The sequence below is a fragment of the Stenotrophomonas chelatiphaga genome, assembly GCF_032054965.1.
In the GTDB taxonomy this organism is placed as follows: Bacteria; Pseudomonadota; Gammaproteobacteria; order Xanthomonadales; family Xanthomonadaceae; genus Stenotrophomonas; species Stenotrophomonas chelatiphaga.
The window spans coordinates 921,007-969,758 of sequence record NZ_DAMBRS010000001.1; the positions used below are offsets into that span (position 1 = coordinate 921,007).

Genomic DNA, 48,752 nt, shown 5'->3' on the forward strand with positions numbered 1-48,752 from the left:
GGCTTCGCGCACGCTGCGGGCCGCATCGCGGGCGCGATCGCGGGCCTCGGTCAGCTGCCGGCGCTCGTTCTCCAGCGCCTGCCGGGTCGACTCCAGGTCGCCCATGCTGCTGACCGCGTCCTCCAGCCGGCCGCGCGCCTCGCGCACCTGCTCGCGGTTGAGCTCCAGGGTTTCCATCAGCTGCACCAGCTCGCCTTCGATGCGGTCGATGCGGCTGCGCGCCGATTCCAGCTTGCCCTGCTGTCCCTGCAGCTGGCCAGCCAGCTCGGACACGCCGCGGTGTGCCTGGTACACGGCACGCTGCACATCTTCGCGCTGCTGTTCGGCGGCAAGCAGCTGGTCACGGAAGCCACCCAGCAACTGCTCCAGTTCGGCCTCGCGCTGCTGCAGCTGTTCGATCTGTTCGCGCAGCGTGTTGATCTCCCGCTCGCGCAGCAGCGCGCCCTGCCTGGCTGCACCCGAGCGCGATACCCGCACCCAGCCGGCGCCCAGGCGCTCACCCTCGCGGGTGATCACCGAATCACCTTCACCCAGCGACGCCTGCAGCGCACGCGCCTGCTCCAGGTCTTCGGCCGCGTGCAGGCGGGCCAGCAGACGGCGGATCGCCACCGGCCCCTGCACCTTGGCGGCAAGCGATGTCGAGGCCACCTGCAACGGCGCTTCCTCGTCGGCCACCAGCGCGATGCGGCCATCACCCAGTTCACCCAGCGCATCCACCAGCTGTTCCGGCGCCTGCACCAGCACGCCTTCGATCAACTGACCCAGCGCACTTTCAACGGCGTTTTCCCAGCCCGCTTCAACCTTCAGCCGCTCGCCCACGCGGCTTGCCGAATCCAGCCCGCGCGCCTTCAGCCAGGCCACTGCGGCACCCTGCTCCTGGCCGAGTGCGGCCTGCTGCAGGGTTTCCAACGACGACAACCGGCCGCGCACGCCGTTGGCCTGCTTGCGCAGCTCGGCCAGTTCGTTCTGCGCGCCGCGCTGGCGCTCCTGCACGGCGGTGACCTCCTGCTTGCGCAGTTCCACCTGCTCGCCCAGCTCATCCAGCGCGGTCTTCTGCGTGTCGTGCTGGATGTGCAGCTGCTCGAAGGCCGCTTCCAGCGCATCCACGTCCAGGCCGGCGCGCTCGGACTGCAGCGTTTCGCGACGACGATCGGCCTCCAGCACCTGCCGGTCCAGGTAGTCCACGCGGGTGCGTTCGACATCGCCGGAACGCGACGCCTCCGAACTCTGGCTGCTGTGCTGCTCCCAGCGCGCCTGCCAGTCACCCAGCCGGGCCTCGGCTTCGCGCAGGCTGTCCTGCTTGATCTCGTTTTCTTCCTGCAGTTGTTCCAGCTGCGGGGTGGCCGCGTCCACCGCTTCGCGCAGCACCATCAACCTGGCTTCGTCGCCGCTGATGTGCTGGCCCAGCTCGGCCAGCGCCTGCTGGGTTTCATCGCGCGCCTTGTGCAGGCGCTGCGACAGTTCGCGCTGGTGCTGTATCTGCTGTTCCAGCCGGGCCAGCATGCTGCCCACCTGGTAGACCTCGGCCTGCGCGGCATTGAGCGCCTCGGCCGATTCCTCGCGACGCACGCGCGCGGTTTCGATGCGGGATTCAGCGTCGCGCTGTTCCGCGATCAGCTGCTGCAGGCGGGTCTCTTCCTGTGACAGGCCCTCGCGCAGTTTGCCCAGCCGGCCATCCAGGCCACGGAACTCCAGCGCTTTCCATTCGGCATCCTTGACCCGGCGCTCTTCCTGCAGGGTCTGGTACTGCTCGGCCTGGCGCGCCTGTCGCTTGAGGTGTTCCAGCTGCTTGCCGATCTCATCGCGCAGGTCACCGAGCCGGTCCAGGTTCTCGCGGGTGTGGCGGATGCGGGTCTCGGTTTCCTTGCGCCTTTCCTTGTACTTGGAAATGCCGGCGGCTTCTTCCAGGTAGACACGAAGGTCTTCCGGACGCGCTTCGATGATCTGGCTGATCATCCCCTGTTCGATGATCGAGTAGCTGCGCGGGCCCAGGCCGGTACCCAGGAACAGGTCGGTAATGTCGCGGCGACGGCACTTGGTGCCGTTGAGGTAATAGTTGCTGCTGCCATCGCGGCTGACGGTACGCTTGACCGATATCTCGTTGAACGAGGCGTACTCACCGGAAATGGTGTGGTCGCTGTTGTCGAAGATCAGCTCGACGGTGGCCTGCGATACCGGCTTGCGAGCGGCAGAACCGGAGAAGATCACATCGGTCAGCGAGTCACCGCGCAGGCGGCTGGCCGAGCTTTCGCCCATCACCCAGCGCACGGCATCGATGATGTTGGACTTTCCACAGCCATTCGGTCCGACCACGCCGGTCATGTTGGTCGGCAGGTGCAGCGTGGTGGGATCGACGAAGGACTTGAAGCCGGACAGCTTGATCGTGGAAAGACGCATAGGGTTTCCGGGCCGGGGCCGTTATGAGGCCTGCATTTACCCGCCAACCCCTTGATCCGGCTGGGATCAGGGTCGTCGGCCGGGCGTAATGCACCGAGTATACCGATGTGGCCGTGTTCTACGCAGGGACTGGCCCGCCGCTAAACAAAACGGGCGCCCCTGCGGGCGCCCGTTCTGGTGATTCCATGCCTTGCGGCGCGGGATCAGGCCTTTTCGGCTTCAACCACGACCTTGACGGTGGTTTCAACGTCGGCGTGCAGGTGCACCAGGACGTCGTACTCGCCAATGTTGCGGAAGGCGCCTTCGCCCAGGATGACTTCGCTCTTGTTGACCGGCAGGCCAGCAGCGGTGAAGGCTTCGGCGATTTCGCGCGCGCCAACCGAACCGTACAGCTTGCCTTCGGTGGAAGCATTGGCCGCGATGGTCACGGACTTGCCTTCCAGCTTGGTCTTGCGGGCTTCGGCGTCGGAGTGGATCGACTCGGCCTTGGCTTCGTATTCGGCGCGCTTGGCTTCGAACTCAGCCTTGTTGCTCTCGGTGGCCGGCACGGCCTTGCCCTGCGGCACGAGGAAGTTGCGGCCGTAGCCCGGCTTCACGTCGACCAGGTCGCCGAGGTTGCCGAGGTTGGTGACTTTCTGCAGAAGGATCAGCTGCATGGTGTTACTCCAGAATGTATTCGTTAGCGAGGCAGGGCCCCGCAGCGGATGGCTGTCCGAATATCAGTGCGGGAGGGCGGCGCGAGGCCGCCCGCCAGCATCAGATGTCGTGGTTGTCGGTGTACGGGATCAGGGCCAGGAAACGGGCGCGCTTGACGGCCGTTGCCAGCTGGCGCTGGTACTTCGACTTGGTGCCGGTGACGCGGCTCGGCACGATCTTGCCGTTCTCGGTCAGGTACTGGCGCAGGGTGTTGAGATCCTTGTAGTCGATCTCTTTCACGCCTTCGGCGGTGAACTTGCAGAACTTGCGGCGACGGAAGAACTTGGACATGTCAGTGCTCCTTAAGCGGCCGAAGCGGCGTCGTCGCCGGCATCGTTGTCAGCGGCGGGGGTGGTTTCACCTTCTTCGTCGTCACGACGACGACGCTCGCCACGCTCGGGCTTGTCACCCTTCTCGTCCTTGCTCTTCATGATCAGCGACTGCTCGGTATCCGGGCCATCGCGCTTGACGACCAGGTTGCGCAGCACGGCGTCGTTGAAGCGGAAGCTTTCCACCAGCTCGCTCAGCACGGCCTGGTCAACTTCGATGTTGAGCATGACGTAGTGGGCCTTCACCAGGTTCTGGATCGGGTAAGCCAGCTGACGACGGCCCCAGTCTTCCAGACGGTGGATGGTGCCGTTGCCGTTCTCGACGAGCGACTTGTAGCGCTCGATCATGGCCGGGACCTGCTCGCTCTGATCCGGGTGGACCAGGAACACGATTTCGTAATGACGACTCATGTTTATATACCTTTCGGATGTGGCCGTTTCGGCCGGACAGCCCCCCGCGGTGATGACGGCGGTGGGGCAAGGGTTCCTACGCTGGGCGCAGGAAGCCGCCAATTATGCCTGCTGGCCCTGACCGAGGCAAGCTGAGCCTGAGAGCGGCTTGGCGGCCGGGCGGCGGGACCCAGTCCTGTGCGCCGAGCCACGCTCGGCGGACGTTTGTCCGGGGCGGGAAGAAATACAGCGTTCAGCCGGCAGGACGCAGAACGGGCGAATGTGCTGCGCTGCAGCAGTACAATCTGCAATCGATTACATGTCCCGGATTTTCCTGTGAACCCGTCCCCTCCCCCGGTCGCCACGTCCGCGCTGGCCGCCGTGCTGTCGCCCCGCCAGCGCACCTTCATCCTGCTGGCCCTGTCGCTGGGCGGATTCGCCATCGGCACCAGCGAGTTCGCCAGCATGGGCCTGATGTTGGACATCAGCCGCGGGCTGTCGATCACCGAGGCACAGGTCGGCCACCTGATCAGCGCCTATGCCATCGGCGTGGTGGTGGGCGCGCCGGTGCTGGCCTTCGCCGGCGCCGGCATCAGCCGCCGCAGCCTGCTGCTGGGCCTGATGGGCTTCTACGCCATCGGCAACCTGGCCAGCGCGCTGGCCCCGAACTACCACACCATGCTGCTGGCGCGCTTCGTCGCCGGCCTGCCGCACGGCGCCTACTTCGGCGTGGCGATGCTGGTGGCGGCATCGATCAGCCCGCCCGCACAGCGCGGCGCAGCGGTGTCCAAGGTGCTGCTGGGCCTGTCGATCGCGATCCTGGTCGGCAACCCGCTCACCACCTGGCTGGGCCAGCAGTTCACCTGGCGCACCGCCTTCGCGCTGGTCAGCCTGTTGGCGCTGGCGACCGTGGTGATGGTGTCGCGGCACCTGGCGCCGGACCCGAATGAGGTCCGCACCAGCCCGATGCGGGAGCTCCGCGCGTTCAACACCACGCAGGTCTGGCTGGCGCTGGCGATCGGTTCGATCGGTTTTGCCGGCATGTTCTGCGTGTTCACCTACCTGGCACCCACGCTGGTCAACGTCACCGGCATCAACGAACGCTGGATGCCTGCGGCGGTCGGCCTGTTCGGCGTGGGCGCGATCATCGGCAACATGCTGGGCGGCTGGCTGGTGGATCGCCTGCAGTTCCGCGCCGCCGGCGTGCTGCTGGCGTGGTCGGTGGTGGTCCTGCTGCTGTTCCCGCTGGCTGCGCACTCGCCCTGGGCGATGGTGCCGGCGATCATCGCCGTGGGCACCATGGGGGCGCTGGCCGTGGCCCTGCAGACCCGCCTGATGGACGCTGCCGGCGAGGCCCAGACCCTGGCCGCCGCGTCGAACCATGCGGCCTTCAATACCGCCAACGCGCTGGGCCCGTGGCTGGGTGGCATGGCCATCGGCGGCGGGTTCGGTTACGCGTCCACCGGCTACGTGGGGGCCGCCACGGCAGCGGTCGGCCTGCTGTTGTGGGGCGTTTCGGTGATGATCGAGCGCCGGCGCGGTTCCGGGTCGCTGGCAGTGGGTGCGTCGAACGGGTGAAACCCCCTCGCGGCGGGCTGCTTTCGGACTGCATCTGAGGGTTGGCCGAGCCGGGAGGCTGTGCGGGGCACGCACAAGTACGTCCATGTAGCTCTTCGCGGCTCCTGCCGCTCAAGGCCCCGCACAGCCCCCCGGCCCGGCCCCTGACGGGTTCCGGGGGCGGCCCGCCGCGTGATGAAGAAAAAGAAAAGCGGTAGCGCCGAAGGCAGCGGCAGGAGCCGCTGCCAACGTCGCTTGCGACGGCACGCAGGGTACCGGTCAGGACGACCGGCATACCCATGGTCGGCGGGATCCATCAGACCCCGTGCCCCCAACATCCGCCGACCATGGGTCGGCGCTACCGAAGGTTCCACGGCTGCAATGGACCTGTCGAAGGTGGGGCGGGATGGCTGGGCAGGACCGTCTTTTCGCGTGGATGCGAAAAGCGAGCCTGCACGGTCGTACTTGCGGGGTGTCCTGCACAGCCATCCCGCCCCGCCAACACCCAGCCCAGCCCAGCCCAGCCCAGCAGGCTGTTGCCTTTGCTTGTGCCGTTGCCGTCGCCGTTGCGCCATGGCAAGCCGGCCGCAGGCCGGAAACCCACGCCTCAGCGGTGGGACTCGTCCGTGGTGAAGCTCTCACCGCAGCCGCATTCGGCCGCTGCATTCGGGTTCTTGAAGGTGAAGGTCTCGCTCAGGCCGTGCTTGCCGAAGTCGATCACCGTGCCATCCACCAGCGGCAGGCTCTGCGCGTCCACGTAGATGCGCACCCCCTGCTGGTCGAACACACTGTCGCCCTCGCGCTCGTCACGCGCCAGATCGGTCACGTGGCCCCAGCCCGAGCAACCGGTACGGGTCACGCCGAAGCGCAGCCCCAAGGCCCCGGGGGTCTGGGCGACGAAGCGCTGGACGCGCTCAAAGGCTACTGGGGTCAGGCTGACGGCCATGATGGAGCTCCACGAAGGTACGAGACGAGTATAAAGGCCACCGGGGCAGTAGAAATGCCTCGCAAGCGGAACGCTGCAACCGGTAAACTTCGAATTCACAGATCGAGTCGATCAGCAGAGGATTCAAGTCATGACGGTGGTCAGCGTTGAACATGCGCTTGCCGGGAAGATCCCGGAAGGCGGCGAAGTCACGGTACGCGGCTGGGTGCGCACGGTGCGTGGCTCGGCGAATCTTGCCTTCATCAACGTCACCGACGGCTCCTGCTTCGCCCCGATCCAGGTGGTGGCAGCTGAATCGCTGGCCAACTTCGATGAGGTCAAGCGCCTGACCAGCGGCTGTTCGCTGATTGCCAAGGGCACCCTGGTGAAGTCGCAGGGCAAGGGCCAGTCCTTCGAAATCCAGGCCAGCGACGTGGAAGTGGTCGGCTGGGTCGAAGACCCGCTGACCTACCCCATCCAGCCCAAGCCGATGTCGCCGGAGTTCCTGCGCGAAGTGGCACACCTGCGCCCGCGCACCAACCTGTTCGGCGCGGTCACCCGCATCCGCAACTGCCTGTCCCAGGCCGTGCACCGGTTCTTCCACCAGAACGGGTTCAACTGGATCAGCACGCCGATCATCACCACCTCCGACGCCGAAGGCGCCGGCCAGATGTTCCGTGTCTCCACCCTGGACATGGTCAACCTGCCACGCACCGAGCGTGGCGAGGTCGATTTCAGCCGCGATTTCTTCGGCAAGGAAACCTTCCTGACCGTCTCCGGCCAGTTGAACGTGGAGGCCTACTGCCTGGCGCTGAGCAAGGTCTACACCTTCGGCCCGACCTTCCGCGCCGAAAACAGCAACACCACCCGCCACCTGGCCGAGTTCTGGATGATCGAGCCGGAAATCGCCTTCGCCGACCTGGCTGAAGACGCGCGGCTGGCCGAAGAATTCCTGAAGTACCTGTTCCGCGCGGTGCTGGACGAACGCGGCGACGATCTGGCCTTCCTGGCCGAACGCGTGGACAAGAACGCGATCAGCAAGCTGGAGAACTTCATCAATGCGCCGTTCGAGCAGATCGACTACACCGAAGCGGTGAAGCTGCTGCAGAACTCCGGCCGGAAGTTCGATTTCCCGGTGGAATGGGGCCTGGACCTGCAGACCGAGCACGAGCGCTGGCTGACCGAAGAGCACATCGGCCGCCCGGTGGTGGTGACCAACTACCCCGAGCACATCAAGGCGTTCTACATGCGCCTGAACGACGACGGCAAGACCGTTGCCGCGATGGACGTGCTGGCGCCGGGCATCGGCGAGATCATCGGCGGCAGCCAGCGCGAAGAGCGCCTGGACGTGCTGGATGCACGCATGGCGCAGTTCGGCCTGGACCGCGAGCATTACGGCTGGTACCGCGACTTCCGCCGCTACGGTTCGGTGCCGCACGCCGGCTTCGGCCTCGGCTTCGAGCGCCTGGTGGTGTACGTCTGCGGGCTGTCCAACATCCGCGATGCGATCGCCTACCCGCGCGCGCCGGGCAACGCCGACTTCTGATCCCCCTGCACCCACGGAGGTACCGCAACCATGACCCTGTTCTTCGCGCTGTGTTTCTTTGGCGTGGCGATCGCCGGGTTCAGTGCCTTCGTGATCTTCTGGCCGCTGACCCTGGTGCACCTGCGCGACCGCCATCCGGCGCTGTCGCAGCGCTTCGGCAGCGGCGCCTTCCTCAAGCCCGAAGCACTGGCCTGGCTGTTGCGGCGTGACTATCGCGCGCAGCCGGACCGTTCGCTTTCCGGGCTGGCGACACCGGCCTGGGTATCGCTGCTGACCCTGCTGGCCGGACTGGGCATGGCCGCCCTGCTCTGGCTGGCGTCGATCTGGTAATCACGAAATGAATGACGACTCCCTTCCGCAGGACAGCTGGTGGCTGGCCAGCCTGGGCAACACGCTGATCTGGGCGCGCCTGCGCATCCGCCCGGCCGGCACCGCCGAAGTGCTGGACAGTGACGGCAACACGTTGAGCTACGACGGTGAAGACACCGCGCGCGCGCAGCTGTTCGATGCCGAGTTCGTGGAATACGACGGGCTCGACGAAGAAGACGCGCTGGTGCGTGGGTTTTCGCTGCATGAAGTGCAGCCGCCCAGGGCCAGCACCGATGAAGGCCTGCGTGGCTTGATGGTGCAGTCGCTGGGCCGCACGGTCTAAGCGCATGTTCACCCCGCGCGCCTTCGCAGAAACCGACCTGCAGTGGCTGGACGCGCTGTTTGCCCGCGACGCGTTCATCACCCTGCTCACCACCGGTGACGATGGCCTGCCCGAACTGACCCGGCTGCCGGTGCTGTACCGCCGCCAGGGACAGGCGATCGAGCTGCGCGGGCACTGGGCCAGGGCCAATCCGCAATCGCGCCGCGACGGTCTGGCCAAGGTGCTGGTGGACGGTCCGCACGGGTATGTCTCGGCCTCGTGGTATCCGGACAAGGAGGCCATGGCGCGGGTGCCGACCTGGAACTACGCCGCCGCCGAGCTGCGCGGCCAGCTGCACCGCTTCGAGGACACCGACGCACTGGCCGCCGTGGTCGCCGATACCGGCGATCTGTACGAAGCAAAGGTGGGCCGTGACTGGCAGTTCGAACCGCAGCGCGATGACCACCGCAGCCAGCTGCGCGGCATCATCGGCTTTCGCTTCGTGGTGGACACCGTGCAGCTGAAGATGAAGCTCAGCCAGAACCACCCGGTGGCCAACCAGCAGGCGGTGATCGCCGAACTGGAACGGCTGCCCTCGCCTGCATCACACGAGCTGGCGCACTGGATGCGCCGCTTCCTGGACGCGCCCGGTACGGCGCGCGACTGATCCCCCTCCCTTCCCGCGACGACGCGGCCCGACGCCGCGCCTTGCCCCCACACACCGTCAGGGACCTTGCATGAAAGACGTCTTCAAACTGCTGCAGAACAACCGCGACTGGGCCGACCGGATCCAGCAGGAAGATCCTGAGTTCTTCCACAGGCTGTCGACCCAGCAGCATCCGGAATACCTGTGGATCGGCTGTTCCGATTCGCGCGTACCCGCCAACCAGATCATCGGCATGGCCCCGGGCGAAGTCTTCGTGCATCGCAACGTGGCCAACGTGGTCGCCCACACCGACCTGAACTGCCTGAGCGTCATCCAGTACGCGGTGGACCAGCTGAAGGTGAAGCACATCCTGATCGTGGGCCATTACGGCTGCGGCGGCGTGCACGCCAGCCTCAACAACGTACGCGTCGGCCTGGCCGACAACTGGCTTCGGCATGTCGGCGACGTGGCGCAGAAGCACGCCGCCATCCTCGATGCGATCGACGACCCGGAGCTGCGCCACGCGCGGCTGTGCGAACTGAACGTCATCGAGCAGGTGGCCAACGCCTGCCAGTCGACCATCGTGCGTGATGCGTGGGCGCGTGGGCAGAAGCTTACCGTCCACGGCTGGGTGTACAGCCTGCGCGATGGCCGCGTGCGCGAGATGGGTATCGACGTCGACAGCCCGGAAGCCCTGCAGCCGGGTTATGAAAAAGCGCTGTCCTTCGTCCCGCGCAAAGGCAAGCGCGACTGACCGTCAACCGGAGCATCCGCATGCTTGCTTCACCGATCAACCTGATGGGCTGGGTCGAAGAACACCGGCACCTGTTGAAGCCGCCGGTCGGCAACAAGCTGATCGAGGACGGCGACTTCATCGTGATGGTGGTCGGCGGCCCGAATTCGCGCACCGATTTCCACATCGACGAAGGCCCGGAGTGGTTCTACCAGCTGGAAGGCGAGATGGTGCTGAAGGTGCAGGAAGACGGCCAGGTCCGGGACATCCCGATCCGCGCCGGCGAGATCTTCCTGCTGCCGGGCAACGTGCCGCATTCACCGCGCCGCCCCGCGGGCGGCATCGGGCTGGTGGTGGAACGCAAGCGGCTGCCGCACGAACGCGACGGCGTGGTGTGGCACTGCGAGCGCTGCAACCACAAGCTGCATGAAGAGTGGTTCACCCTGCAGAACATCGAAACCGACCTGCCGAAGGTGTTCGCCCGCTACCAGGGCGACCTGCAGCTGCGCACCTGCAGCGCGTGCGGGCACGTGGATCCGCTGCCGGGCGCCTGAATCGGGCGCCTGCCCGGACAGAAGAACGCCGGGCCGGACTCGGCGCTACCGGAACCGGATGACGCTGCGCGCGGTACACTTCGGACACGTCAAATCGTGTCGCTGCAATCATGTCCGAGCTCCTCAGCCGTTCCCATGCCCTGGCCCTGGATGCCGCCGATCCACTGCGCGGTTTCCGTGATGAATTCCTGATCCCCCGCCACGACGGCGGCGAGCAGACCTACTTCGTCGGCAACTCGCTCGGCCTGCAACCGCGTGGTGCGCAGGCCGCGGTGCAGGAGGTCATGGGCCAGTGGGCCACGCTGGCGGTGGAAGGCCACTTCACCGGCCCGACGCAGTGGCTGGGCTACCACCGCCTGGTGAGCGGGCAGCTGGCGCAGGTAGTCGGTGCATTGCCCAGCGAAGTGGTGGCGATGAACACGCTCAGCGTCAACCTGCACCTGATGATGGTGAGCTTCTACCGGCCCACCGCGCAGCGCCCGGTGATCCTGATGGAAGCCGGCGCCTTCCCCACCGATCGCCACGCGGTGGAGGCGCAGATCCGCTTCCACGGGTTCGATCCCGCCGATTGCCTGGTCGAAGTGCAGCCGGACGAGCCCGACGGCACGATTTCGCTGCAGGCCATCGAGCAGGCGATAGCAAGCCACGGCGCGCGCCTTGCGCTGGTGCTGTGGCCCGGCGTGCAGTACCGCACCGGCCAGGCCTTCGACCTGCAGGCGATCACCACGCTGGCACGCGCACAGGGCGCCAACATCGGCTTCGACCTGGCTCATTCGGTCGGCAACCTGCCGTTGCAACTGCACGAGGTGGCGCCGGACTTCGCGGTGTGGTGCCACTACAAGTACCTCAACAGTGGACCGGGTGCCGTCGCCGGCGCGTTCGTGCATGAACGCCACCATCGCGACACCACCCTGCCCCGGTTCGCCGGCTGGTGGGGCCATGAAGAAGCCACCCGCTTCCAGATGGCGCCGCAGTTCGTGCCGTCCGTGGGTGCCGAAGGCTGGCAGCTGAGCAATCCGCCGATCCTCGGCCTGGCACCGCTGCGTGCATCGCTGGATCTGTTCCAGCGCGCGGGCATGGAAGCGTTGCGTGGGAAATCACTGGCCTTGACCGGGCTGCTCGATGCCCTGGTGCAGGCGCGCCTGCCGCATGTGCTGGAACGCATCACCCCGGCCGACAGCGAGCGCCGCGGCTGCCAGCTGTCGCTGCGGGTGATCGGCGGTCGTGAGCGTGGCCGGGCCCTGTTCGAACACCTGCGCGCAGTGGGGGTGCTGGGCGACTGGCGCGAACCGGACGTGATCCGGATCTCGCCGACCCCGCTGTACAACCGCTACCAGGACCTGCATCGCTTCGTCGATGAAGTCGATGCCTGGGCCGGGCGCTGACGCCGTGCCGGACGTCGCTTCGACTGCGCACGCCCAGCGTTCGCTGACCATCGTCGGCGCGGGACTGGCCGGTTCGCTGCTGGCCATCCTGCTGTCGCGGCAGGGCTGGAACATCACCGTGTACGAACGTCGTGGTGACCCGCGCGTCAGCGGCTACGAAAGCGGTCGCTCGATCAACCTGGCACTGGCCGAACGCGGCCGCAACGCACTGCGCCAGGCTGGCGCGCACGTGGAAGCGGCGGTGATGGAACGTGCGGTCATGATGCGCGGGCGCATGGTCCACCTGCGCGATGGCGCCGCCCCTGCGCTGCAGCGCTACGGCCGCGACGACAGCGAAGTGATCTGGTCGATCCATCGCCGCGAGCTCAACGTCACCCTGCTGCAACTGGCCGAACAGGCCGGCGCCGTCGTGCACTTCCACCGCCGCCTGCACACCGTGGACTTCGATGCGCAGCACGCGCGCTTCATCGATGACCGCGACGACACCCCGCATGACATCCGCTTCGCCAGCCTGGTCGGCGCGGACGGCGCCGGATCGGCCCTGCGCGCGGCGATGAACCGCCGCCAGCCGCTCGGCGAGCGCATCGAATTCCTCGACCATTCGTACAAGGAACTGGAGATTCCACCTGGCGCCGGCGGTGCCTTCAGCATCGATCCCAACGCCCTGCACATCTGGCCGCGGGGCCGCTTCATGTGCATCGCGCTGCCCAATCACGAAGGCACCTTCACCGTTACCCTGTTCCTGCCCAACAAGGGCGATCCGGGTTTCAACACGGTCACTACCGGGGAGCAGGCAGAGGCGCTTTTCGCCCGCGAATTCCCCGATGCCCTGCCGCTGATCCCGGACCTGCGCGCCGACTGGGATGCGCATCCGCCGGGGCTGCTCGGCACGCTGTACCTGGAGCGCTGGCATACCGATGGCAAGGCCGTGCTGATCGGCGATGCGGCGCACGCGATGGTGCCCTTCCATGGCCAGGGCATGAACTGCGCCTTCGAGGACTGCGTTGCGCTGGCCCGCCACCTGGATGCAGCCAGCGACCTGCGCGGGGCCTATTCGGCGTTCGAAATCGAGCGCTCGCCCAATGCCTGGGCGATCCAGCAGATGGCGCTGGAGAACTACACGGAAATGCGCGACCAGGTGGCCGATCCGGCGTTCCTGCTGCAGCGTGAACTGGAGCTGGCCCTGCAGCAGCGGTGGCCCACGCGCTTCGTGCCACACTACACCATGGTTACTTTCCTGCACACGCCCTACGCCGTTGCGCTGGAGCGCACGCGGATACAACGCCGCATCCTGCGCAACGCCACCCAGGGCCTCGATTCCCTGCAGCAGCTCGACTGGAACGCGCTGCAAGCCGAAGTCCACGCCAAGCTGCCCATCCTGGAGGGCGCGCACTGATGGCCGACAGCTTCCTGTTCTACGACCTGGAAACCTTCGGCCAGGATCCGCGCCGCACCCGCATCGCCCAGTTCGCCGCCATCCGCACCGACGCGCAGCTCAACGAGATCGACACGCCGGTCAGCTTCTACGTGCGCCCGGCCGACGACCTGCTGCCTTCGCCCTACGCTACGATGGTCACCGGCATCACCCCGCAGCACGCACTGGCTGAAGGGATCAGCGAGGCCGAGGCGCTGGCGCGGATCAACGACCTGATGAGCCGCCCCGGCACCTGCGCACTGGGCTACAACACGCTGCGCTTCGATGACGAGTTCATCCGCCACGGGCTGTTCCGCAACTTCTTCGATCCGTATGAGCGCGAATGGCGCAACGGCAATTCGCGCTGGGACCTGCTGGACATGCTGCGGCTGATGCATGCGCTGCGTCCGGAGGGCATCACCTGGCCCAAGCGCGAAGATGGCGCCACCTCGTTCAAGCTTGAGCACCTGGCCGAAGCCAACGGCGTGCGCGATGGCGATGCGCACGAGGCGCTTTCGGACGTGCGCGCGACCATCGGCATGGCCCGGTTGTTCCGCAGCGCACAGCCGCGCCTGTGGGAGTATGCCCTGCGCCTGCGCGACAAGCGCTTCGTCACCAGCCTGCTGGATGTCACCGCGCTGCAGCCGCTGCTGCACATCTCGATGCGCTATCCGGCCAGCCGCCTGTGCGCCGCGCCGGTGCTGCCGTTGACCGTGCATCCGCACATCGCCAACCGCTACATCGTGTTCGACCTGGACGGTGACGTCGATGCGCTGCTGCAGCTGCCGGCGGAAACCATCGCCGAGCGCCTGTACCTGCGTGCCAGCGAACTGCCAGAGGGCGTGCAGCGCATCCCACTGAAGGAAGTGCACGCAAACAAGGTGCCCGCGCTGGTGGCCTGGAACCACCTGCGCCCGGATGACCACCAGCGTCTTGGCCTGGACGTTGCCGCCGTGCAGGCCAAGGTGGAACAGTTGCGCCCGCATGCCGCGCAGCTGGCCGAAAAGGCACGGCAGGTGTACGCCCGGCCGCGCGAAGGCGGCCCCTCCGACGTGGATGCCTCGATCTACGATGGCTTCCTCGGTGCCGGCGACAAGCCGCTGCTGGCGCGCGTGCGCACGACCCCACCCGAGGCGCTGGGCGCACTGGAAGGGGAGTTCAACGATCCCCGCCTGCCCGAGCTGCTGCTGCGCTACCGCGCGCGCAACCACCCCGGCAGCCTGGATGCCGCCGCGCGTGAGCGCTGGCAGGCCTACCGCCAGCGTCGCCTGCGCGGCGACGAAAAGCTCGGTGAAGTGAACCTGGCCGAGTACAACGAACAGATCGACACCCTTGCCGCCGAGCCGTCCGACGACCTGCGCCGCCCGGCGTTGCTGCAGGCGCTGCGCGACTGGGGCAAGCAGCTGGAGGACAGCCTGTGACCGCTTATTTTTCCGATGCCAGCTTCAAGTTCCTGAAAGCGCTGGCGCTGCACAATGACAAGGCGTGGTTTGCCGAGCACAAGCAGCAGTACGAAGATCATGTAAGGCAGCCGTTCCTGCGCCTGCTTGGCGACCTGCAGCCTGCCCTGGCCGAGGTCAGCCCGAAATTCCGTGCCGATACGCGCACGGTCGGCGGATCGCTGTTCCGCATCTACCGCGATGCGCGTTTTTCCAACGACAAGTCGCCGTACAAGAACTGGCAGGGCGCACGGTTGTTCCATGAGCGTCGCCGCGAGGTCGCCGCCCCTTCGTTCTACGTGCACCTGCAGCCCGGCGCGAGCTTCGTCGGCGCCGGTCTGTGGCATCCGGAGCCGGATACCCAGCGCCGCATCCGCCATTTCATCCTCGACAATCCCGGCAGCTGGAAACAGGCCGCGCATGCGCCGGCGCTGCGCCGCCGGTTCGAGCTGGAGCAGACCGAAAAACTGGTCCGCCCGCCGCGCGGCTTCCCCGCTGACTTCGAGTTCATCGATGACCTCAAGCACCGCAACTGGGTGATGTGGCGGCAGCTGGACGATGCCACGATGACCGGGCCACGCCTGTTGTCCACGCTGGGCAAGGACCTGGTCGCGCTGGGGCCGTTCGTGGATTACCTGTGCGCTGCGCTGGACCTGGAGTTCTGACCGCGATGACCACGCCGCTGCCACGACAGCGCCGCACGCTGGGGCGCAGTGGGCTGGAGGTGTCGCCGATCGGCCTGGGCTGCTCCGGCTTCTGGGGTCATCGCCGCTTCCCCGAAGCCGACGCGGCACGGGTGGTGGAACACGCGCTGGAGCGCGGGGTCAACCTGCTCGACACCGGCCACAACTATTCTGCTTTCAACGCCGAACCCCGGCTCGGACGCATCCTCAAGCCGCTGCTGCCGCGTTTCCCACGTGACTCGCTGGTCATCTCCAGCAAAGGCGGCACGTTGACCGGACAGGCAGGCATCAGCGGCGCCGAGCAGCGGGATTTTTCACCCGCCGCGATCACCGCCAGCTGCGAGGCGTCGCTGCGCAACCTGGGGCTGGACTACCTGGACGTGTACCAGTTGCACGGCATCGGGGGCCCTGAAATCACCGATGAGCTGCTGCATGCGCTGCAGCAGCTGCGCCAGCGCGGACTGGTGCGCAGTATCGGCATCAACACGCATTCGGCCAGCACCCTGGACTGGATGCTGGCCCACCCGCTGGCGTTCGATGTCGTGCTGCTCGACTACAACGCGCTGCAGCAGGACCGGGCGGCTCCTATCAGTGCGCTGCACGCGGCCGGCATCGGTGTGCTGGCCGGCACTGTCCTCGCCCAGGGCCACCTGTTGCCGGCACGGCCGCGGCTGCCACGGCTGGCAGATGGCTGGTATCTGGCCCGTGCCTGGCTGAAGCCGAGCAGCCGCCGCTTGATGCGCAGCGCCAGCGCGATGCGTGCAGCCATCGCGGGGATCACCTCGCAGCATCCGGCGCAGAGCGCCTTCGCCTATGTGCTGCAGCATCCGGGCGTGGCCGCGGGCATCCTTGGCACCACCCGCGTCGAGAGCCTCGAACAGGTGCTGCAGACCGTGCCGGAGCGACTGGACACGGCCGACCGCGAACGTCTGGTGAGCGCGTTTGGTGATGGCAGTGGATCACCCAGTCACTGAGACTTAACCCACCGTGCCGCGCGATGCGGCACGCTGTGGGCCGGTCCATCAACACGCTGCTGCCATGAAGAAGTTCGTTGCTGTCCTGCTGGTCCTGCTGCTGGCTCTTGCCGGCTGGTGGTTCAGCGGCCCCTATCTCACCGTGCATGGGCTGGCCCAGGCGATCGAGCAGCGCGACACCAGCCGGCTGGACCGCTACGTCGACTTCCCGCGCGTGCGCCTCAGCCTGCGCGCACAGGTCAGCGACTACATGGTGCGCCAGGCCGGGCCGGACGTGGCCGGCAGTCCGTTCGGCGCGCTGCTGTACGGCCTGGGTGACCAACTGGGCGGCGCGGCGGTGGATACGATGATCACCCCGCTGGGGATCGGCGCACTGCTGCAGGGTCACGCGTTGTACAAGCGCGGCCGCAATGAACTGCAGGGCGATGGCGCGTTGGCGCCGACCCAACCGGCGCAACCGTTGAAGCAGGCGAAGGGGCGTTTCGAGCGCCTGGATCGTTTCGTGGTCGATGTCGATCGTGGCCCGGGGCAGCCGCCGTTGCAGGTGGTACTGGAACCGCAGGGACTGCGCTGGCAGGTGGTCGACCTGCGCAACGCAGTGCCGCAGTAGACCGGTAGCGCCGAGCCATGCTCGGCGAGCGCGCAGCGCGGCGCTGTCAGTCGACGCATTGCCGTGACGGAGAGCCGCCGAGCACGGCTCGGCGCTACCGGCTACCGGCTGCCGACCGGCCTCAGGTTTCGTTCGCGACGCCGTGCGGCACGTGCCCGGCCGCGACGTGTTCGCGGGCGCTGTCGATGTTGTGCTGCGAATCATCGAAGAAGATGTCCGCGCCGAAGGCCTGCAGGAACGGTCCCTTGTGGCGGCCACCGAGGAACAACGCTTCGTCCAGTCGCACGCCCCACTCGCGCAGGGTCCGGATCACCCGCTCATGCGCCGGCGCCGAACGCGCGGTGACCAGTGCGGTGCGGATCGGTGCGTCCTCGCCCGAGGGAAACACTTCCTGCAACGTATGCAGGGCCGACAGGAAGCCGCGGAACGGTCCCCCGCTCAAGGCTTCGCGCGCGCGCTCGCGCTCGTGGCGGCCAAAGGCCTCGACCCCCTGCTCGCGCGAAATGCGCTCGCTTTCATCGCCGAAGATCACCGCATCGCCATCGAAGGCGATCCGCAGCTGGCCGGCCGGGCGGCGGGTGTCGACCTGGTCGGCCGCCGCTGCGGCGGTCTCGCCCGGCGGCTTCGGCAGGATGGTCGCCGCGGCGATGCCGTGGCGCAGCGCGCTGCGCACCGATTCGGGATTGGCCGACAGGAACAGGTCCGTGCCGAACGGCTTCACGTAGGGCCAGGTCGGCTCGCCGGCGGTGAACGTGGCGCGGATGATGCCCAGCCCGTAGTGCTGGATGGAATTGAAGATGCGCAGACCGGTATCGGCGGAATTGCGCGACAGCAGGATCACCTCCACGCGCGGGTTCTCCGGGCCTGCGCCCTGGTTCAGCGCCAGCAGCTTGCGCACCACGGGGAACGCCACGCCAGGGCCCAGCACATCGTCTTCGTGCTCACGCTGGTACTTGGCGTAGGCATCCACGCCATCGCTCTCGAACAGCGCGTGGCTCTCTTCCAGGTCGAACAGGGCGCGCGAGGTCACCGCGACGGTCAGCAATCGGGGAGTGTTGTCGCCCATCGGGGGGTTCCTTGCAGCAACCGGCGGTTGCCGGCGGCCTATTGTCGCTCAGAACACGAACTGTTCGGAGAGGATCCGGTCTTCGAGGTTGTGCTCCGGGTCGAACAGCAGGGTCACCTGGCGGTCGCGGCATTCGCGGATGGTCACTTCCACCACGTCGCGGGTCTCGTGCGAATCGGCGGTGACACTGACCGGGCGCTTGTACGGATCGAGCACGCGGAAGCGCACCTCGGTGTCGGCCTTGAGGATCGCCCCGCGCCAGCGGCGGGGCCGATACGGGGCCAATGGGGTCAGCGCGATGGTGGCCGAGCCCAACGGCAGCACCGGGCCATGCGCGGAATAGTTGTAGGCGGTGCTGCCCGCCGGGGTGGCCACCAGCACGCCATCACCGATCAGTTCAGCCACCCGCTCCTGGCCATTGAGGTCCACGCCGATGTGCGCGGCCTGCCGGGTCTGGCGCAGCAGCGAGACATCGTTGTAGGCCAGCGATCCGGTCGAGGTTCCCGATTCGGTCAGCGCGGTCATCTGCAGCGGCCGCAGGTGGGCCGGTTCGGCCAGTGCGATGCGCGCGGCCACGTCGTCCGCGTCACGGTACTGGTTCATCAGGAAGCCCACCGTGCCCAGTTTCATGCCGAACACCGGCCGGCCGAGGTGGCCGTAGCGGTGTAGCGTCTGCAGCATGAAGCCATCGCCGCCCAGCGGACACAGCACGTCCGCCGCATCGGGCGCATGCTCGCCGTGGCGCGCGACCATCGCGGCAAGGGCAAGCCGTGCCGGTTCGGTGTTGCTGGCCAGGAAGGCAATGCGGGGGGAATCGCTCATGCAGGGTGTCCGGTGGTGCGCGGGTACCGGTAGAGCATAACCGGACGTGGCGCGGAAACCGCGCCACGTTGTCGGCCTGAATGCATCAGGCCTGGAGCCCCCTGAGTCAGGGGGGCGCGCCAAAGGCGCGGGGGTGTGGAAGCTGGTGAGACGGGGCCCACGCTCTGCAAGGCAGAGCGTGGGGCGTAAGCGCGATTGCGCTGAAGCTTACCCGTGCGAGGCCAGCTGGCCCAGGCGCTGGACCGCGACCGAGACGGTCGGGTAGTCCAGGGTCTTCTGCTCGGCCAGTTCGCCCAGCATCGCCAGGGTGAAGCGCAGGCTGTTGTCGTCACGACCCACCCATGCGGCGACTTTGGCTTCAGCCGTGCCGCCCTTGGTGGCCAGCACCTGGCCCGCCAGGTTGCGGTGGTGGGCGGCCAGTTCGTCACGCAGCACGCCACGTGCCACCGCATGCCAACGGCCGTTGACCTCCAGCGCGTCGACCTGCTCGAACAACCACGGCAGGCTGAGCGCCTCGCCCAGGCGGAAGTGGATCTTGGACACGTCCACCGGCTTGAGCTTGCGGGTGCGTGCCAGTTCGATGATGTCGAACGCCGGGGCCAGGAAGTGCAGCTCGGACAGCTGCTGCGCCAGGCCGGCCGGCAGGCCCTTTTCCACCCACTGCTGCACCAGCGCTTCGTAGGTCGGGCGCTGCGAATCGGGCAGCACGCCGGACGCCACGCGGATGTCGTTGAACGGACCCTGGTAGCGGTTGACCGCCTCGGTGATGCCCGGCATCGGGCCGGGGCGGAACAGCAGCCAGCGCACGAACGCACGCTGCAGTTTCCAGATCACTTCCAGCGCATCGACCTGCACCGATTCGGGCACCTGCCCGTCCAGTGCGTCGATCTGCGCCCACAGCGCGCGTGCATCCAGCGTTTCGCGGCTGATGGTGTACGCCTTGGCGACCTCGGCGATGGAGCGGCCGGTGTCTTCCTGCATGCGCATCAGGAAGGTGGCACCCATCCGGTTGATGGTCTGGTTGGTCACTGCCGTGGCGATGATCTCGCGCTTCAGGCGGTGGCGTTCCATGGCATCGGCGTACTTCTTCTGCAGCGGCTGCGGGAAGTAGCGCTGCAGCTCCTTGGACAGGTACGGGTCTTCCGGGATGTCCGATTCCAGCAGCTGCTGGAAGGCCACCAGCTTGGAGTAGGACAGCAGCACCGACAGCTCCGGGCGGGTCAGGCCCTGGCCGCGCGCCTTGCGCTGGGACAGCTCGGCGTCGGACGGCAGGAACTCGATCTGCCGGTCCAGCAGGCCCTGCTGTTCCAGGGTACGGATGAAGTGCTGCTTGGAGCCCAGGCGCTTGACCGCCATCCGCTCCATCAGGCTCAGCGCCTGGTTCTGGCGGTAGTTGTCATTGAGTACCAGCGCGGCCACTTCGTCGGTCATCGAAGCCAGCAGCTTGTTGCGCTGCTCGACGGTGAGCTTCTTGGCGCGCACCACGTCGTTGAGCAGGATCTTGATGTTCACCTCGTGGTCGGAGGTGTCCACGCCGGCGGAGTTGTCGATGAAGTCGGTGTTGAGCAGCACGCCGGCCTGGGCCGCTTCGATGCGCCCCAGCTGGGTCATGCCGAGGTTGCCGCCCTCGCCCACCACCTTGCAGCGCAGCTCGGTGCCGTTGACGCGCAGCGCGTTGTTGGCGCGGTCGCCGACATCGCTGTGCTGCTCGCTGGTGGCCTTGACGTAGGTACCGATGCCGCCGTTCCACAGCAGGTCCACCGGCGCCTTCAGGATCGCGCTCATCAGGTCGTTCGGCGACAGCGCCTTGACCGAATCTTCCAGCCCGAGCGCCTCACGCACCTGCGGGGTGATCTCGATGGACTTCAGCGAACGCGGGAAGATGCCACCGCCCTTGCTGATCAGCTTGGCATCGTAGTCGGCCCAGCTGGAACGCGGCACGGTGAACATGCGCTCGCGTTCGACGAAAGAGCTGGCCGCATCCGGGTTCGGGTCCAGGAAGATGTGGCGGTGGTCGAAGGCGGCCACCAGGCGGATGTGGCGCGACAACAGCATGCCGTTGCCGAACACATCGCCGGACATGTCACCCACGCCTGCGGCGGTGAAGTCCTGGCTCTGGCTGTCATGGCCCAGCGCACGGAAGTGGCGCTTGACCGACTCCCACGCACCGCGTGCGGTGATGCCCATGCCCTTGTGGTCGTAGCCTACCGAACCGCCGGAGGCGAATGCATCGCCCATCCAGAAGCCGTGCGCCACGGCCAGGCCGTTGGCGATGTCGGAGAAGGTCGCGGTGCCCTTGTCGGCGGCCACCACCAGGTACGGGTCGTCCATGTCGTGGCGGACCACGTCGATGGGCGGCACGATCTTGTTGTTGACGATGTTGTCGGTGATGTCCAGCAGGCCCTGGATGAACAGCTTGTAGCAGGCCACGCCATTGGCGAACACCGCATCGCGGTCACCGCTGGCCGGCGGGGTCTTGGCGAAGAAGCCACCCTTGGCGCCGACCGGGACGATCACCGTGTTCTTGACCATCTGTGCCTTCACCAGGCCCAGCACCTCGGTACGGAAGTCTTCGCGACGGTCCGACCAGCGCAGGCCACCACGCGCCACCGCACCGAAGCGCAGGTGCACGCCTTCAACGCGCGGACCGTAGACGAAGATCTCGCGGTACGGACGCGGCTTGGGCAGGTCCGGCACCAGCGCCGCATCGAACTTGAAGCTGATCACGTGGCCCGGCCGGCCGTTGGCATCGGTCTGGTAATAGCTGGTGCGCAGGGTGGCGTCGATCACGCCCATGAAGCTGCGCAGGATGCGGTCCTCGTCCAGGCTGGAGACGCGGTCCATCAGCTTCAGCAGCGCATCACGCGCGGCCTGCATCTGGCCATCGCGGTCCCCCTTGCGCGCATCGACCACGGTCTTGAGCACTTTCAGGGTGGCCTCGTCACCGGCGGCCAGCACGTCCAGGTGCGCCTTCAGCGTGGCCTGGCCGTGCGCGATGTCGTCCTTGCTCTCGTTGCCGGTCGCCGGGTCGAAGCGTGCTTCGAACAGTTCCACCAGCAGGCGCGCCAGCAGCGGATAGCGGGTGAAGGTGCCTTCCACGTAGGCCTGCGAGAACGGTACGCCGGTCTGCAGCAGGTACTTGCAATAACCTCGCAGCATCGCGACCTGGCGCCAGTGCAGGCCTGCAGCCAGCACCAGGCGGTTGAAGCCATCGTTCTCGGCATCGCCGTGCCACACGCGGGCAAAGGTCTCGCCGAAGGCTTCATCGACACTGGCCGCGTCGATGGCACCGGCCACCGATTCGACCTCGAAGTCCTGCACGTACACCGGGGCGTCGTCCACCGACAGGCGATACGGACGCTCGGAGATCACGCGCAGGCCCATGTTTTCCATCATCGGCAGCGCATCGGACAGCGGGATGTCATCCAGCTGGCGATACAGCTTCAGGCGCAGGCCATCGCCGTTCTCGCGCGGCACCGTCTGCAGGCTCAGGCGCAGGTCGTCCGGGCCGGTCAGCGCGTCGAGCTGGCTGACATCGCTGGCCGCCACCGCGGTGCTGTTGTCTTCGATGTAGCCGGCCGGCAATGCCTTGCCGATACGCGAGGCGATGCGCAGGCCTTCGGTCTCGCCATGGCGCGACACCAGGGTTTCACGCAGGTCGTCCTGCCAGTTGCGCAGCAGGTGGGCCAGGTTCTGTTCCAGCGCGCTGGTGTCCACGTCGACCACCGGGCCGGCCTTCGGACGCACGATCAGGTGCACCTGGGCCAGCGGCGATTCGCCCAGCACCACCGAGCTGTCCACGTGCTCGCCGTGCAGGGCGTCGCGCAGCATCGCTTCGATGCGCAGGCGCACATCGGTGTTGAAGCGTTCGCGCGGCAGGAAGGCCAGCGCGGAAATGAAGCGGGAATACTTGTCGCGGCGCAGGAACAGCCGGCTGCGGACCCGCTCCTGCAGGCCCAGCACGCCCATCGCCGTGCGGAACAGTTCGTCCTCGCTGGACTGGAACAGTTCTTCGCGCGGCAGGGTTTCCAGGATGTGGCGCAGTGCCTTGCCGCTGTGGCTGGACAGCGACAGGCCCGAACGCTGCATCACGTGCTCATAGCGCTGGCGCACCAGCGGGATTTCCCACGGGCGGCGGTTGTAGGCGCTGGAGGTGAACAGGCCGAGGAAGCGCTGCTCGCCGATGATCCGACCCTTTGCATCGAATTCCAGCACGCCGATGTAATCCATGTACCCGGCGCGGTGCACGCGCGAACGCGCGTTGGTCTTGGTCAGGATCAGCGCGTCCTTCAGGCCCGTGGTGGTGTTCAGGCCCTGCGCGGCGAGGGTCTTGACCGGGCGCGCGGCGGAGGTGTCGCGGCCCTTCATCAGGCCCAGGCCGGTATCGTTCAGCGGGGCCAGCACGTCTTCCTTGCCGTCCTTCTGCACGCGGTATTCGCGGTAACCGAAGAAGGTGAAGTGGTTGTCGGCGGCCCAGCGCAGGAACTCCTGCGCCTCCCGGCGCGAGGCGTCATCGACCGGCAGCTGGCGGCTGCCCAGGTCGTCGGCCACGGCCAGCGCCTTGTCACGCATCGGCTGCCAGTCGCGCACGATCGAACGCACTTCTTCCAGCGCCTTGGCGATGCCCTGCTCGACGTCGGCCATCGCCTCCGGGCTCTGGCGGTCGATCTCCAGCAGCATCACCGATTCGATCTCGCCCTCGCCGACCTTGGCCAGCTTGCCGGCCTTGTCACGGCTGAAGCGGATCACCGGGTGGCCCAGCACGTGCACGCCGATGCCCTGCTCGGCCAGCGCCATGGTCACCGTGTCCACCAGGAACGGCATGTCGTCGTTGACGATCTGCAGCACGGTATGCGGCGATTCCCAGCCGTTGGCCTTGGCGGTGGGGTTGAACACGCGCACGTTGGCCTTGCCGGCCTTGCGGCTGCGCGCGAACTCCAGCGTGTCAGCGGCCAGCGCGGCCCACTCTTCCACGCTGTGGTGCGGGAACTCATCCGCTTCCATGCGCTTGTAGAAGTCGGCGGCGAACGCTACTGCCTCGGCCTGCCCGGCCGCGGGGTATCGCTTGCGCAAGGCCGTGTACACCGGTTCCAGCGAGAAACCAGTTGCCGGGACAAGCTGGGTTTCCGCCGTGGCGGGCTTGGTTTTCACGGTTTTGACTGCAGACTTTTGCGATTTCATGGCAGAGCGAGTCGTGTTGCCCAGTTGGGAAAATGAAATTGTAGCCCTGTTGCAGGAAAAGGCCTTGCTGCAGGACGGAATATGCAGATACGGGTTGGGTGCCGTTTACATGGGCGCCAGCGCCGCGCACACCGTTCGCGCGCGTACGGCTGCCGCCATCGACGTGGCATGCCGACAGGATCGGCAAAGCCTGTGACAGAACTTGCCGCGGCAGGTCGCAAAACGTTTCCACAATTCTGAACTGGACGGTATAGTCCACTCCGTGAACCCCGCTCCCCTCCCCGCTGCCGACATGGACGCGCGCGATCTTCGTGTGTTCGATGCGGTGCGCGAGCTGCTCGCCCGGCATGGCATGCAGATGAGCATGGAAGCCGTGGCCCAGCACGCTGGATGTTCCAAGCAGACCCTGTATTCGCGCTACGGCAGCAAGCAGGAGCTGATGCGTCGGGTGGTGCAGCGGCATGTCTGCCGGGCCACCGCCGGGCTGCGCGGCCTGCGCGAAGATGATCTGCGCGGCAGCCTGATGCAGTTCGCCACCGACTACCTGGAGCACTTCAACCAGCCACACGTCGCCCAGGCCTGCCGGATGATTTCCGCCGATGCGGCGCAGTTTCCCGATGAGGCCCGCAGCCTGTGGCGCGACGGCACCGGCGCACTGACCCTTCATCTTGCTGAATGGATCGAATCCGCCATCGCCCGGGGGCAGCTCCGGCATGACGACCCGCACTTCATGGCTGAACTGCTAATCAGCATGATCGGTGGCCAGGATTTCGATCGACAGCGCTTCCACATGCCCCATCGCGACGACGCCGGGACGCGTCGGCGCTGGGCTGGATTTTCCGTCGACAGCTTCCTGCGCGCGTTCGCGCCGGCCGCTTCGCCCCAACCGCATTCAAACCAACTCCGGAGTTTCTCCTGATGATCGCCCCACTTCGCACCCTCGCACTGACGTGCGCTGTTGCCATTGCCCTGGCTGGCTGCAAGAAAGAAGAACAGCAGGCACCGCCGCCGCCGGAAGTGGGCGTGATCGATGCCAAGCCACAGACCCTGCCGCTGCAGCGCGAGCTGGTCGGCCGGCTGTCGCCGTTCCGCAGCGCCGATGTCCGCGCCCGCGTGCCGGGCGTGCTGCTCAAGCGCGTCTACCAGGAAGGCAGTGAGGTCAAGCAGGGCCAGACCCTGTTCCTGATCGACCCGGCGCCGCTGCGCGCCGAGCTCAACGCCTCCGAAGCCCAGCTCGCCTCGGCCCGCGCCACCTATGCCAATGCCAAGGTGGCAGCGGATCGCGCCCGTTCGCTGGCCCCGCAGAAGTATGTTTCCAAGGCCGACCTGGACAATGCCGAATCGGCCGAGCGCACCGCGCTGGCGGCGGTCAAGCAGTCCGAAGCCGCCGTGAGCAGCTCGCGCATCAGCCTGGGTTACGCCGAAGTCACCGCGCCGATCAGCGGCGTGGCCGGCAAGCAGCAGGTCACCGAAGGCGCGCTGGTCGGCCAGGGTGATGTCACCCTGCTGACCACCGTGGACCAGCTGGATCCGCTGTACGTCAACTTCTCGTTGAGCGTGGACGAGCTGTCGCAGCTGCGTGCGGCGCAGGCCAAGGGCGCGCTGGCGCTGAGCGGCGATGGCAAGGCCACCGTGCAGGTCAAGCTGTCCGATGGCACCAACTACAACCAGAACGGCACGCTGGACTTCTCCTCCACCACGGTCGACCCGGCCACCGGCGCGGTATCGCTGCGCGCGGTGCTGCCGAACCCGGACCGGATCCTGCTGCCGGGCGCCTTCGTCAGCTTCCAGGCGACCCTGGGCGAGCGCAACAACGCCTACCTGGTGCCCCAGCAGGCGCTGCTGCGTGATGCCACCGGCGGCTACCTGATGGTGGTCGGTGCTGACGGCAAGGCGCTGCGCCGCAACGTCAAGACCGAAGGCGCGCAGGGTAGCAACTGGCTGGTCACCGCCGGCCTGGAGCCGGGTGACAAGGTGGTGGTTGCCGGCGTGCAGAAGGTCAAGGAAGGCGCACCGGCCACGGCCAAGCCGTGGAGCCCGGAGCAGGCCGCTGCTGGCCAGGGCGCCCCTGCCGCCGGCCAGAAGCCGGCCGCCCAGGGCGATGCCGCAGCCGATGCCGCCGCGCCCGACGCCGCCGCGCAGGCCCCGGCCGCTGCCGACCAGGCAGCGCCGGCCTCCGATTCGACCAAGCAGTAACGGGAAAACTCCGTCATGCCTAAATTTTTCATCGAACACCCGGTCTTTGCCTGGGTGGTAGCGATCCTGATCTCGCTCAGCGGCGTGATCGCGATCCTCAACCTGGGTGTGGAGTCCTACCCCAGCATCGCCCCGCCACAGGTCACCGTGTCGGCCACCTACCCGGGCGCAAGCGCGGACACCACGGAAAAGTCGGTCACCCAGGTGATCGAGCAGCAGCTGACCGGCATCGATCACCTGCTGTATTTCAGCTCCTCGTCCTCGTCCAACGGCCGCGCCACGGTCACCCTGACCTTCGAAACCGGCACCGATGCGGACATCGCCCAGGTGCAGGTACAGAACAAGGTCTCGCTGGCGACCCCGCGCCTGCCCAGTGAAGTCACCCAGCAGGGCGTGGTGGTGGCCAAGGCCAACGCCGGCTTCCTGATGGTGGTGGCGCTGCGCTCGGATTCGGGCAGCATCAGCCGTGATGCGTTGAACGACATCGTCGCCTCGCGCGTTCTGGACCAGGTCTCGCGTATTCCCGGCGTCGGCAGCACCCAGCAGTTCGGTGGCGAGTACGCCATGAACATCTGGCTCAACCCCGAGCGCATGCAGGGCTACGGCCTCTCCGCCAGCCAGGTGCTGGCGGCGGTGCGCGAGCAGAACGTGCAGTTCGCCGCCGGTTCGCTGGGTTCGGACCCGGCCCCGGTCGGCCAGCACTTCACCGCCACGGTATCGGCCGAAGGCCGCTTCAGCACCCCGGAAGAGTTCGAGAACATCATCCTGCGCGCCAACCCGGATGGTTCGCGCGTGCTGCTGAAGGACATCGCCCGGATCGGCTTCGGCGCCGGCAACTACGGCTTTGATACCCAGTACAACGGCAAGCCGACCGGTGCCTTCGCGATCCAGCTGCTGCCCGGCGCGAATGCGCTGAACGTGGCCGAAGCCGTGCGCGCGAAGATGGACGAGCTGCAGCCGAGCTTCCCGGCCGGTGTCAGCTGGTTCTCTCCGTATGACAGCACCACCTTCGTCAAGATCTCCATCGAAGAGGTCATCAAGACGCTGATCGAAGCCATCATCCTGGTCTTCCTGGTGATGCTGATCTTCCTGCAGAACTTCCGTGCCACCCTGATCCCGACGCTGGTGATCCCGGTCGCGCTGCTGGGTACGTTCCTGGGCATGTGGATGATCGGCTTCACGATCAACCAGCTGACCCTGTTCGCGCTGGTGCTGGCGATCGGCATCGTGGTCGATGACGCGATCGTGGTGATCGAGAACGTCGAGCGCATCATGACCGACGAAGGGATGGCGCCGAAACAGGCCACCCAGAAGGCAATGACCCAGATCACCGGCGCGGTGGTGGCCATCACCGTGGTGCTGGCGGCGGTGTTCATCCCGTCCGCGCTGCAGGGCGGCGCGGCCGGCGAGATCTACAAGCAGTTCGCGCTGACCATCGCCATTTCGATGGCATTCTCGGCGTTCCTGGCGCTGGGCTTCACCCCGGCACTGTGCGCGACCTTCCTCAAGCCGACGCACAACGACAAGCCGAACATCGTCTACCGCACCTTCAACAAGTACTACGACAAGATCAGCGGCACCTACGTGGGCCATATCACCTCGGCGGTGAAGCATGCCCCGCGCTGGATGATCCTGTTCGTGGTGCTCGGCGCGCTGTGCGCGTTCCTGTTCACGCGCATGCCGGGCAGCTTCCTGCCCGAAGAAGACCAGGGCTACGCACTGGCCATCGTGCAGCTGCCGCCGGGTTCGACCAAGACCCAGACCAACGAAGTGTTCGCGCAGATGCGTGGCATCCTGGAAAAGCAGGAGGGCTTCGAAGGCCTGCTGCAGATCGCAGGTTTCAGCTTCGTGGGTTCCGGCGAAAACGTGGGCATGGGCTTCATCCGGCTCAAGCCCTGGGCCGACCGTGAGGTGACCGTACCCGAGCTGATCGGCAACATGAACGGCGCGTTCTATGGCATCAAGGAAGCGCAGATCTTCGTGGTCAACCTGCCTACCGTGCAGGGCCTTGGCCAGTTCGGCGGCTTCGACATGTGGCTGCAGGACCGTACCGGTGCCGGCTTCGAACAGCTCACCAACGCCCGCAACACCCTGCTGGGTGCAGCGGCGCAGAAGAGTGACCTGCTGACCGGCGTGCGCCCCAACGGACTGGAAAATGCCCCGCAGCTGGCCCTGCACGTGGACCGCGTGCAGGCGCAGGCGATGGGCATGTCGGTGTCGGACGTGTACAGCACCATCCAGCTGATGCTGGCCCCGGTGTACGTCAACGACTTCTTCAGCGAAGGCCGCATCAAGCGCGTGACCATGCAGGCCGATGCGCCGTACCGCACCGGCGAGGCGTCGCTGAAGAGCTTCTACAGCCCGTCCACGCTGGATACCAATGCCGACGGCACCAACACGATGATCCCGCTGAGCACCGTGGTGCGCTCGGAATGGGTGTCGGCGCCGCCGTCGCTGAGCCGCTACAACGGCTATTCGGCGGTGAACATCGTCGGCTCGCAGGCACCGGGACGCAGCTCCGGCGAAGCGATGACCGCGATGGAAGACATCGTGCGCGACGAACTGCCGGCCGGCTTCGGCTACGACTGGTCCGGCATGTCCTACCAGGAAATCCTGGCGGGCAACGCGGCCACGCTGCTGCTGGTGCTGTCCATCGTGGTGGTGTTCCTGTGCCTTGCCGCGCTGTATGAAAGCTGGTCGATCCCGGTCGCCGTGCTGCTGGTGGTGCCGCTGGGCGTGCTGGGTGCGCTGGTGTTCTCGATGGCCCGCGGCCTGCCCAACGATCTGTTCTTCAAGATCGGCCTGATCACGGTGATCGGCCTTGCGGCGAAGAACGCGATCCTGATCGTGGAGTTCGCGGTGGAACAGCGTGCGGCCGGCAAGACCCTGCGTGATGCCACCATCGAAGCGGCGCGCCTGCGCTTCCGCCCGATCCTGATGACCTCCTTCGCCTTCATCATGGGCGTCATCCCGATGGCCATCTCCACCGGTGCCGGCGCCAATTCCCGCCACGCCATCGGTACCGGCGTGATCGGCGGCATGGTGTTCGCCACCTTCCTCGGCCTGCTGATGATCCCGGTGTTCTTCATCGTGGTCCGCCGCATGCTGGGCGACAAGCTGGACGAACCCTCCAAGGAGTTCGTGGAGCGCCAGCACGAAGCCGGTGGCGCCCACCGCCCCGACCGCTGAGGGAGGTAGTGACGGCCGCTGGCCGTCACGCTCCCGATAAAAGAGGCCCCGGAGCGATCCGGGGCCTTTTTTTCATTCTTGCCCTGCTTTCAGCGCGCCGCGGCAACCGCCGCACACACCACCACGATGGCCAACGAGGGCCACTGCATCGGCAGGAAGAAGAAGTGATGCCGCGCCAGCTCGCCCTCCGGACGTGGTCCGCGATTGAGCACGAAACCCAGCACCGTGTTGATGGCCGCACCGATGCCACAGCCCAGCAGGAACTGCGGCAGCGTGATGTTGCCCTTGGCGACGGACGGATCGGGGTACAGCCAGAGCAACAACAGCACTGTGATGATCGGTGTCAGCAGGGTGAAAAAACCAGCACCACGGTAGATGACCATGCCCGTACCTGTTTTGAGAGGACGGGCATTCTAGGCGATCGTGCGGGCGGAGCGGGTCGCGCACCCGCCCACACGTTTACGCCGAAGCGTCAGCGCAGCCCGGTTTCGTTGCGGGCGATCACCAGGCGCTGGATCTCCGAGGTACCTTCGTAGATCTCGGTGATCTTGGCGTCACGGAAGTAGCGCTCCAGCGGCATTTCCTTCGAATACCCCATGCCGCCATGGATCTGCACGGCCTGGTGGGTGATCCACATCGCCGCTTCGGACGCGGTGAGCTTGGCGATCGCCGCCTCGTTGCTGAAACGCTTGCCCTCGCCCTTCACCCACGCCGCGCGCAGGGTCAGCAGCAGGGCGGCATCCAGCTTGCACTTCATGTCGGCGATCTTGGCCTGGGTCATCTGGAAGGTGCCGATGGCCGCGCCGAACGCCTTGCGCTCTTTCACGTACTCAAGGGTAGCCTCGTACGCCGCGCGGGCAATGCCGATGGCCTGCGAGGCGATGCCGATGCGGCCGGCGTCGAGCACGCCCATCGCGATCTTGAAGCCTTCGCCTTCCTGGCCCAGCAGGTCTTCAGCCTGCGCCACGTAATCGTTGAACTCGATCTCGCAGGTCGCCGATGCGCGGATGCCGAGCTTGGGCTCGGTCTTGCCGCGACCAAAACCGGCGTTGTCGGTGTCGATCAGGAACGCGCTGATGCCACGCGCGCCCTTGTCCGCATCGGTCATCGCGAACAGCACGATGTACTTGGCCACCGGGCCGGACGTGATCCAGCTCTTCTTGCCGTTGATCACGTAGCTGCCGTCGGCCTGCTTCACCGCGCGGCAGCGCATGGCTGTGGCATCCGAGCCGGACTGCGGCTCGGTCAGCGCGAAGGCGCCGATGGCGGCCCCTTCGGCGATGGCGCGCACGTACTTCTGCTTCTGGGCCTCGTTGCCGTGGGTCAGGATGCCGTTGCAGAACAGCGAATTGTTGACCGACATGATGGTGGAATGGGCGGCGTCACCGGCGGCGACTTCCACCATCGCCAGCACGTAGGCGATCGGGTCCATGCCCGCGCCGCCGTACTCGGCCGGCACTTCAATGCCCATCAGCCCGTTCTCGCCGAGCAGCTGGATGTTGGCCAGCGGGAACTCGCCCGTGCGGTCATGGTGCTCGGCGCTGGGCGCGATCTTTTCCTGCGCGATGCGGCGCGCAACGTCCTGCAGCATCAACTGCTCTTCGGTAAAGCTGAAATCCACAACGACCCCTCCCGGGTAATGAATCCCCAATTGTACTGGGGGGCAGCGGGTCCCGGCTGACTGGGGCACTGAACCCGTGCCCGGCGGATTGCCTGCGACCACACACCGCTGCGCTCGCCGACCATGGGTCGGCGCTAGCGTGCCGTCATGCGGTTGCTTGACCGTTCACGCCGCGGAGGCCAGAATATCTCTCTATCGCGATAGGTGGATATTTATGGATCTCGAGGATTGGTCGACCCGGCTGAAAGTGTTCGCCGACGCCACCCGGGTGCGCCTGTTGGCGCTGCTGGAGCAGGAAGAACTTACCGTGGCCGAGCTGTCGGCGATCACCCGGCTGGCGCAGCCGCGGGTATCGACGCATCTGGCGCGCCTGAAAGAAGCCGGGCTGGTGCGCGACCGCCGCGCGGGCGTGTCCGCGTATTACCGCTTCGACGACGCCCAGCTGGACCCGGCACAGCGCGCATTGTGGCATGCCTTGAGCACCGGCAGCGACGACCCGCTGCTGCGCCAGGATGCCGAACGCGTGGCCTCGGTGCTGGCCAGCCGTGCCGCCGACCAGAACTGGGCCGACAGCGTGGCCGGTGACATGGAACGCCATTACTCCCCGGGCCGCACCTGGGAAGCCTTGGCGCGCACCGCCCTGCCCCTGCTGGAAACCGGCGACGTGCTGGATATCGCCTCCGGCGATGGCGTGCTCGCCGAACTGGTGGCCCCGCATGCCAGCCGCTATGTCTGCATCGACACCAGCGCGCGCGTGGTTGCCGCCGCCAGCGAACGCCTGCGCCGCCTGCCCAACGTGGAAGTGCGCGAAGGCGACATGCATGCCCTCCCCTTCAAGGATCGCAGCTTCGACCTGGTCGTGCTGATGCATGCACTCACCTACGCCGCCAAGCCGGCCCAGGCGGTCACCGAAGCGGCGCGCGTGCTGCGCCCGGGCGGCCGCCTGCTGCTGTGCAGCCTGGCCCGCCATGAGCACAAGGCGGCGGTGGATGCCTACGGCCACGTCAACCTCGGCTTCAGTGACAAGGAGCTGCGCAAGTTCGTCGACAAGGCCGGGCTGCAGGTGTCGAGCCTGGAAACGGTGACGCGCGAAAAGCGCCCGCCGCATTTCGAAGTCATTTCGCTGATCGCCAACAAACCCTGAGGTCGCCGTGCCCGCCCTGCCCTGGTTGCATCCCGAACGTGCCACTGCCCTGCTGAGCGCCCTGCGCGAACGCATCCTGATCATCGACGGTGCGATGGGCACGATGATCCAGCGCCATGGGCTGCAGGAAGACGACTACCGCGGCGAGCGCTTCATCGGCGGTGTGGATACCCGGGCCGCCGGCCACGTGCATGGCGCCGGCTGCGACCACGGTCCGGTGCAGGAGCAGGACCTGAAAGGCAACAATGACCTGCTGCTGCTGACCCGGCCGGAGATCATCGCCGGCATCCATACCGAATACCTGCAGGCCGGCGCGGACCTGGTGGAGACCAATACCTTCAACGCCACCTCGGTCAGCCAGGCCGATTACCATCTCGAGCACCTGGTGTACGAGCTGAACAAGGCCGGCGCCGCCGTGGCGCGTGCCTGCTGCGATGCGATGGAAGCGACCACGCCGGACAAGCCGCGCTTCGTCATCGGGGTGCTCGGGCCGACCAGCCGTACCGCCTCGATCAGCCCGGACGTCAACGATCCCGGCTTCCGCAACACCAGCTTCGACGAACTGCGCGGCACCTACCGCGAGGCGATCGATGGCCTGATCGATGGGGGCGCCGATACGCTGATGGTGGAAACCATCTTCGACACCCTCAACGCCAAGGCGGCCCTGTTCGCGGTGGAAGAAGCCTTCGATGCGCGCGGCGCGCGCCTGCCGGTAATGATCTCCGGCACCATCACCGATGCCTCCGGACGCACCCTGTCCGGGCAGACCGCCGAAGCCTTCCATGCCTCGCTGGCGCACGCCCGACCGCTGTCGATCGGGCTCAACTGCGCGCTCGGCGCCGATGCGATGCGCCCGCACGTGGAGACGCTGTCCCAGGTGGCGGGATGCCATGTCAGTGCCCATCCCAACGCCGGCCTGCCCAATGCGTTCGGCGAGTACGACGAAACCCCCGAGGAAATGGCCGCCACCCTGCACGGCTTCGCCACCGACGGCCTGCTGAACCTGGTCGGCGGCTGCTGCGGCAGCACCCCGGCGCATATCCGCGCCATCGCAGAGGCCGTCGCCGGACTGCCGCCGCGTGCGCTGCCCGGTGCCCGGGAGCAGGCGGCATGAGCACCGCCCCGCACACCCGCCTGTCCGGACTGGAACCGCTGGTCATCACCCCGGACCTGCTGTTCATCAACATCGGCGAGCGCACCAACGTCACCGGCAGCGCGCAGTTCCGCAAACTGGTCAAGGAAGAACGCTACGAGGAAGCGGTCGACGTGGCGCGCCAGCAGGTGGCCAGCGGCGCGCAGATCCTCGACGTCAACATGGACGAAGGCCTGATCGATTCGGAAGCGGCAATGACGCGCTACCTCAACCTGATCATGTCCGAGCCGGATATCGCGCGCATCCCGGTGATGGTCGATTCCTCCAAGTGGAGCGTGATCGAAGCCGGGCTGAAATGCCTGCAGGGCAAGAGCGTGGTCAATTCGATCTCGTTGAAGGAAGGCGAAGACCTGTTCCGCGAGCATGCGCGCAAGGTGCTGCGCTACGGCGCCGCCGCGGTGGTGATGGCCTTCGACGAAGCCGGCCAGGCCGACACCTGCGCACGCAAGGTCGAGATCTGCACGCGGGCGTACCGCATCCTGGTGGACGAGATCGGCTTCCCGCCGCAGGACATCATCTTCGATCCGAACATCTTCGCCGTTGCCACCGGCATCGAAGAGCACGACAACTACGCGGTGGACTTCATCGAGGCCACCCGCATCATCAAGCGCACGCTGCCGCACTGCCATGTGTCCGGCGGCGTGTCCAACGTGTCCTTCTCCTTCCGCGGCAACGAGACGGTGCGCCAGGCGATCCACTCGGTGTTCCTGTACCACGCCATCGCCGCGGGCATGGACATGGGCATCGTCAACGCCGGCGCGATGCCGATCTACGACGACCTGGACGCGGAGCTGCGCGAACGCGTGGAGGACGTGATCCTCAACCGCCGCGCCGATGGCACCGAGCGCCTGCTGGAGATCGCCGAGCGCTACAAAGGCAGCAAGGGCGCGGCGCGGGTCGAAGACATGGCATGGCGTGAAAAGCCGGTCACCGACCGCCTGGCCCATGCGCTGGTGCACGGCCTGGATGCCTGGGTCGAACAGGACACCGAAGAAGCACGGCAAGCCTCCACGCGCCCGCTGGACGTCATCGAAGGTCCGCTGATGAACGGCATGAACGTGGTCGGCGACCTGTTCGGTGCCGGCAAGATGTTCCTGCCACAGGTGGTCAAGTCGGCGCGGGTGATGAAGAAGGCGGTGGCCTACCTGCTGCCCTACATCGAAGCGGAAAAACTGCGCAGCGGCGATACGGCGCGCAGCAACGGCAAGATCATCATGGCTACGGTCAAGGGCGATGTGCACGACATCGGCAAGAACATCGTCGGCGTGGTGCTGGCCTGCAACAACTTCGAGGTGATCGACCTGGGCGTCATGGTCCCGGCGCAGAAGATCCTGGACGCCGCACGCGCCGAGAACGCCGACATCATCGGGCTGTCCGGCCTGATCACCCCATCGCTGGAAGAGATGAGCCACGTGGCCCGCGAGATGCAGCGCCAGGGCTTCGAGCTGCCGCTGATGATCGGCGGCGCCACCACCTCGCGCGCGCATACCGCGTTGAAGATCGACCCGCATTACAAGGCGCCCACGGTGTGGGTGAAAGACGCGTCGCGCGCCGTAGGTGTGGCCCAGTCCCTGATCTCGCATGACCTGCGCGCCGCGTTCGTGGCGGCCAACGAAGCCGATTACGCCGACATCCGCCTGCGCCACCGCAACCGCGGCGATGCCAAGCGGCTGGTCAGCCTGGCCCATGCACGCGGCCAGCGTTTCGACGGCGGCTGGGCAGACTACGTGCCACCGGCGCCGAACCAGCCCGGACTTCACGTGTTCGATGACTATCCATTGGCCGAGCTGGTGGACTACATCGACTGGACGCCGTTCTTCCAGGCCTGGGAGCTGGCCGGCAAGTACCCGGCGATCCTTACCGACGAGATCGTGGGCAGCCAGGCCAGCGAGCTGTATCGCGATGCCCGGCAGATGCTCGACCGCATCGTCAAAGAGCGGTGGCTGCAGGCACGCGCGGTGTTCGGCCTGTGGCCCGCCAACAGCGTGGGCGATGACGTGCGCGTACAGCACCCTGACGGTGAGGCCACGCTGCACTTCCTGCGCCAGCAGGTCGACAAACCGGCCGAGCGTCCAGACTTCTGCCTGGCCGACTTCATCGCCCCCGCCGACAGTGGCCGCCAGGACTGGATCGGCGCGTTCGCGGTGACCGCCGGTATCGGCATCGATGCGCACGTCGCGCGTTTCGAAGCCGCCCATGATGACTACAACGCGATCCTGCTCAAGGCACTTGCCGACCGCTTCGCCGAAGCCCTGGCCGAGCGCCTGCACCAGCGCGTGCGCAAGGAGTTCTGGGGCCATGCCAACGACGAGACCCTCGACAACGATGCGCTGATCGCCGAGAAATACAGCGGCATCCGGCCTGCTCCCGGCTACCCGGCCTGCCCGGAGCACAGTGAGAAGGACACCTTGTTCCGGTTGCTGGACGCGCAGGGCAACGCCGGCATGCAGTTGACCGAAAGCTTCGCCATGCTGCCCACCGCGGCGGTGTCGGGCTACTACTTCAGCCATCCGCAGAGCCAGTATTTCGTGGTCGGGCGGGTCAGCCGCGAGCAGGTCACCGACTACGCCAAGCGCAAGGGCGTGGACCGCGTGCAGGCAGAGCGCTGGCTGGCCTCCAACCTGGATTACGATCCGGAGTAACAGCCGGCCCGCTGCGCTCGCCGACCCTGGGTCGGCGCTACCGATATCGCGGCACGCGGGTTAGGCTCGGGGTAACCCCAACCTGGAACCGCCGATGCGACCCAACCGCCTGTGGGCCCTGCTGCTCACCGCCACTGCCCTGCCCGCCGCCGCCGCGCCGGTGCTGCTGGAAAACGCCCGCGTGTTCGATGGAACCCGCGATCTCGGCATCACCCCGGTACTGATCAACGGCACGCGCATCGTGCATGTCGGCAGCCCGCTGCCCGCCGATGCCAGCGCTGCACGCCGCATCGATTACCGCGGCAAGACCCTGCTTCCCGGGCTGGTCAGCGACCACGCGCACGTCGGCAACACCGAGGGCCTGCAGCACGGTGACCGCTTTTACACCCGCGACAACGTGGTGCGCGACCTGCGCCAGTTCCAGCGCTATGGCGTCACCACGGTCACCGCGCTGGGCATGAACGGCCATGACTTCTTCGCCATCCGCAAAGAGGTCAATGCAGACCCGCGGCTGGGCGCGCAGCTGTACGGTGCCGGCGGCGGCATCGGTGCGGTGGACGGCGCACCGCCCGCAGCGGCGATGGGGCTGCAACGCGACGCCGTGGCCCGTCCGCGCAACGCCGAGGAAGCACGCGCTGCGGTGGCCAGCCAGCAGGCCGATGGCGTGGACCTGATCAAACTGTGGGTGGACAACCTGGGTGGCAAGGTACCGATGATGCCGCCGGAGATCTTCCGCGCCGCGATCAGCGAGGCGCACGCGCGCGGGCTGAAGGTGGCTGCCCACATCCATGACCTGGACCAGGCCAAGGCGCTGGTCGAAGCGAAGGTGGACATCATCGCCCATGGCATCCGCGACCGTGCGGTCGACCCGATGCTGGTGCGGAAGATGCGCGAACAGGGCACCGGCTATATCGCCACGGTGAACATCGACGAAGCCAATTACTGGTATGCGGAAAATCCGCAGGCGCTGCAGACCCCGTTCCTGCGCACCGCGTTGCCGGTGGCGGTACGCGAACGTTGGCAGCAGCCCGAGTGGCAGAGCGAACAGCTGGCGGGTGCCAACATCCCCGGCGCGCGCAGAGCCGTTGCGATGAACCTTGAAAACCTGCGCCGCCTGCATGCCGGCGGCGTGAAGCTGGGCTTCGGCACCGATGCCGGCGCGATGCCGCAGCGGGTGATCGGCTTTGCCGAGCACCGCGAACTGAAGCTGCTGACAGAGGCCGGCTTGACCCCGGCGCGTGCGCTGCAGGTCGCCACCGCCGATGCGGCCGACCTGCTGGGGCTGGCCGATCGCGGGCGGATCGCCCCCGGCAAGCGCGCCGACCTGCTGGTACTGGATGCCGACCCGCTGGCCGACATCCAGAACAGCCAAAGCATCCACGCCGTGTGGCAGGCAGGCCAGGAAGTCGGCGGCCCGATCACCGAATAAGCCAACGGCACCCAATGCCACGGTAGCGCCGAGCCATGCTCGGCGCGCAAAACGGACAGAACGCTAGCGCCGCTTACCAGACCAGGTCGTCGGGCACCTGGTACTGCGGATCGGCGTACGGATCCTCCTCGGCCGGTGCGTTCGGGTCCACCTTCAGCGCCACGGCCTGGGCGAAGATCGCCTCGGCCTGGGCCAGCATCTCCGCGGTCACCAGCATGTAGCGGCCGGCCACCTGCACCACGCCCAGCTCGCCGGCATTGAGTGCCTTCAGCTGGTCGGCGGTGACGTAGATCCGCTTGATCTTGCCGCCGTACGGGAAGTGCCGCGCGATGTCGGCCTCTTCCACGTTCAACGAAGCATCCTTCAGCAGCACTTCCAGCTTCGCCTTCGCCTCGCGGCGCACGCGTGCGTCTTCCTGCTTCTGGCGCTCGGCCTCGATGCGCTCTTCCTTTTCGCGCTGCGCACGGATGGCATAGGCCTTGGCCAGGTCCATCTCTTCCTGCGAGCGTGGCTTGCGTGCACCCTGCGGGCGCGTTCCCGGACGGTTGCCGGGGTTGCCGGGATTGCCCGGGCGGGACGACGCAGGACGGTTATCGCCCGGCTTGCCCTGGTGGGGGCGGGCACCGGCCTGCCCCGGCTTGCCGCCACCCGGTCGCCCATCACGGCGCGCCTCCGGCTTGCGGTCCGGCTTTCGGTCGTTGCTGCGTTCAGGCTTCGGCGCGGGCTTGAAGCCCAGGCCCATCAGCTGGTCGCGGAGGGTATCGCTCATAAGGACAGATCAGTAGTGCGGCGGTGGCGGCTCATCCACCGGATCAGAGGAATACAGCGCGTTGCGGACCTTGCCCAGGTCCTCCAGCAATACCCGCATCAGGCCCTCGTTGCGTGAGCCCTCGATGCGTGCATCGGCCAGCGCTTCGCTCAGCTCGGCCAACGCCTGCTCCTGGAAGGAGACACGCATTTCCAGCTCGACCAGGCGCGCTTCCAGCGCCTGCTCGCGTTCGCTCGATGAAATTTTAGACATGCGTTGATCGTCCCCGGCCAATGACATGGATCGCCAGTCCCGCCGGTGTCCCGGCGGGTATGGCAGGGCGCGTGCGTGCCTTACGGCTGCACGGAAATGAGTTCGACGTCGAAGGTCAGCGTGGCGTTCGGGCCGATCGGGCCACCCTGGGTGCCGTTCTCGCCATAGGCCAGTTCGCCCGGAATCCAGAAGCGGTACTTCGAGCCCACCGGCATCAGCGACACGCCTTCGGTCCAGCCCTTGATCACCTGGTCCAGGCCGAACTCGACCGGCTGGCCGCGCTGGTAGCTGCTGTCGAAGACGGTGCCGTCCAGGAGCTTGCCTTCGTAGTTCACCTTGACCTTGCTGCTCGGCAGCGGACGCTCGCCACTGCCCGGGCGGATGACCTGGTACTGCAGGCCCGACGCGGTGGTGACCACGCCCGGCACGGTCTTGTTCTTGGCCAGGAACGCATTGCCTTCCTGACGGTTGGTCTGGCCCAGCTGCGCGGCCTTGGCCTGCATTTCAGCCTGCTTGGTGGCCATGAAGGACTGCAGGATCGCTGCGCCCTCTTCCTGGCTCAGCTTCGGCTGGCCACCATCGAAGGCGGTCTTGACCGCGTCGAACAGGGCGTCCAGCTCGATGTCACCCTTCAGCTCGGCCAGCGACGGGCCCACCATGTAGCTGCCCAGCATCAGGCCTACCTGGCGGTTGTCGACCTTCGGCGGCGCCGAACCCGGCGCCTGGCCCGGAACCTGCTGGCCGTTGGCGATCGCCATGGAAGTACGCAGGGCCGTGTCGGTCTTCTGCGCATCGGCCTGGGTGATCAGCGGCTGCTTGCCATCGAAGGTGGCCTGCACGGCTTCGCGCATGGCGGCCAGGTCGATGTGCGACTTGATCGCCTCGAGCGAACGGGCGACGTCGCCGCCGATGGCATAGCCGAGCTTCTGCTTGGAATTCAAATTACTGGTCTCCTTGGCTGCTGCCGGGGCGGCAGCAGGTTGCTGCGACAGCGCCACGCCGGTGGTGCCCATCGCCAGAATCAGAACCGACGCCGCAGCGCCACGCATTCCCATCTTCATGTGTTGCATTCCTGGAAGTGAAAAAACGCCGACGTCGGCGCGAAAACACGCATTGTCGCATGCGCGTCCGATATGTCGAGGCGCACGTGCGTCGTTCAATGGACCGCAGGGGCCGCCAACGCACGTTCGATCGCCGCGACCAGTTCCTTGTCATCCGGCTTCACCCGGCTCGGGAACTGGGCGATGACCGCGCCGTCGCGTCCGATCAGGTACTTGTGGAAGTTCCAGCCCGGGGCCACGCCGGTGGCGGCGGTCAGGCCCTTGTACAGCGGGGTCGCCTGGTCGCCCACGACGTGGACCTTTTCGAACATCGGGAACTTGACCCCGTAGGTCAGGGTGCAGAACTCCTGGATGTCCTTCTCGTCGCCCGGCTCCTGCCCCTTGAAGTCATTGGAGGGGAAGCCCAGCACGCTCAGGCCGCGCGCGGAATACGACTTCTGCAGCGCCTCAAGGCCTTCGTACTGCGGGGTGAAGCCGCACTTGCTGGCGGTGTTGACCACCAGCAGCACGCGCCCGTGGTAGCGCTGGCCCAGATTGACCGCCTCCTTGCCCGCCAGCGGCCGGTAGGCCACGTCGAGCAGGCCGGCGGCCGAGGCCATCATCGGCAGGGCCAGGCTTGCGGCCACCAGCAGCGAACCCAGCACGCGGGGCAGGACCGGCACGCCGCGGCGCGGCAGGGAAACAGAACGCAGCATGGGAGATGTTCCTGGCAGGAGTGAAGGGCCGGACGCGGGGTCCGTATTTCGCCGCGAACTATACCACCGGGCCTTGGTGCGGCTTTTGTCGGAGATCGCGCAGGGCGCGTGGCGTGGCTTCGGTCGGGGTGGGTCGACGGGTGGACCCCCCTCGCGGGTGGCTTTGCTGCTGGCTACGTGCTTGGGGCCGGGCGGGTAGGCTATGCGGGGCACGCGCAAGTACGTCCCTGTAGCTCTTCGCGGCTCCTGCCGCTCAAGGCCCCGCATAGCCTACCCGCCCGGCCCCCGGACAGGTCCCGGTGACCGCCACCCGCGTAATGAAAATAAAAAAAAAACAAAGGCGGCGGTCAGAGTCCTTTCGCGCAGCGAAAGGACTCTGACCCCATATTTCCCCCCTTTTCCCCCCCTGCCTTGTCCATGGCCCCCATGGACCCGTCGAAGGTGGGGCGGGGTGGCTGTGCAGGACCGTCTTTTCGCATGGATGCGAAAAGCGAGCCTCCATGGATGGATTCACGGCGTGTCCTGCACAGCCACCCCGCCCCGCCATCCAGCAGCCCTGCAGCTTCTGACGTTGACGTTGACGTTGCTTCGGCTTGAAAAAACAGCCGCCGGGCGCAGCCCGGCCGACCCCTGCCATCAGTTGGTCACATAAAGCGCTTGCACTCTGAATCGGTGGTGTTATAGTTGACTACAACACCAGTCACCTGAGACAGGGGAGCCGATGAATCCGTCAGTCCAACATCGCATGACCCGCACGGCCGCCAGCGCGGCGGGCCTGCTGCTCCTGTCCCTGTGGTTCGGTGTGGCGCATGGCGGCGCCGACGACACCCGGGCCGCCTCCGCCCTCGACAGCCTGCAGGACGCAGGCGTGCCGGACGCTGGGAATGCACCGCCGGCACCCTCCCCCCCGCGGCGGCTGAACAGTTCGTTGTCCATGCCGTATTTTTCTTTCGCACAGTCGCTGAATTCCCGGAGCTGACCATGAGCGATATCCAGTGGAGCGATGGCGCTCCCATCTACCGTCAGCTGAAGGAGCGCGTGATCGCCATGATGCTTGACGGAATCATCAAGCCGGGCGACGCCCTGCCCTCGGTCCGCCAGGTGGCGGCCGATTACCAGCTCAACCCCATCACCGTGTCCCGTGCCTACCAGGAGCTGGCCGACGAAGGTCTGGTCGAAAAGCGCCGCGGCCTGGGCATGTTCATGACCGAAGAAGCGGCAACGCAGCTGCGCAGCAGCGAGCGCGATCGCTTCCTCAACGAAGAATGGCCGGCCGTGCTCGAGCGCATCCAGCGCCTGGGCCTGGACGTGAACGAACTGTTGACCCAGGGGAAACTCTCATGAACGCCGCAGCACACCAGGATGTGATCACCGCGCGGGGCCTGCGCAAGGCCTACAAGCGCACCCTCGCGCTGGACAACACCAGCTTCAGCATTCCCGCCGGCCGCATCGTCGGGTTGATCGGGCCCAACGGCGCCGGCAAGACCACCGCGCTCAAGGCGCTGCTGGGACTGACCTCGGTGGAAGGCGAGCTGAGCGTGCTCGGCAAGGATCCGCGCAGCCACCGCGATGAGCTGATGAATGACATCTGCTTCATCGCCGACGTGGCCGTGCTGCCGCGCTGGCTGAAGGTCCGGGAAGCGATCGATTTCGTTGCCGGGGTGCATCCGCGCTTCGACCGGGCCCGCTGCGAGCGTTTCCTGTCCACCACCAAACTGCAGCCCAAACAGCGCGTGCGCGAACTGTCCAAGGGCATGATCGTGCAGCTGCACCTGGCGCTGGTGATGGCCATCGATGCCCGCGTGCTGGTGCTGGACGAGCCGACCCTGGGCCTGGACATCCTGTACCGCAAGGAGTTCTACCAGCGCCTGCTGGAGGACTACTTCGACGAGCAGAAGACGATCATCGTCACCACCCACCAGGTGGAGGAGATCGAACACATCCTGACCGACGTCATGTTCATCCGTGACGGCAAGGTCGTGCTCAGCGCCGAGATGGACGAGGTCGGCGAGCGCTACACCGAAGTGCTGGTCAACGCCGACCAGCTCGATACCGCCCGCGCGCTCAAGCCGATCGACGAACGCAGCCTGCCCTTCGGCAAATCCGTGCTGCTGTTCGACAACGTGCCGCGCAACCAGCTGGCGACCCTCGGTGAAACCCGCAACCCCGGCCTGGCCGACCTGTTCGTCGCCATCATGAAGGGAACCTACGCATGAACGCCGTGAACCATCCGATCAGCAAGGCCGGCACCCTGCGCTGGCTGCTCAAGCGCGAATACTGGGAAAACCGCGGGGGCTTCCTGTATGCCCCGATCATCGCCGGCGTCGCCTCGCTGGTGATGAGCACCATCGGCATCATCATCGGCCTGTTCGTGCTGCGCCGCGCGGCCTCGCAGGGCGACCTGCACATCAACAACAGCAACATCCAGGTCAACGGCCTGGACCTTGACCTGCTGACCCGCCAGCTGGATCCCAAGGACCTGGTGGACCTCGGCAACGGCCTGGATGCCACCCTGGCGCTCAGTTCGGCGTGGCCGTTCGTGGTACTGGCCTTCGTTGTGTTCTTCTACTGCCTGGGCGCGCTGTATGACGACCGCCGTGACCGCAGCATCCTGTTCTGGAAGTCGTTGCCGCTGTCGGACACCCAGACCGTGCTGTCCAAGGTGATCAGCGCGATCGTGATCGCTCCGCTGATCGCCGTGGCCGCCTCGGTGCTGACCATGCTGTGCTTCCTGGGCGTCATTTCGATCGTCGCCCTGACCCATGGCGGCGACCCGATGTCGCTGATCTGGGGCCCGTCCAGCCCGCTGCTGCTGGCCGCTGGCCACCTGAGCTGGATTCCGGTGTTCGCCCTGTGGTCGCTGCCGACGGTCGGCTGGCTGCTGCTGTGCTCGTCCTGGGCCAAGAGCAAGCCGTTCCTGTGGGCGGTGATGCTGCCGCTGTTTGCCGGCATCGTGGTCAGCACCACCAAGGTGATGGGCCTGCTGGACATGACCAGCGGCTGGTTCTGGCAGCACATCGTCGGCCGACTGCTGCTGGGCACCGTACCCGGCGTCGAACTGGCCTACCGCTCCGGTGTGGCCAGGAACTCCGAATCCATCGTCCAGCTGCTGTCGCCGTCCAACCAGCTCGGTGCTCTGGCCATGCCGGACCTCTGGATCGGCGCCGCGGTCGGCATCGTCTTCATCTTCCTCGCCATCCGCCTGCGCCGCCGTGCCGGCGAAATCTAAGCACAAGGAGCCACCCGCCATGCGTACCCTGCTTGCCTGCGCCACCCTGATGCTGCTGCCGCTGTCCGCCCTGGCCAACGACGCGCCCTGCAAGTTCACCGAAAACCGTGACCTGAAGCTCGACCTGGCCGGCGCAAAGACTGTCGTGCTGGAGGTCAACCAGCACGACCTGCACGTGGTCGCCGGCAGCGGCCCGGCGCAGCTGTCCGGGCGGGCCTGCGCGTCCAGTGCCGACTGGCTGCGCGACCTGACCCTGACCCAGCAGCGCAGCGGCGACAAGCTGGTGGTCAGCCTGCGCCGCGAGGGCAAGCAGGGCATCGTGATCGGCGACAACTACGCCTGGCTGGACATCCGCGGCAGCGTGCCGGCCGATGTGATGGTGCAGCTGAAGGTCGGCTCCGGTGACGCGCATGTCGAAGGCGCACGCTCGCTGAGCGTGGACGTGGGCTCCGGCGATGCCGATGTGCTGCGGACCCAGGGCAGCGTGCATGCCGCGGTCGGCTCCGGCGACCTGCTGATCGACGGTGCCGACAGCCTTGACCTGCTGTCGTTGGGCTCCGGCGATGCGAAGGTGTCCAACATCCGCCGCGACGTCAGCGTCGGCAGCATCGGCTCGGGCGACCTCGACGTGCGCGATGTCGGCGGCAACCTGGCGATCCGCACGATCGGTTCCGGTGACGCCGATGCCCGCCAGGTGCGCGGCAACGTGGAAATCGGCGTGGTCGGCTCCGGCGATGTCGAACTGCGCGACGTCGGCGGCAACCTGCTGGTCGGCAGCCACGGCTCGGGCGGGATCAAGGCCGACGGCGTGGGCGGCAACCTGACCGTGCAGCGCAGCGGCAGCGGCGATGTCCGCCACAGCGGCGTGCGCGGCACCGTCACCCTGCCCCGCGGCAAGTAACCGACAGACACACACGGAAGACTCGACCATGAAGATGCGTATCCTGCTGCCCACCCTGCTGCTGGCCCTGCCGCTGGCCGCCTGTACCGGTCACGACAACGACACGGCCAAGGCCCTGGACGACACCGGCAGCAGCATCGGCCGCTCGGTGCAGGAAGCCACCGACAAGGCCCGCAAGGAATTGGCCACCGGCAACTTCAAGCTGAACGTCGATGGCCTGCCCGTCGCGGAGATCACCCCGCAGGGCGGTCTGCTGATAGAAGGCAAGGACGTGGTGACCACGCCCGCCCAACGTACCCAGTTGCTCGAGTACCGGCACCAGGTCGAAGGCATTGCGTCGGCCGGCATGGATATCGGCGTGGCCGGTGCGAACCTGGGCGTCAAGGCCGCCGGCGAAGCGCTGAAGGGCGTATTCTCAGGCCAGACCGAAGGCATCGAACAGCGCATCAATGCCGAAGCGGACAAGCTGAAGGTCCAGGCCAAGGGCCTGTGCGACAAGCTGCCTGCGATGATGGCGACCCAGCAGGCGCTGGCCGCCTCGCTGCCTGCGTTTGCGCCGTATGCCACGATGAGCCAGAGCGACATCGACGGCTGCGACGAATGAGCGCACCCGGCCGCCGCCAGCGACCCGGCGGCGGCCGGCCAGCGCCACGGGGATTACAATGAGCGGCTCTCCCCCTCCCCGTGGACCGCCATGAAGAAGCTGTTCCTGCTGCTGGCCGCCCTGTCCTGCCTCGTGCTTGCCGGCTGTGACCAGGAGTACCGCAACCACCGCGTCGAGCGCAGCAAGCCGAAGATCACCGTCAGCGACAGCATGGTCACCGTGCGTCGCGCACCCGCGCCCAACATCATCATCCTGGCCAACGGCCACATGAAGGTCGACGAGATCGAGATTCCGCTGCGGGCCGACCAGCAGCAGATGCTGCAGCAGATGTTCGGCCACCTGCAGGTGCTGCGCCAGAACACCCTGGTCGACGCCCCGGCCGACCCGGACAAGAAGCCGGTGAAGATCGTGCCGCCGGCCGGCAGCAACCCGATCCCGGAAGACCTGGTGCAGGTGATTCCGGAGTTCAAGGATTACACCGAAACCTTCGGCAACCTGCAGGCAGATCGTCGCTGAGGATCGTGGGTAGTGACGGCCGCTGGCCGTCACGGCCCTGCCGCTGCGCTCGCCGACCATGGATGGGCGCTAGCCGGTCATTCCCCGGTAGTGACGGCCGCTGGCCGTCATTCCTTTGCCCGGGGGGCTGACGACCGTTGGTCGTCACGCGGTTCCTGCGGCGCGAGGGATCAGCCTCCCCCGCCACCGCCTGCATGGATGCCACCGGCGGTGAGCGCCTTCGGATCCAGCAGGCGACGCAGCTCTGCCTCTGCCAGCCCGCTGTCCTCCAGCGCGATCTCCAGCACCGGCCGCTGTTCCTTGTAGGCACGCTTGGCGATCGCCGCGGCCTTCTCATAACCGATGATCGGGTTCAGCGCCGTGACCAGGATCGGATTGCGGTCCAGCGCTTCGCGCACCCGGTCCTCGCGCACCTTCAGCCCGTCGATCGCACTATCGGCCAGCAGACGCGACACGTTGGCCAGCAGGGTGATGCTGTCCAGCAGGTTCACCGCGATCAGCGGCAGGGTGACGTTCAACTGGAAGTTGCCGGTCTGCCCGGCCACCGTGATCGCGGTGTGGTGGCCGATCACCTGGGCGCAGGCCATCACGGTCGCCTCCGGGATCACCGGATTGACCTTGCCCGGCATGATCGAGCTGCCCGGCTGCAGCGCCGGCAGCTCGATCTCGCCCAGCCCGGCCAGCGGACCGGCGTTCATCCAGCGCAGGTCGTTGGCGATCTTGATCAGCGCCACGGCAAGCGCATTGAGCTGGCCGGAGATCTCCACTGCATCGTCCTGCGCGGCCAACCCTTCGAACTTGTTGGCGGCGCTTTCGAACTTGACCCCGGTACCGGCCTTCAGCGCCTTGACCACGCGTTCGCCGAAGCGCGGATCGGCGTTGATGCCGGTACCGATCGCCGTACCGCCCAGCGGCAGGCGACGCAGGCGCTTGAGGCTGTCGTCGAAGCGCTGCTGCGCCGACGCCAGCTGCGCCGACCAGGCCGAAAATTCCTGCTCGAACGTCAGCGGCATCGCGTCCATCAGGTGCGTGCGCCCGGTCTTGACCACCTTGCGCAGGCTGCGGCCCTTGCGGTCGATGACCTTGCGCAGGTGCGCCAGCGCCGGCAGCAGGTCTTCCTGCGCGGCCAGCGCCGCCGACACCCGCAGGGCGGTCGGGATCACATCATTGGAGCTCTGGCCCTGGTTGACGTGGTCGTTGGGATGCACCGGCGTGCGCCCGGCCTTGCCGCCGCGGTTGGCCAGCGTGGCGATGACCTCGTTGGCGTTCATGTTCGAAGACGTGCCCGAACCGGTCTGGTAGACGTCGATCGGGAAGTGCGCATCCCAGTCACCGGCGGCCACTTCGGCGGCCGCGCCCTGCACCGCCCTGGCGATGTTCCTGGGCAGGTGGCCGAGCTCCGCATTCACCCCGGCCGCCGCACCCTTGACCAGGCCCAGGGCACGGATGAATCCACGCGGCATGCGCTGGCCGGACACCGGGAAATTGTCCACCGCGCGCTGGGTCTGCGCGCCCCACAGGGCATCGGCAGGTACCTGCAGCTCGCCCATGCTGTCATGTTCGGTCCGGAAACCGGGGGGGGTAGTCGTGCTGGAACGCTTGCTCATCCGATCAACTCCGCATGCTTTCAGGGGGAAAGGGAATCTGCGGCTGGCATCGGGCAGGTTCCCCAGGCTGGCGTCTGCTTTCAGGATACAGGGTCGTGAAGGACGCTGGCCGTCACGCCAGGTCAACCGCACGCGCGCCAGCCGTTGTTTTCGACAGTCGAGCAGGCGCGCCCCTACAATATGGCCCCCGCCGTCTCACAGCTGCCCGCCGACATGTCCGAATCCGCCCTGCTCGCCCTGTCCCCGCTCGATGGCCGTTACGCCGGCAAGGTCGATGCGCTGCGCCCGATTTTTTCCGAGTACGGACTGATCAAGGCCCGCATCACGGTGGAAGTGGAGTGGCTGCTGGCACTGGGCGCCGAGCCGGGCGTGATCGAGCTGCCGGCCTTCTCTGCTGCCGCCACGGCGCGCCTGCGTGCGCTGGCCAAGGACTTCAGCCCGGCCCAGGCCGCGCGGGTCAAGGACATCGAGCGCACCACCAACCATGACGTCAAGGCGGTGGAGTACTTCATCAAGGAACAGCTGAAGGACGATGCCGAACTGGCCCCGGCGCTGGAGTTCGTGCATTTCGCCTGCACCAGCGAAGACATCAACAACCTCAGCTACGGGCTGATGCTGGAGCAGGCCCGCCGCGAGGTGCTGCTGCCCACGCTGGATGGCATCGCCGCCTCGCTGCGCTCGCTGGCCCACGCACAGGCGGCCCAGCCGATGCTGTCGCGCACGCACGGCCAGACCGCCTCGCCGACCACCCTGGGCAAGGAACTGGCCAACGTGGTCGCCCGCCTGGAGCGCCAGCGCCGCCAGCTGGCGGCGGTGGAGCTGACCGGCAAGATCAACGGCGCGGTCGGCAACTACAACGCACACGTATCCAGCTACCCGGACGTGGACTGGCCCACCTTCGCCCAGCGCTTCGTCGAAGGCCTGGGGCTGGTGTTCAACCCGTACACCACGCAGATCGAACCGCATGACAACATCGCCGAGATCGGTGATGCGGCGCGCCGCGCCAACACCATCCTGATCGACCTCTCGCGCGACATCTGGGGTTACATCTCGCTGGGTTACTTCAAGCAGCGGCTGAAGGAAGGCGAAGTCGGTTCCTCGACCATGCCGCACAAGGTCAACCCGATCGATTTCGAGAACGCCGAGGGCAACTTCGGCATCGCCAATGCGCTGTTCGAGCACTTCAGCGCCAAGCTGCCGATCAGCCGCTGGCAGCGTGACCTGACCGATTCGACGGTGCTGCGCGCGCTGGGCACGGCGTTCGGGCACACCCAGGTGGCGCTGGATTCGCTGGCCAAGGGCATCGGCAAGCTGGAAGTGAACCCGCAGCGCCTGGATGCCGACCTGGATGCGGCCTGGGAAGTGCTGGCCGAGGCCGTGCAGACGGTGATGCGCCGCCATGGCCTGCCCAACCCGTACGAACAGCTGAAGGCGCTGACGCGTGGCCAGGGCATCACGGCCGAGTCGATGCGCGCGTTCGTCGAGTCGCTGGAGCTGCCGGCCGATGCCAAGCAGCACCTGCGTGAGCTGACCCCGGGTGGCTACGTCGGCCTGGCAGCCGAGCTCGCCCGCGCGGTGTAAGGGGGTTTGCCGGGCTGCGCCCGGCACCTGCTTTTTTTCAAGCAACGTCAAGGTCCAGAGCAACAGCTGCACGGCTGCTTGTTGGCGGGGCGGGATGGGTTGGCGGGAATCGCCGTGAATCCGTCCATGGAGGCTCGCCATCCGCATCCATGCGGATGAGCGTTCCCGCCAACCCACCCCGCCCC

General features: G+C 66.8%; 42 protein-coding genes (1 of these 42 running past the window's edge). 27 read left to right on the plus strand and 15 right to left on the minus strand.

Annotated features, from left to right (window positions below):
- From smc to rpsF, 4 genes are all read right to left on the minus strand, one after another.
- Window positions 1–2,397: the 5' portion of a chromosome segregation protein SMC gene (smc, locus tag RTX79_RS04350; RefSeq protein WP_312682087.1), read on the minus strand. 1,107 nt of this gene lie to the left of the window's left edge; the window shows 2,397 of its 3,504 coding nt (coding positions 1–2,397); its start codon is at window positions 2,395–2,397; the stop codon falls past the left edge of the window.
- A 203-nt stretch (window positions 2,398–2,600) separates the two neighbouring features.
- On the minus strand, window positions 2,601–3,053 hold the full coding sequence (gene rplI, locus RTX79_RS04355; protein WP_312682088.1) for a 50S ribosomal protein L9: 453 nt from the start codon (window positions 3,051–3,053) through the stop codon (window positions 2,601–2,603).
- Window positions 3,054–3,153: 100 nt separating this feature from the next.
- A complete protein-coding gene (gene rpsR, locus RTX79_RS04360; protein WP_005926280.1) occupies window positions 3,154–3,384 on the minus strand; it encodes a 30S ribosomal protein S18 in 231 nt (76 codons plus the stop codon).
- An 11-nt stretch (window positions 3,385–3,395) separates the two neighbouring features.
- The gene (rpsF, locus tag RTX79_RS04365) at window positions 3,396–3,833 is read right to left on the minus strand and encodes a 30S ribosomal protein S6 (RefSeq protein WP_057508603.1); all 438 of its coding nucleotides are present in this window, start codon (window positions 3,831–3,833) and stop codon (window positions 3,396–3,398) included.
- A 315-nt stretch (window positions 3,834–4,148) separates the two neighbouring features.
- On the opposite strand from rpsF, the gene RTX79_RS04370 reads away from it, so the two are divergent.
- Entirely contained in the window at window positions 4,149–5,390 is a 1,242-nt protein-coding gene (locus RTX79_RS04370; RefSeq protein WP_428695943.1) for an MFS transporter, read from the plus strand.
- Window positions 5,391–5,976: 586 nt separating this feature from the next.
- Here the strand turns inward: RTX79_RS04370 and RTX79_RS04375 are convergent.
- A complete protein-coding gene (locus RTX79_RS04375) occupies window positions 5,977–6,315 on the minus strand; it encodes a HesB/IscA family protein (protein ID WP_057507925.1) in 339 nt (112 codons plus the stop codon).
- A 130-nt stretch (window positions 6,316–6,445) separates the two neighbouring features.
- Here RTX79_RS04375 and asnS point away from each other — a divergent pair, with 130 nt between their 5' ends.
- The 12 genes from asnS (at window position 6,446) to RTX79_RS04435 (ending at window position 16,909) form a co-directional block, all read left to right on the plus strand.
- Complete coding sequence (gene asnS / locus RTX79_RS04380; RefSeq protein ID WP_042614897.1) at window positions 6,446–7,840, plus strand: asparagine--tRNA ligase; 1,395 nt, start codon at window positions 6,446–6,448, stop codon at window positions 7,838–7,840.
- Between the two features lie 30 nt (window positions 7,841–7,870).
- Window positions 7,871–8,170, plus strand: a complete 300-nt coding sequence (locus tag RTX79_RS04385; RefSeq protein WP_042614896.1) for a hypothetical protein — start codon at window positions 7,871–7,873, stop codon at window positions 8,168–8,170.
- Between the two features lie 7 nt (window positions 8,171–8,177).
- Window positions 8,178–8,492, plus strand: a complete 315-nt coding sequence (locus RTX79_RS04390; protein WP_057507927.1) for a hypothetical protein — start codon at window positions 8,178–8,180, stop codon at window positions 8,490–8,492.
- 4 nt (window positions 8,493–8,496) lie between these two features.
- A complete protein-coding gene (locus RTX79_RS04395; protein ID WP_057507928.1) occupies window positions 8,497–9,138 on the plus strand; it encodes an FMN-binding negative transcriptional regulator in 642 nt (213 codons plus the stop codon).
- 70 nt (window positions 9,139–9,208) lie between these two features.
- The gene (gene can, locus RTX79_RS04400) at window positions 9,209–9,871 is read left to right on the plus strand and encodes a carbonate dehydratase (RefSeq protein ID WP_057507929.1); all 663 of its coding nucleotides are present in this window, start codon (window positions 9,209–9,211) and stop codon (window positions 9,869–9,871) included.
- Between the two features lie 20 nt (window positions 9,872–9,891).
- Entirely contained in the window at window positions 9,892–10,404 is a 513-nt protein-coding gene (locus RTX79_RS04405; protein WP_312682102.1) for a 3-hydroxyanthranilate 3,4-dioxygenase, read from the plus strand.
- 110 nt (window positions 10,405–10,514) lie between these two features.
- On the plus strand, window positions 10,515–11,789 hold the full coding sequence (gene kynU, locus RTX79_RS04410; protein WP_312682104.1) for a kynureninase: 1,275 nt from the start codon (window positions 10,515–10,517) through the stop codon (window positions 11,787–11,789).
- Window positions 11,770–13,185, plus strand: coding sequence for an FAD-dependent oxidoreductase (locus RTX79_RS04415; RefSeq protein WP_312682228.1), 1,416 nt, complete (start codon window positions 11,770–11,772; stop codon window positions 13,183–13,185). Before kynU ends, RTX79_RS04415 begins: the two co-directional genes overlap by 20 nt.
- The gene (gene sbcB / locus RTX79_RS04420; protein ID WP_312682106.1) at window positions 13,185–14,624 is read left to right on the plus strand and encodes an exodeoxyribonuclease I; all 1,440 of its coding nucleotides are present in this window, start codon (window positions 13,185–13,187) and stop codon (window positions 14,622–14,624) included. The genes RTX79_RS04415 and sbcB overlap by 1 nt, the downstream gene beginning before the upstream one ends.
- Window positions 14,621–15,307, plus strand: coding sequence for a DUF2461 domain-containing protein (locus RTX79_RS04425; protein ID WP_309685146.1), 687 nt, complete (start codon window positions 14,621–14,623; stop codon window positions 15,305–15,307). Before sbcB ends, RTX79_RS04425 begins: the two co-directional genes overlap by 4 nt.
- Window positions 15,308–15,312: 5 nt before the next feature.
- Entirely contained in the window at window positions 15,313–16,299 is a 987-nt protein-coding gene (locus tag RTX79_RS04430) for an aldo/keto reductase (protein ID WP_312682111.1), read from the plus strand.
- A gap of 64 nt (window positions 16,300–16,363) precedes the next feature.
- Complete coding sequence (locus RTX79_RS04435; protein WP_123698723.1) at window positions 16,364–16,909, plus strand: DUF2939 domain-containing protein; 546 nt, start codon at window positions 16,364–16,366, stop codon at window positions 16,907–16,909.
- Between the two features lie 121 nt (window positions 16,910–17,030).
- Here RTX79_RS04435 and RTX79_RS04440 read toward each other — a convergent pair whose 3' ends face one another.
- The 3 genes from RTX79_RS04440 to RTX79_RS04450 form a co-directional block, all read right to left on the minus strand.
- Entirely contained in the window at window positions 17,031–17,975 is a 945-nt protein-coding gene (locus RTX79_RS04440; RefSeq protein WP_057507937.1) for a 5'-nucleotidase, read from the minus strand.
- 48 nt (window positions 17,976–18,023) lie between these two features.
- Window positions 18,024–18,797, minus strand: coding sequence for an NAD kinase (locus tag RTX79_RS04445; protein WP_057507938.1), 774 nt, complete (start codon window positions 18,795–18,797; stop codon window positions 18,024–18,026).
- 207 nt (window positions 18,798–19,004) lie between these two features.
- On the minus strand, window positions 19,005–23,978 hold the full coding sequence (locus tag RTX79_RS04450) for an NAD-glutamate dehydrogenase (RefSeq protein WP_345784475.1): 4,974 nt from the start codon (window positions 23,976–23,978) through the stop codon (window positions 19,005–19,007).
- 262 nt (window positions 23,979–24,240) lie between these two features.
- Between RTX79_RS04450 and RTX79_RS04460 the strand changes: the two genes are divergently transcribed.
- Genes RTX79_RS04460 through RTX79_RS04470 form a run of 3 tightly spaced genes read left to right on the plus strand, consistent with a single transcriptional unit; the run spans window position 24,241 to window position 29,363 of the window.
- Window positions 24,241–24,897 (plus strand): TetR/AcrR family transcriptional regulator, encoded by a 657-nt coding sequence (locus RTX79_RS04460; protein ID WP_083491965.1) that lies wholly within the window; start codon window positions 24,241–24,243, stop codon window positions 24,895–24,897.
- Window positions 24,897–26,174, plus strand: coding sequence for an efflux RND transporter periplasmic adaptor subunit (locus tag RTX79_RS04465; RefSeq protein ID WP_312682115.1), 1,278 nt, complete (start codon window positions 24,897–24,899; stop codon window positions 26,172–26,174). The genes RTX79_RS04460 and RTX79_RS04465 overlap by 1 nt, the downstream gene beginning before the upstream one ends.
- Before the next feature lie 15 nt (window positions 26,175–26,189).
- Window positions 26,190–29,363 carry a multidrug efflux RND transporter permease subunit gene (locus RTX79_RS04470; RefSeq protein ID WP_057507942.1) on the plus strand — a complete coding sequence of 1,058 codons (3,174 nt, stop codon included), beginning with the start codon at window positions 26,190–26,192 and terminating at the stop codon, window positions 29,361–29,363.
- Window positions 29,364–29,452: 89 nt separating this feature from the next.
- Here RTX79_RS04470 and RTX79_RS04475 read toward each other — a convergent pair whose 3' ends face one another.
- On the minus strand, window positions 29,453–29,746 hold the full coding sequence (locus RTX79_RS04475) for a hypothetical protein (protein WP_312682117.1): 294 nt from the start codon (window positions 29,744–29,746) through the stop codon (window positions 29,453–29,455).
- Window positions 29,747–29,835: 89 nt separating this feature from the next.
- Complete coding sequence (locus RTX79_RS04480; protein WP_428695944.1) at window positions 29,836–31,014, minus strand: acyl-CoA dehydrogenase family protein; 1,179 nt, start codon at window positions 31,012–31,014, stop codon at window positions 29,836–29,838.
- 184 nt (window positions 31,015–31,198) lie between these two features.
- On the opposite strand from RTX79_RS04480, the gene RTX79_RS04485 reads away from it, so the two are divergent.
- From RTX79_RS04485 to RTX79_RS04500, 4 genes are all read left to right on the plus strand, one after another.
- Window positions 31,199–32,128, plus strand: coding sequence for an ArsR/SmtB family transcription factor (locus tag RTX79_RS04485; RefSeq protein ID WP_057507946.1), 930 nt, complete (start codon window positions 31,199–31,201; stop codon window positions 32,126–32,128).
- A 7-nt stretch (window positions 32,129–32,135) separates the two neighbouring features.
- The gene (locus RTX79_RS04490) at window positions 32,136–33,242 is read left to right on the plus strand and encodes a homocysteine S-methyltransferase family protein (protein WP_312682120.1); all 1,107 of its coding nucleotides are present in this window, start codon (window positions 32,136–32,138) and stop codon (window positions 33,240–33,242) included.
- A complete protein-coding gene (gene metH / locus RTX79_RS04495; protein ID WP_312682121.1) occupies window positions 33,239–35,923 on the plus strand; it encodes a methionine synthase in 2,685 nt (894 codons plus the stop codon). The genes RTX79_RS04490 and metH overlap by 4 nt, the downstream gene beginning before the upstream one ends.
- Before the next feature lie 94 nt (window positions 35,924–36,017).
- The gene (locus RTX79_RS04500) at window positions 36,018–37,352 is read left to right on the plus strand and encodes an amidohydrolase family protein (protein WP_312682123.1); all 1,335 of its coding nucleotides are present in this window, start codon (window positions 36,018–36,020) and stop codon (window positions 37,350–37,352) included.
- A gap of 73 nt (window positions 37,353–37,425) precedes the next feature.
- Here RTX79_RS04500 and RTX79_RS04505 read toward each other — a convergent pair whose 3' ends face one another.
- The 4 genes from RTX79_RS04505 to RTX79_RS04520 all read right to left on the minus strand — a co-directional run bounded on the left by RTX79_RS04505 (window position 37,426) and on the right by RTX79_RS04520 (window position 40,129).
- Window positions 37,426–38,121 (minus strand): DUF2058 domain-containing protein, encoded by a 696-nt coding sequence (locus RTX79_RS04505; protein ID WP_123698718.1) that lies wholly within the window; start codon window positions 38,119–38,121, stop codon window positions 37,426–37,428.
- 9 nt (window positions 38,122–38,130) lie between these two features.
- Window positions 38,131–38,373, minus strand: coding sequence for a SlyX family protein (locus tag RTX79_RS04510; RefSeq protein WP_312682126.1), 243 nt, complete (start codon window positions 38,371–38,373; stop codon window positions 38,131–38,133).
- 80 nt (window positions 38,374–38,453) lie between these two features.
- The gene (locus RTX79_RS04515; RefSeq protein WP_057507952.1) at window positions 38,454–39,434 is read right to left on the minus strand and encodes an FKBP-type peptidyl-prolyl cis-trans isomerase; all 981 of its coding nucleotides are present in this window, start codon (window positions 39,432–39,434) and stop codon (window positions 38,454–38,456) included.
- A 95-nt stretch (window positions 39,435–39,529) separates the two neighbouring features.
- Window positions 39,530–40,129, minus strand: coding sequence for a glutathione peroxidase (locus RTX79_RS04520; protein ID WP_428695945.1), 600 nt, complete (start codon window positions 40,127–40,129; stop codon window positions 39,530–39,532).
- A 981-nt stretch (window positions 40,130–41,110) separates the two neighbouring features.
- Here RTX79_RS04520 and RTX79_RS04525 point away from each other — a divergent pair.
- The 6 genes from RTX79_RS04525 to RTX79_RS04550 all read left to right on the plus strand — a co-directional run bounded on the left by RTX79_RS04525 (window position 41,111) and on the right by RTX79_RS04550 (window position 45,379).
- Entirely contained in the window at window positions 41,111–41,473 is a 363-nt protein-coding gene (locus RTX79_RS04525) for a GntR family transcriptional regulator (RefSeq protein ID WP_057687616.1), read from the plus strand.
- The gene (locus RTX79_RS04530) at window positions 41,470–42,345 is read left to right on the plus strand and encodes an ABC transporter ATP-binding protein (protein WP_312682130.1); all 876 of its coding nucleotides are present in this window, start codon (window positions 41,470–41,472) and stop codon (window positions 42,343–42,345) included. Before RTX79_RS04525 ends, RTX79_RS04530 begins: the two co-directional genes overlap by 4 nt.
- Window positions 42,342–43,358 (plus strand): ABC-2 transporter permease, encoded by a 1,017-nt coding sequence (locus RTX79_RS04535; RefSeq protein WP_309685111.1) that lies wholly within the window; start codon window positions 42,342–42,344, stop codon window positions 43,356–43,358. Before RTX79_RS04530 ends, RTX79_RS04535 begins: the two co-directional genes overlap by 4 nt.
- Before the next feature lie 19 nt (window positions 43,359–43,377).
- A complete protein-coding gene (locus tag RTX79_RS04540; protein ID WP_312682134.1) occupies window positions 43,378–44,259 on the plus strand; it encodes a hypothetical protein in 882 nt (293 codons plus the stop codon).
- A gap of 28 nt (window positions 44,260–44,287) precedes the next feature.
- Entirely contained in the window at window positions 44,288–44,863 is a 576-nt protein-coding gene (locus RTX79_RS04545; protein ID WP_309685106.1) for a hypothetical protein, read from the plus strand.
- A gap of 90 nt (window positions 44,864–44,953) precedes the next feature.
- Window positions 44,954–45,379: a hypothetical protein gene (locus tag RTX79_RS04550; RefSeq protein WP_057687567.1), complete on the plus strand. Its 426-nt coding sequence runs from the start codon at window positions 44,954–44,956 to the stop codon at window positions 45,377–45,379.
- Between the two features lie 170 nt (window positions 45,380–45,549).
- Here the strand turns inward: RTX79_RS04550 and RTX79_RS04555 are convergent, their stop codons facing one another.
- Window positions 45,550–46,986, minus strand: coding sequence for a class II fumarate hydratase (locus tag RTX79_RS04555; RefSeq protein WP_312682136.1), 1,437 nt, complete (start codon window positions 46,984–46,986; stop codon window positions 45,550–45,552).
- Window positions 46,987–47,199: 213 nt separating this feature from the next.
- On the opposite strand from RTX79_RS04555, the gene purB reads away from it, so the two are divergent.
- Window positions 47,200–48,567, plus strand: a complete 1,368-nt coding sequence (gene purB / locus RTX79_RS04560; RefSeq protein ID WP_057687569.1) for an adenylosuccinate lyase — start codon at window positions 47,200–47,202, stop codon at window positions 48,565–48,567.
- Window positions 48,568–48,752 lie beyond the last annotated feature (185 nt).

Excerpts from the sequence above, each read along its gene's own strand:
- rplI (WP_312682088.1), bottom strand. The coding sequence starts at position 3,053 with ATGCAGCTGATCCTTCTGCAGAAAGTCACCAACCTCGGCAACCTCGGC.
- asnS (WP_042614897.1), top strand. The coding sequence starts at position 6,446 with ATGACGGTGGTCAGCGTTGAACATGCGCTTGCCGGGAAGATCCCGGAA.
- RTX79_RS04550 (WP_057687567.1), top strand. The coding sequence starts at position 44,954 with ATGAAGAAGCTGTTCCTGCTGCTGGCCGCCCTGTCCTGCCTCGTGCTT.
- RTX79_RS04375 (WP_057507925.1), bottom strand. The coding sequence starts at position 6,315 with ATGGCCGTCAGCCTGACCCCAGTAGCCTTTGAGCGCGTCCAGCGCTTC.
- can (WP_057507929.1), top strand. The coding sequence starts at position 9,209 with ATGAAAGACGTCTTCAAACTGCTGCAGAACAACCGCGACTGGGCCGAC.
- purB (WP_057687569.1), top strand. The coding sequence starts at position 47,200 with ATGTCCGAATCCGCCCTGCTCGCCCTGTCCCCGCTCGATGGCCGTTAC.
- RTX79_RS04525 (WP_057687616.1), top strand. The coding sequence starts at position 41,111 with ATGAGCGATATCCAGTGGAGCGATGGCGCTCCCATCTACCGTCAGCTG.
- RTX79_RS04535 (WP_309685111.1), top strand. The coding sequence starts at position 42,342 with ATGAACGCCGTGAACCATCCGATCAGCAAGGCCGGCACCCTGCGCTGG.
- RTX79_RS04440 (WP_057507937.1), bottom strand. The coding sequence starts at position 17,975 with ATGGGCGACAACACTCCCCGATTGCTGACCGTCGCGGTGACCTCGCGC.
- RTX79_RS04545 (WP_309685106.1), top strand. The coding sequence starts at position 44,288 with ATGAAGATGCGTATCCTGCTGCCCACCCTGCTGCTGGCCCTGCCGCTG.
- RTX79_RS04435 (WP_123698723.1), top strand. The coding sequence starts at position 16,364 with ATGAAGAAGTTCGTTGCTGTCCTGCTGGTCCTGCTGCTGGCTCTTGCC.
- RTX79_RS04475 (WP_312682117.1), bottom strand. The coding sequence starts at position 29,746 with ATGGTCATCTACCGTGGTGCTGGTTTTTTCACCCTGCTGACACCGATC.
- RTX79_RS04485 (WP_057507946.1), top strand. The coding sequence starts at position 31,199 with ATGGATCTCGAGGATTGGTCGACCCGGCTGAAAGTGTTCGCCGACGCC.
- RTX79_RS04430 (WP_312682111.1), top strand. The coding sequence starts at position 15,313 with ATGACCACGCCGCTGCCACGACAGCGCCGCACGCTGGGGCGCAGTGGG.
- RTX79_RS04500 (WP_312682123.1), top strand. The coding sequence starts at position 36,018 with ATGCGACCCAACCGCCTGTGGGCCCTGCTGCTCACCGCCACTGCCCTG.
- RTX79_RS04555 (WP_312682136.1), bottom strand. The coding sequence starts at position 46,986 with ATGAGCAAGCGTTCCAGCACGACTACCCCCCCCGGTTTCCGGACCGAA.
- RTX79_RS04450 (WP_345784475.1), bottom strand. The coding sequence starts at position 23,978 with ATGAAATCGCAAAAGTCTGCAGTCAAAACCGTGAAAACCAAGCCCGCC.
- RTX79_RS04445 (WP_057507938.1), bottom strand. The coding sequence starts at position 18,797 with ATGAGCGATTCCCCCCGCATTGCCTTCCTGGCCAGCAACACCGAACCG.
- RTX79_RS04465 (WP_312682115.1), top strand. The coding sequence starts at position 24,897 with ATGATCGCCCCACTTCGCACCCTCGCACTGACGTGCGCTGTTGCCATT.
- metH (WP_312682121.1), top strand. The coding sequence starts at position 33,239 with ATGAGCACCGCCCCGCACACCCGCCTGTCCGGACTGGAACCGCTGGTC.
- RTX79_RS04405 (WP_312682102.1), top strand. The coding sequence starts at position 9,892 with ATGCTTGCTTCACCGATCAACCTGATGGGCTGGGTCGAAGAACACCGG.
- RTX79_RS04395 (WP_057507928.1), top strand. The coding sequence starts at position 8,497 with ATGTTCACCCCGCGCGCCTTCGCAGAAACCGACCTGCAGTGGCTGGAC.
- RTX79_RS04515 (WP_057507952.1), bottom strand. The coding sequence starts at position 39,434 with ATGAAGATGGGAATGCGTGGCGCTGCGGCGTCGGTTCTGATTCTGGCG.
- rpsF (WP_057508603.1), bottom strand. The coding sequence starts at position 3,833 with ATGAGTCGTCATTACGAAATCGTGTTCCTGGTCCACCCGGATCAGAGC.
- sbcB (WP_312682106.1), top strand. The coding sequence starts at position 13,185 with ATGGCCGACAGCTTCCTGTTCTACGACCTGGAAACCTTCGGCCAGGAT.
- RTX79_RS04505 (WP_123698718.1), bottom strand. The coding sequence starts at position 38,121 with ATGAGCGATACCCTCCGCGACCAGCTGATGGGCCTGGGCTTCAAGCCC.
- RTX79_RS04385 (WP_042614896.1), top strand. The coding sequence starts at position 7,871 with ATGACCCTGTTCTTCGCGCTGTGTTTCTTTGGCGTGGCGATCGCCGGG.
- RTX79_RS04540 (WP_312682134.1), top strand. The coding sequence starts at position 43,378 with ATGCGTACCCTGCTTGCCTGCGCCACCCTGATGCTGCTGCCGCTGTCC.
- RTX79_RS04415 (WP_312682228.1), top strand. The coding sequence starts at position 11,770 with ATGCCTGGGCCGGGCGCTGACGCCGTGCCGGACGTCGCTTCGACTGCG.
- RTX79_RS04390 (WP_057507927.1), top strand. The coding sequence starts at position 8,178 with ATGAATGACGACTCCCTTCCGCAGGACAGCTGGTGGCTGGCCAGCCTG.
- RTX79_RS04510 (WP_312682126.1), bottom strand. The coding sequence starts at position 38,373 with ATGTCTAAAATTTCATCGAGCGAACGCGAGCAGGCGCTGGAAGCGCGC.
- rpsR (WP_005926280.1), bottom strand. The coding sequence starts at position 3,384 with ATGTCCAAGTTCTTCCGTCGCCGCAAGTTCTGCAAGTTCACCGCCGAA.
- kynU (WP_312682104.1), top strand. The coding sequence starts at position 10,515 with ATGTCCGAGCTCCTCAGCCGTTCCCATGCCCTGGCCCTGGATGCCGCC.
- RTX79_RS04470 (WP_057507942.1), top strand. The coding sequence starts at position 26,190 with ATGCCTAAATTTTTCATCGAACACCCGGTCTTTGCCTGGGTGGTAGCG.
- RTX79_RS04520 (WP_428695945.1), bottom strand. The coding sequence starts at position 40,129 with ATGCTGCGTTCTGTTTCCCTGCCGCGCCGCGGCGTGCCGGTCCTGCCC.
- RTX79_RS04530 (WP_312682130.1), top strand. The coding sequence starts at position 41,470 with ATGAACGCCGCAGCACACCAGGATGTGATCACCGCGCGGGGCCTGCGC.